This is a genomic window from Sphingobium sp. YR768, assembly GCF_900111125.1.
Lineage (GTDB): Bacteria > Pseudomonadota > Alphaproteobacteria > Sphingomonadales > Sphingomonadaceae > Sphingobium.
This window is the reverse complement of sequence record NZ_FOGE01000016.1, coordinates 1-54,725: the sequence shown is the minus strand read 5'-3', so window position 1 is coordinate 54,725 and position 54,725 is coordinate 1. Positions and strand designations below refer to the sequence as shown.

The 54,725-nt window shown below is 62.6% G+C and carries 58 protein-coding genes (1 of these 58 running past the window's edge); 35 read left to right on the top strand and 23 right to left on the bottom strand.

The window, feature by feature from the left end; genetic code table 11:
* Window positions 1-414 carry the 3' portion of a phosphotransferase gene (locus BMX92_RS17255; protein WP_093018749.1) on the top strand. It extends 675 nt beyond the left edge of the window, so 414 of the gene's 1,089 nt are visible here — the last part of the coding sequence; its start codon lies beyond the left edge, outside the window; the stop codon is at window positions 412-414.
* A gap of 33 nt (window positions 415-447) precedes the next feature.
* On the opposite strand, the gene BMX92_RS17250 is transcribed toward BMX92_RS17255, so the two are convergent.
* Window positions 448-1,239 carry an SDR family NAD(P)-dependent oxidoreductase gene (locus BMX92_RS17250; RefSeq protein WP_093018747.1) on the bottom strand — a complete coding sequence of 264 codons (792 nt, stop codon included), beginning with the start codon at window positions 1,237-1,239 and terminating at the stop codon, window positions 448-450.
* Window positions 1,240-1,352: 113 nt separating this feature from the next.
* On the opposite strand from BMX92_RS17250, the gene BMX92_RS17245 reads away from it, so the two are divergent.
* Window positions 1,353-2,489 (top strand): NADH:flavin oxidoreductase, encoded by a 1,137-nt coding sequence (locus BMX92_RS17245; protein ID WP_093018745.1) that lies wholly within the window; start codon window positions 1,353-1,355, stop codon window positions 2,487-2,489.
* 61 nt (window positions 2,490-2,550) lie between these two features.
* Window positions 2,551-2,868: a 2Fe-2S iron-sulfur cluster-binding protein gene (locus BMX92_RS17240; protein ID WP_093018743.1), complete on the top strand. Its 318-nt coding sequence runs from the start codon at window positions 2,551-2,553 to the stop codon at window positions 2,866-2,868.
* Window positions 2,869-2,884: 16 nt separating this feature from the next.
* Here BMX92_RS17240 and BMX92_RS17235 read toward each other — a convergent pair whose 3' ends face one another.
* Together BMX92_RS17235 and BMX92_RS17230 are read right to left on the bottom strand one after the other, a co-directional pair.
* Window positions 2,885-4,519, bottom strand: a complete 1,635-nt coding sequence (locus tag BMX92_RS17235) for a GMC family oxidoreductase (protein WP_093018741.1) — start codon at window positions 4,517-4,519, stop codon at window positions 2,885-2,887.
* Window positions 4,520-4,541: 22 nt separating this feature from the next.
* Window positions 4,542-5,816, bottom strand: a complete 1,275-nt coding sequence (locus tag BMX92_RS17230) for a cytochrome P450 (protein ID WP_093018739.1) — start codon at window positions 5,814-5,816, stop codon at window positions 4,542-4,544.
* A gap of 266 nt (window positions 5,817-6,082) precedes the next feature.
* Between BMX92_RS17230 and BMX92_RS17225 the strand changes: the two genes are divergently transcribed.
* The 3 genes from BMX92_RS17225 to BMX92_RS17215 all read left to right on the top strand — a co-directional run bounded on the left by BMX92_RS17225 (window position 6,083) and on the right by BMX92_RS17215 (window position 8,385).
* Complete coding sequence (locus BMX92_RS17225; RefSeq protein ID WP_093018737.1) at window positions 6,083-6,361, top strand: hypothetical protein; 279 nt, start codon at window positions 6,083-6,085, stop codon at window positions 6,359-6,361.
* A gap of 83 nt (window positions 6,362-6,444) precedes the next feature.
* Window positions 6,445-7,119, top strand: coding sequence for a TetR/AcrR family transcriptional regulator (locus tag BMX92_RS17220; RefSeq protein ID WP_093018736.1), 675 nt, complete (start codon window positions 6,445-6,447; stop codon window positions 7,117-7,119).
* Between the two features lie 24 nt (window positions 7,120-7,143).
* The gene (locus BMX92_RS17215; protein WP_093018735.1) at window positions 7,144-8,385 is read left to right on the top strand and encodes a cytochrome P450; all 1,242 of its coding nucleotides are present in this window, start codon (window positions 7,144-7,146) and stop codon (window positions 8,383-8,385) included.
* A gap of 32 nt (window positions 8,386-8,417) precedes the next feature.
* Here the strand turns inward: BMX92_RS17215 and BMX92_RS17210 are convergent, their stop codons facing one another.
* Together BMX92_RS17210 and BMX92_RS17205 are read right to left on the bottom strand one after the other, a co-directional pair.
* A complete protein-coding gene (locus BMX92_RS17210) occupies window positions 8,418-9,572 on the bottom strand; it encodes a phosphotransferase (protein WP_177185110.1) in 1,155 nt (384 codons plus the stop codon).
* Window positions 9,573-9,600: 28 nt separating this feature from the next.
* Window positions 9,601-11,823, bottom strand: a complete 2,223-nt coding sequence (locus BMX92_RS17205) for a TonB-dependent receptor (RefSeq protein WP_177185109.1) — start codon at window positions 11,821-11,823, stop codon at window positions 9,601-9,603.
* 170 nt (window positions 11,824-11,993) lie between these two features.
* Between BMX92_RS17205 and BMX92_RS17200 the strand changes: the two genes are divergently transcribed.
* Window positions 11,994-12,731 (top strand): SDR family NAD(P)-dependent oxidoreductase, encoded by a 738-nt coding sequence (locus BMX92_RS17200; RefSeq protein ID WP_093018732.1) that lies wholly within the window; start codon window positions 11,994-11,996, stop codon window positions 12,729-12,731.
* Here BMX92_RS17200 and BMX92_RS17195 read toward each other — a convergent pair.
* On the bottom strand, window positions 12,725-13,825 hold the full coding sequence (locus tag BMX92_RS17195) for an acyl-CoA dehydrogenase family protein (protein WP_093018731.1): 1,101 nt from the start codon (window positions 13,823-13,825) through the stop codon (window positions 12,725-12,727). The two genes, BMX92_RS17200 and BMX92_RS17195, sit on opposite strands and share 7 nt — an antisense overlap.
* 5 nt (window positions 13,826-13,830) lie before the next feature.
* Complete coding sequence (locus tag BMX92_RS17190) at window positions 13,831-15,033, bottom strand: acyl-CoA dehydrogenase family protein (RefSeq protein ID WP_093018730.1); 1,203 nt, start codon at window positions 15,031-15,033, stop codon at window positions 13,831-13,833.
* Between the two features lie 87 nt (window positions 15,034-15,120).
* Between BMX92_RS17190 and BMX92_RS17185 the strand changes: the two genes are divergently transcribed.
* Window positions 15,121-16,017: an acyl-CoA thioesterase gene (locus BMX92_RS17185; protein ID WP_093018729.1), complete on the top strand. Its 897-nt coding sequence runs from the start codon at window positions 15,121-15,123 to the stop codon at window positions 16,015-16,017.
* Between the two features lie 3 nt (window positions 16,018-16,020).
* On the opposite strand, the gene BMX92_RS17180 is transcribed toward BMX92_RS17185, so the two are convergent.
* From BMX92_RS17180 to BMX92_RS17170, 3 genes are read right to left on the bottom strand one after another with little or no spacing between them, the layout of a single operon-like run.
* Window positions 16,021-16,629, bottom strand: a complete 609-nt coding sequence (locus BMX92_RS17180; protein WP_093018728.1) for a nuclear transport factor 2 family protein — start codon at window positions 16,627-16,629, stop codon at window positions 16,021-16,023.
* Window positions 16,630-16,651: 22 nt separating this feature from the next.
* Complete coding sequence (locus BMX92_RS17175) at window positions 16,652-17,470, bottom strand: enoyl-CoA hydratase-related protein (RefSeq protein WP_256213482.1); 819 nt, start codon at window positions 17,468-17,470, stop codon at window positions 16,652-16,654.
* A gap of 33 nt (window positions 17,471-17,503) precedes the next feature.
* On the bottom strand, window positions 17,504-18,736 hold the full coding sequence (locus BMX92_RS17170; RefSeq protein WP_093018727.1) for a cytochrome P450: 1,233 nt from the start codon (window positions 18,734-18,736) through the stop codon (window positions 17,504-17,506).
* A gap of 90 nt (window positions 18,737-18,826) precedes the next feature.
* On the opposite strand from BMX92_RS17170, the gene BMX92_RS17165 reads away from it, so the two are divergent.
* Entirely contained in the window at window positions 18,827-19,273 is a 447-nt protein-coding gene (locus BMX92_RS17165; protein ID WP_177185108.1) for a nuclear transport factor 2 family protein, read from the top strand.
* A gap of 14 nt (window positions 19,274-19,287) precedes the next feature.
* Entirely contained in the window at window positions 19,288-19,830 is a 543-nt protein-coding gene (locus tag BMX92_RS17160; protein WP_256213481.1) for a VOC family protein, read from the top strand.
* Window positions 19,831-19,852: 22 nt separating this feature from the next.
* Here the strand turns inward: BMX92_RS17160 and BMX92_RS17155 are convergent, their stop codons facing one another.
* A complete protein-coding gene (locus tag BMX92_RS17155) occupies window positions 19,853-20,362 on the bottom strand; it encodes a MarR family winged helix-turn-helix transcriptional regulator (RefSeq protein ID WP_177185107.1) in 510 nt (169 codons plus the stop codon).
* Between the two features lie 82 nt (window positions 20,363-20,444).
* Complete coding sequence (locus tag BMX92_RS17150; protein ID WP_093018724.1) at window positions 20,445-21,239, bottom strand: SDR family oxidoreductase; 795 nt, start codon at window positions 21,237-21,239, stop codon at window positions 20,445-20,447.
* 88 nt (window positions 21,240-21,327) lie between these two features.
* Between BMX92_RS17150 and BMX92_RS17145 the strand changes: the two genes are divergently transcribed.
* Window positions 21,328-22,116, top strand: a complete 789-nt coding sequence (locus BMX92_RS17145) for an SDR family NAD(P)-dependent oxidoreductase (RefSeq protein ID WP_093018867.1) — start codon at window positions 21,328-21,330, stop codon at window positions 22,114-22,116.
* A gap of 25 nt (window positions 22,117-22,141) precedes the next feature.
* Here BMX92_RS17145 and BMX92_RS17140 read toward each other — a convergent pair whose 3' ends face one another.
* The gene (locus tag BMX92_RS17140; protein ID WP_093018723.1) at window positions 22,142-23,203 is read right to left on the bottom strand and encodes a phosphotransferase family protein; all 1,062 of its coding nucleotides are present in this window, start codon (window positions 23,201-23,203) and stop codon (window positions 22,142-22,144) included.
* The gene (locus BMX92_RS17135) at window positions 23,200-24,432 is read right to left on the bottom strand and encodes an acyl-CoA dehydrogenase family protein (protein ID WP_093018722.1); all 1,233 of its coding nucleotides are present in this window, start codon (window positions 24,430-24,432) and stop codon (window positions 23,200-23,202) included. The genes BMX92_RS17140 and BMX92_RS17135 overlap by 4 nt, the downstream gene beginning before the upstream one ends.
* Before the next feature lie 162 nt (window positions 24,433-24,594).
* Here BMX92_RS17135 and BMX92_RS17130 point away from each other — a divergent pair, with 162 nt between their 5' ends.
* From BMX92_RS17130 to BMX92_RS17115, 4 genes are read left to right on the top strand one after another with little or no spacing between them, the layout of a single operon-like run.
* Complete coding sequence (locus BMX92_RS17130; protein WP_177185106.1) at window positions 24,595-25,401, top strand: enoyl-CoA hydratase/isomerase family protein; 807 nt, start codon at window positions 24,595-24,597, stop codon at window positions 25,399-25,401.
* Window positions 25,402-25,435: 34 nt separating this feature from the next.
* Window positions 25,436-26,185, top strand: a complete 750-nt coding sequence (locus BMX92_RS17125; protein WP_093018720.1) for an SDR family NAD(P)-dependent oxidoreductase — start codon at window positions 25,436-25,438, stop codon at window positions 26,183-26,185.
* 17 nt (window positions 26,186-26,202) lie between these two features.
* On the top strand, window positions 26,203-27,660 hold the full coding sequence (locus BMX92_RS17120; protein WP_093018719.1) for an aromatic ring-hydroxylating oxygenase subunit alpha: 1,458 nt from the start codon (window positions 26,203-26,205) through the stop codon (window positions 27,658-27,660).
* Window positions 27,653-28,423 (top strand): enoyl-CoA hydratase/isomerase family protein, encoded by a 771-nt coding sequence (locus BMX92_RS17115; protein WP_177185105.1) that lies wholly within the window; start codon window positions 27,653-27,655, stop codon window positions 28,421-28,423. The genes BMX92_RS17120 and BMX92_RS17115 overlap by 8 nt, the downstream gene beginning before the upstream one ends.
* A 32-nt stretch (window positions 28,424-28,455) precedes the next feature.
* On the opposite strand, the gene BMX92_RS17110 is transcribed toward BMX92_RS17115, so the two are convergent.
* Genes BMX92_RS17110 through BMX92_RS17100 form a run of 3 tightly spaced genes read right to left on the bottom strand, consistent with a single transcriptional unit; the run spans window position 28,456 to window position 30,679 of the window.
* Window positions 28,456-29,211, bottom strand: a complete 756-nt coding sequence (locus BMX92_RS17110; protein WP_093018717.1) for an SDR family NAD(P)-dependent oxidoreductase — start codon at window positions 29,209-29,211, stop codon at window positions 28,456-28,458.
* Window positions 29,208-29,723, bottom strand: coding sequence for a cupin domain-containing protein (locus BMX92_RS17105; RefSeq protein WP_093018716.1), 516 nt, complete (start codon window positions 29,721-29,723; stop codon window positions 29,208-29,210). The genes BMX92_RS17110 and BMX92_RS17105 overlap by 4 nt, the downstream gene beginning before the upstream one ends.
* Window positions 29,720-30,679: a fumarylacetoacetate hydrolase family protein gene (locus tag BMX92_RS17100; protein ID WP_093018715.1), complete on the bottom strand. Its 960-nt coding sequence runs from the start codon at window positions 30,677-30,679 to the stop codon at window positions 29,720-29,722. The genes BMX92_RS17105 and BMX92_RS17100 overlap by 4 nt, the downstream gene beginning before the upstream one ends.
* A 179-nt stretch (window positions 30,680-30,858) precedes the next feature.
* On the opposite strand from BMX92_RS17100, the gene BMX92_RS17095 reads away from it, so the two are divergent.
* The 7 genes from BMX92_RS17095 (at window position 30,859) to BMX92_RS17065 (ending at window position 36,897) form a co-directional block, all read left to right on the top strand.
* The gene (locus BMX92_RS17095; RefSeq protein WP_093018714.1) at window positions 30,859-32,010 is read left to right on the top strand and encodes an alpha/beta hydrolase; all 1,152 of its coding nucleotides are present in this window, start codon (window positions 30,859-30,861) and stop codon (window positions 32,008-32,010) included.
* Entirely contained in the window at window positions 32,010-32,417 is a 408-nt protein-coding gene (locus tag BMX92_RS17090; protein WP_093018713.1) for a VOC family protein, read from the top strand. Before BMX92_RS17095 ends, BMX92_RS17090 begins: the two co-directional genes overlap by 1 nt.
* Before the next feature lie 123 nt (window positions 32,418-32,540).
* Window positions 32,541-33,752 (top strand): MFS transporter, encoded by a 1,212-nt coding sequence (locus BMX92_RS17085; protein WP_093018712.1) that lies wholly within the window; start codon window positions 32,541-32,543, stop codon window positions 33,750-33,752.
* A complete protein-coding gene (locus BMX92_RS17080; RefSeq protein ID WP_093018711.1) occupies window positions 33,745-34,458 on the top strand; it encodes an SDR family NAD(P)-dependent oxidoreductase in 714 nt (237 codons plus the stop codon). The genes BMX92_RS17085 and BMX92_RS17080 overlap by 8 nt, the downstream gene beginning before the upstream one ends.
* 16 nt (window positions 34,459-34,474) lie before the next feature.
* Window positions 34,475-34,774 carry a putative quinol monooxygenase gene (locus tag BMX92_RS17075; protein ID WP_093018865.1) on the top strand — a complete coding sequence of 100 codons (300 nt, stop codon included), beginning with the start codon at window positions 34,475-34,477 and terminating at the stop codon, window positions 34,772-34,774.
* 24 nt (window positions 34,775-34,798) lie between these two features.
* The gene (gene hisD, locus BMX92_RS17070) at window positions 34,799-36,130 is read left to right on the top strand and encodes a histidinol dehydrogenase (protein WP_093018710.1); all 1,332 of its coding nucleotides are present in this window, start codon (window positions 34,799-34,801) and stop codon (window positions 36,128-36,130) included.
* Entirely contained in the window at window positions 36,130-36,897 is a 768-nt protein-coding gene (locus BMX92_RS17065; protein ID WP_093018709.1) for an SDR family NAD(P)-dependent oxidoreductase, read from the top strand. The genes hisD and BMX92_RS17065 overlap by 1 nt, the downstream gene beginning before the upstream one ends.
* A 40-nt stretch (window positions 36,898-36,937) precedes the next feature.
* Here BMX92_RS17065 and BMX92_RS17060 read toward each other — a convergent pair whose 3' ends face one another.
* The gene (locus tag BMX92_RS17060; RefSeq protein WP_093018708.1) at window positions 36,938-38,137 is read right to left on the bottom strand and encodes an FAD-dependent monooxygenase; all 1,200 of its coding nucleotides are present in this window, start codon (window positions 38,135-38,137) and stop codon (window positions 36,938-36,940) included.
* A gap of 118 nt (window positions 38,138-38,255) precedes the next feature.
* Here BMX92_RS17060 and BMX92_RS17055 point away from each other — a divergent pair, with 118 nt between their 5' ends.
* The 4 genes from BMX92_RS17055 (at window position 38,256) to BMX92_RS17040 (ending at window position 44,110) form a co-directional block, all read left to right on the top strand.
* The gene (locus BMX92_RS17055; RefSeq protein ID WP_093018707.1) at window positions 38,256-40,700 is read left to right on the top strand and encodes a TonB-dependent receptor; all 2,445 of its coding nucleotides are present in this window, start codon (window positions 38,256-38,258) and stop codon (window positions 40,698-40,700) included.
* 65 nt (window positions 40,701-40,765) lie between these two features.
* The gene (locus tag BMX92_RS17050) at window positions 40,766-42,154 is read left to right on the top strand and encodes a sulfatase family protein (RefSeq protein WP_256213480.1); all 1,389 of its coding nucleotides are present in this window, start codon (window positions 40,766-40,768) and stop codon (window positions 42,152-42,154) included.
* 3 nt (window positions 42,155-42,157) lie between these two features.
* Window positions 42,158-43,087 (top strand): NAD-dependent epimerase/dehydratase family protein, encoded by a 930-nt coding sequence (locus BMX92_RS17045; RefSeq protein WP_093018705.1) that lies wholly within the window; start codon window positions 42,158-42,160, stop codon window positions 43,085-43,087.
* A 15-nt stretch (window positions 43,088-43,102) separates the two neighbouring features.
* Complete coding sequence (locus BMX92_RS17040; protein WP_093018704.1) at window positions 43,103-44,110, top strand: LysR family transcriptional regulator; 1,008 nt, start codon at window positions 43,103-43,105, stop codon at window positions 44,108-44,110.
* A gap of 150 nt (window positions 44,111-44,260) precedes the next feature.
* Here BMX92_RS17040 and BMX92_RS17035 read toward each other — a convergent pair whose 3' ends face one another.
* Window positions 44,261-44,698 (bottom strand): winged helix-turn-helix transcriptional regulator, encoded by a 438-nt coding sequence (locus BMX92_RS17035; protein ID WP_093018703.1) that lies wholly within the window; start codon window positions 44,696-44,698, stop codon window positions 44,261-44,263.
* A gap of 96 nt (window positions 44,699-44,794) precedes the next feature.
* On the opposite strand from BMX92_RS17035, the gene BMX92_RS17030 reads away from it, so the two are divergent.
* The 4 genes from BMX92_RS17030 to BMX92_RS17015 all read left to right on the top strand — a co-directional run bounded on the left by BMX92_RS17030 (window position 44,795) and on the right by BMX92_RS17015 (window position 48,555).
* Entirely contained in the window at window positions 44,795-45,604 is an 810-nt protein-coding gene (locus tag BMX92_RS17030) for an SDR family NAD(P)-dependent oxidoreductase (protein ID WP_093018702.1), read from the top strand.
* Window positions 45,601-47,187: a phytoene desaturase family protein gene (locus tag BMX92_RS17025; RefSeq protein ID WP_093018701.1), complete on the top strand. Its 1,587-nt coding sequence runs from the start codon at window positions 45,601-45,603 to the stop codon at window positions 47,185-47,187. Before BMX92_RS17030 ends, BMX92_RS17025 begins: the two co-directional genes overlap by 4 nt.
* Window positions 47,184-47,411 (top strand): hypothetical protein, encoded by a 228-nt coding sequence (locus BMX92_RS17020; protein WP_093018699.1) that lies wholly within the window; start codon window positions 47,184-47,186, stop codon window positions 47,409-47,411. The genes BMX92_RS17025 and BMX92_RS17020 overlap by 4 nt, the downstream gene beginning before the upstream one ends.
* A gap of 73 nt (window positions 47,412-47,484) precedes the next feature.
* Complete coding sequence (locus BMX92_RS17015; RefSeq protein WP_093018697.1) at window positions 47,485-48,555, top strand: VOC family protein; 1,071 nt, start codon at window positions 47,485-47,487, stop codon at window positions 48,553-48,555.
* 75 nt (window positions 48,556-48,630) lie between these two features.
* On the opposite strand, the gene BMX92_RS17010 is transcribed toward BMX92_RS17015, so the two are convergent.
* A complete protein-coding gene (locus tag BMX92_RS17010; RefSeq protein ID WP_093018695.1) occupies window positions 48,631-49,392 on the bottom strand; it encodes a LytR/AlgR family response regulator transcription factor in 762 nt (253 codons plus the stop codon).
* A gap of 6 nt (window positions 49,393-49,398) precedes the next feature.
* Complete coding sequence (locus tag BMX92_RS17005) at window positions 49,399-50,511, bottom strand: sensor histidine kinase (protein ID WP_093018693.1); 1,113 nt, start codon at window positions 50,509-50,511, stop codon at window positions 49,399-49,401.
* A 149-nt stretch (window positions 50,512-50,660) separates the two neighbouring features.
* On the opposite strand from BMX92_RS17005, the gene BMX92_RS17000 reads away from it, so the two are divergent.
* The 5 genes from BMX92_RS17000 (at window position 50,661) to BMX92_RS16980 (ending at window position 52,769) form a co-directional block, all read left to right on the top strand.
* Window positions 50,661-50,882: a hypothetical protein gene (locus BMX92_RS17000; protein WP_093018691.1), complete on the top strand. Its 222-nt coding sequence runs from the start codon at window positions 50,661-50,663 to the stop codon at window positions 50,880-50,882.
* A gap of 74 nt (window positions 50,883-50,956) precedes the next feature.
* Window positions 50,957-51,211 carry a hypothetical protein gene (locus BMX92_RS16995; protein WP_093018689.1) on the top strand — a complete coding sequence of 85 codons (255 nt, stop codon included), beginning with the start codon at window positions 50,957-50,959 and terminating at the stop codon, window positions 51,209-51,211.
* Window positions 51,212-51,274: 63 nt separating this feature from the next.
* Window positions 51,275-51,625: a winged helix-turn-helix domain-containing protein gene (locus BMX92_RS16990; RefSeq protein ID WP_256213479.1), complete on the top strand. Its 351-nt coding sequence runs from the start codon at window positions 51,275-51,277 to the stop codon at window positions 51,623-51,625.
* 47 nt (window positions 51,626-51,672) lie between these two features.
* A complete protein-coding gene (locus tag BMX92_RS16985) occupies window positions 51,673-52,047 on the top strand; it encodes a hypothetical protein (RefSeq protein ID WP_093018685.1) in 375 nt (124 codons plus the stop codon).
* Between the two features lie 173 nt (window positions 52,048-52,220).
* Window positions 52,221-52,769, top strand: a complete 549-nt coding sequence (locus BMX92_RS16980; RefSeq protein WP_093018683.1) for a hypothetical protein — start codon at window positions 52,221-52,223, stop codon at window positions 52,767-52,769.
* Between the two features lie 64 nt (window positions 52,770-52,833).
* Here the strand turns inward: BMX92_RS16980 and BMX92_RS16975 are convergent, their stop codons facing one another.
* Both BMX92_RS16975 and BMX92_RS16970 read right to left on the bottom strand, forming a co-directional pair.
* Window positions 52,834-53,163, bottom strand: coding sequence for a YnfA family protein (locus tag BMX92_RS16975; RefSeq protein WP_218145799.1), 330 nt, complete (start codon window positions 53,161-53,163; stop codon window positions 52,834-52,836).
* Window positions 53,160-54,476: a chloride channel protein gene (locus BMX92_RS16970; RefSeq protein WP_093018681.1), complete on the bottom strand. Its 1,317-nt coding sequence runs from the start codon at window positions 54,474-54,476 to the stop codon at window positions 53,160-53,162. The genes BMX92_RS16975 and BMX92_RS16970 overlap by 4 nt, the downstream gene beginning before the upstream one ends.
* Window positions 54,477-54,725: the final 249 nt, after the last annotated feature.

Genomic DNA, 54,725 nt, shown 5'->3' with positions numbered 1-54,725 from the left:
TGGTCGCTATTGCCGCAGACGGCGATGGTGGTGATCCATGGCGATGAGCATCTGGGCAATCTCTATATCACGGCAACCGGGCAACCGGGCCTGATCGACTGGGTCGCGCGGCCGGAACATTGGCCGATCGGCCTTTCCTATTTCATGCTCTGCACGCTGGACATTGCCGACCGGCGGACATGGGAAAAGGCGTTACTATCCCATTTCCTGACCCGGTTGCGCGCCTATGGCGTGGCGGATGTGCCGTCGTTCGAGGAGGCGTGGTTCTTCTACCGCTGTGCGGCCTTCTATCCCGTCGTCACCTGGCTCAACAACAGCGCGGTGTGGCAACCCGAAGGGATCAACACCGCGAATGTCGTGCGCGCGGCGACGGCGGCGCTGGATCATGACAGTTTCGGCCTGCTGGGGCTGTAAAGTCGGGGCGAGGCTTGCCTCGCCCCAAGCCACTCAAGCGGTCTTGTCGGAGCGATAGGCATCGGCTCCGCTCTCGACGTCCTCCAGTCGGGGCATGCCGGTCAGATGATTGCCGCCGCTGACTGGCAGGTTGACGCCGGTGATATAGGTCGGGCCAGACAGGAACACGACCGTATCGGCATAGTCGCGGGGAAGGCCGACCCGTCCGAGCGGGACATGGCTGGCATAAAGCTCCTCGACGCCCGGAATGGCGAAGAGGCCCGCAGCCAGCGCCGACTTGATCGGGCCGGGCAGCAGCGAGTTCACCCGGATGCCACGCGCGCCATATTCCAGCGCGGCATAGCCGACCAGACAGTCGGTTGCGGCCTTGGCGCAGGCATAGGCGAAATGCGGCGGTTGCGGCTGCACCGTGCTGTTGGAGGAGATGAGCGTGATCGATCCGCCATCATTCATCACCTGCGTCATGTGACGGATGAAATGGACATGGCCGAAATAATTGACCTCCACACCGCGCTGCAACTGTTCGGACGTGACATCGGCGATCATGCTTATCACTGGCAGGGCGGCGGCGTTGACGGCGATGTCGATCGCGCCATGAGCCTGTGCCGCCACGCGCGCCAGATTGGCGATGTCCGCCTCTCTGCCGGCATCGCATTGCACCGCCAGCCCGCCGATTTTCGCCGCCAACCTCTCCAGCCCGTCCATCGAGCGGGCGGCGACGACCACCTTCGCCCCGGCTTTCGCAAGTGCTTCGGATATGGCCCAGCCGGTTCCGCCTTCAGCAGAGGCGCCCAGCACGACCGCCACCTTGTCCTTTAACTGCATGTTGCTTTCCTCTCCTTGATTTTGCCGTGCTCCGACATATAAGACACATGCACATGATAATAATATGAACTAAATTGCAACCGCTAGTCGTTGCGCAGGACGAGGAGTGAGCCATGAGCATTGCCGCCAGCCCCAGATTGTTCGATCCGGTGACGATCGGCAGCCTGTCTCTCGCCAACCGTACGGTCATGGCGCCTATGACGCGCTGCTTCTCGCCCGATGGCGTGGTGGGGCCGGATGTCGCGGCTTATTATCGGCGGCGGGCCGAGGGTGGGGTCGGGCTGATCGTGACCGAAGGCACATGGATCGACCATCCCAGCGCATCGAACGAAGATAGTGCACCGCGCTTCTATGGCGAGGATGCTTTGCGCGGCTGGCAGCATGTCGTCGATGAAGTGCATGCGGTCGGGGGGAAGATCGTGCCGCAACTCTGGCATGTGGGCATGACGCGGCGGGCGCAGATCGACAATCTCTATGATGCGATCGAGGAGGACATGATCCTCAAGTCCAGCCCGTCAGGCTATGTTGGCCCCGATGAGCAGGTGGCGCAGGGCAGCAGCGAGGCGGATATTGCGGCGCTGATCGACGCTTATGCGCGGGGTGCGGCGAGCGCACAGGCGCTGGGCTTCGATGGTGTCGAACTGCATGGCGCGCATGGCTATCTGATCGACCAGTTTTTCTGGCACGGCACGAACAGGCGCCAGGACCAGTGGGGCGGCGCGGCGCTGGCCGATCGCGGTCGTTTCGCGGTGGAGGTGATGCGGGCCTGCCGCCGTGCGGTCGGCCCAGACTTCCCGATCCTGTTTCGCTTTTCACAATGGAAACAGCAGGATTATGCGGCGAAGCTGGCGACGACGCCGTGCGAACTGGCGAGCCTGCTGGAGCCGCTGGCGGAGGCCGGCGTCGATATTTTCCATGCGTCGCAGCGGCGCTTCTGGGAGCCGGAATTTGCCGATAGTCCGCTCAATCTGGCGGGCTGGGCGCGCAAGCTGACCGGGCGGCCGTCGATCACGGTCGGATCGCTGGGGATCGAGAAGGAAATGCTCGACACGATGTTTTCGGGATCGCACGCCGCCCCGTCGCTGGGGCGCTTGGAAGCCCTGAACATCATGTTGGAGCGCGGCGATTTCGATCTGGTGGCGATCGGTCGGGCATTGCTGGTCGATCCTGCTTGGGTCGACAAGGTGCGGCGCAATGCCCACGACGAACTGCAACCCTATAGCCCGGCATCGCTGGCGACTCTTTCGTAACGCGCGGTCGCGCGTCCTTTTCCGGCCGAAGGATCGGCTCTTCTCCTATCGGAATGATGACATGGCGAAATTGACTCTGGTGAAGCGTGACGGGACCAGCCTGGAGATTGAAGGCGAACCCGGCCTATCCGTCATGGAGATGATCCGCGACCATGGCGTGGACGAATTGATGGCGCTGTGCGGCGGATGCTGTTCCTGCGCGACCTGCCATGTTTTCCTGTCCGACGCGGATATGGAACGGACGGGCGACGTCAGCGCGGACGAGAATGACCTGCTCGATAGCTCCGATCATCGGCAGGCCGGATCGCGCCTGTCCTGCCAGATCATCTGGACGGAGTCTCTGGATGGACTGACGGTGACGATCGCGCCGGAGGACTGATCCGGCGCGAACCTCGTCACGCCGCGTTGCGTAGCGCCTCATCCTCCAGGACCAGGTCGGCCGCGCGCCAGCCGGTTGCCATGGCCGGGCCGTTGGTGTTGCCCGAAATCAGGCCCGGCATGATCGAACAGTCGACAATGCGCAGGCCGTGGACGCCGCGCACCCGGGCGCGTTCGTCCACCACCGATCGGTCATCGCGACCCATGCGACAACTGCGCACGGCATGGGTGCCGCACAGCGCGATCCGGCGGATGGCGGCCAATATCTCTGCGTCGCTTTGATGGGCGGTGCCGGGCGACATTTCCTCCCCGACATAAGGCGCCAGCGCGGGCTGGCCGACATAAGCGCGGATATAACGGACCATCTCGATCGCGGCGCGCTGGTCGGTCTCGCTCGACAGCCAGTTGGGATTGATGATCAGCGGCGCATCGGGATCGGCGCTGCTGAGGTCGAGCGAGCCTTCGCTGTCGAGGCCGATCAATTGCGCCGTGATGCTCATACCCGGCACGGCCTCGACCGATTGCATCGGTGCGACTGTGTCCTTTTCCTTCTCCTCGGGAATATCCAGCGTCCAGCCGCTGACATAGAGTTGGGCATTGGGACGTGTCCGGTCCGGGCTGGTGCGGATGAACGCGCCGACCTCCATCGCGCCATTGGCCAGCGGGCCGGATTTCAGCATCAGATATTGGGCGACGCTGGCCGCCAGCCCCACGCCCCGCAGGCGGTGATTGATACCGCGCTCGCCACCCTTCAGCCGATAGGTGGCGATCATGCCCAGATGTTCGAGGACGCGGCGGCCAACATCGGGGCTGTCGTGCAGCACGGGGATACCGAGCGCGCGCAGTTTCTCTGCAGGGCCGATGCCTGAGAGTTGCAACAGCTTGGGACTGCCGATCGTACCGGTGCTCAGGATGATTTCGCCATGGCAGGCATAATAGGTCCGCTGCCCATCGACGCGACATTCGACACCGGCCGCGCGCCGCCCGTCAAAGCGGATGCGGTCGGCATAGACATCGGTCACGACATGCAAGTTGGATCGATGCCGCACCGGATCGAGGAAGGCGACGGCGGAGCTTTGCCGACGACCCTTCCGGATATTGTAGCAATAATAGCCGATCCCCTCCTGATCCTCCCGATTGAGATCCTCATAATGGCGCGGCAGGCCCATCTGTACGCCTGCCTCTATCGCGCGTTCGGCCAGCGGATAACGGAATTTGTTGGTGGTGATATGGACCGGGCCGCCTACACCGCGCACGCCATCGTCGCCCAGTTCATGATCCTCGATCGCGCGATAGGCCTGCTTCATCTGCGCCCATGACCAGTCGGACCCGGCTTCCCCTTCCCAGATATCGAAATCCTGCGGTTGGCCGCGCACATAGATCATGCCGTTGATGGCGGACGATCCGCCCAGCCCCCGGCCGCGCTGCCACACTTCGGATGGCGCATCGGCCGATCCCACCGGATAGGTCCAGGCATGATTGGGGTCCGTCACCAGCTTGCCGATCCCCTTGGGCATCGACACCATGAAGCTGTTGTTCGTACCGCCCGCCTCCAGCAGCAGCACGCGGTTGCGGGGATTTTGCGACAGGCGATTGGCCAGCACGCAGCCAGCCGACCCCGCGCCGACGATGATATAATCGTAGCTGGCCATATCTCTCTCCTGTTGGTTCTCGTCAGGCGGCGCGCGACTGGCTCGTCCTGCGGGTGATGCGGATCGGCAGGTCGCTCAGCGCGTGGAAGGCGAAGACCGGATCATAACGGACGGCGTCTGGCGGCACGGCCAGTTCGACCGCTTCGAAATCGTCCAGCCACCGGCTGATCGCCGACTGCAGTTCTGCGCGCGCGAGAAAACTGCCGACGCAATGATGCACGCCCATGCCGAAACTGATGTGCGACCGCTTGTTCTTCCGGTCGAGGTCGATCGTCTGCGGTTCCGGGAAGCTCTCTTCATCCTGCCCGCCCGACGCCCACATGGCGAAGATGGTGGCGCCGCGCGGCAGCGCGATGCCGCCTATTTCCGTGTCCTGAAGGACGGTGCGCGGCGTGGTGATGGCCGGGGCGTGGACGCGCAGCACTTCCTCGATGAAGTCGGGTATTTTGGCCCGTTCCGATTGCAGCCTTGCCCACAGGTCCGGCCGGGTCGCCAGCACGAACATGGCGGAGGACAGCGCATTGCGGGTGGTTTCATTGCCGGCGATCACCAGCACATGGCACATCGACAATTGTTCTTCGATGCTGAGCGGCCGGCCGTTGATGCTGGCGGTCGCGATCGCGCTGACCAGATTATCCTGCGGATCGCGGCGATAGCGGTCGAGGATGTCGACGAAATAGCGATAGCCCTTCACGATCGTCCGTGTCGCCTCGATCGCGCGGGGCAATGGGTGGACGGGGTCGACCAGATGGGTGAATTCGTCCGAGTAGAATTTGAGGAAGGCGGCGTCCGCATAAGGCATGCCCAGGATCAGGCAAATCGCCTCCAGCGGCAGCGGCACCGCAAAAGCATCAACGAAGTTGACAGTTTCGCGGTCCGGGATCGCTGTCATCAACCGATCGACGATGCGATCGATTTCCGGCTGCAATTCGATGATCTTGCGTCGATTGAGCGCCTGTTCGGCAATCTGGCGATAGGCGAGCGACACGGGCGGGTCGGTGGCTTGCAGTGTCTGGACGACTTTATATCCGGCTTCGGCAAAAACCTCGGCAATGGCGGGTTCGAATTCGCCCCAGCGCCAGACGGTGGGGACGGGCGTGTTGGAAAATATGTCGGTGCTACGCGCGATCGCCTCTATGTCGCGCTTGCGCGTGGCGAGGAAGACTGGCGAGGGGGATGGGATCGGCAATCGATAGACCGGCGCTTCCTGTCGCAGCATCGCCCAACCGGGACCGGGCGCCGACAGATGATCGGGATTGAACGGGTTGAAGCTCGCCAGATCGATACCCTGGGTCATGCCGGTTTCTCCGCATGGGTTGCGCAAAAGGGCGATCCTTTTTGGAACGGCGCCTCTCCGAAACTGAAATCGGGTCCTTATCCGGCGCTTTTCGTGGCCGGTGGTCCCTTTGTGTCGGCCAGCTTATGCACAAGAATGATATTCTGCAATACCATATGCATGCTTATCCAATTTGAAGTGCGCAATAGTATGCTAGAATATTATATATTGCGCTAGCACACCATATCGCGCATGGGCGAGGGGAAACGCCTTATGAGGAGTATGTCATGTTCGTTCGCCCCATTCTGACCCTCGCGCTCGCCGTCGCCACCCTGTCGCCGGCTCATGCGGCTGCGCCGGTGATCGACCGCAACGCCCGCATCTATTCCGCCGACGGCACCGTTCTGGGCAAGGTGGATCGCCTGCTGATGAAGGGTGAGGAACTGACCGGCGTTCAGCTGATCTTCGGCAGCAAGATGATCGTCATCCCGGCCGATACGCTGACTGTCGAGGAAAGCGGCGTGAAGACCAGCCTGACGAAGAAGGAAGTCCGCGCGCTGCGGTAACGGCCGGGCTTTCTGCGCCTTATCCGGGACAGCATCCGGGCCAGTGCATTGACATTTATTCATCGATCGATGAATTTAAAGACATGCCTCGCAGCGACTCGACTCTATCCTCTCCGGTGTCGCCGAAACCGCGGCGTGGCAGGGGCCGTCCCGCCCATGCGGACGGTGATGCAGCGCCGGTATCCGCACGCTTGCTGGATGCGGCGACGGCCCTTTTTGCCGAACAGGGTTTCGATGCCGTCGGCGTGCGCCCCATTGCCAATCGCGCCGGTGTCGATCCGGCGATGATCGCCCATCATTTCGGGTCGAAACTGGCGCTGTGGGAAGCGGTGGTCGATCGGCTGTCGCTGCGGCTGACCGATCGGCTGGCTGCCGTTGCACTTGGTCCGGGCAGCGCGAGCGCCAGGCTGGACGAAGCGGTCGGGCAGATTATCGACCTGTTGTGCGATGCGCCGGAACTCGCGGCCTTCATCCTGCGCGAGGTTGTTCTGCCGAGCGATCGTTCCGCTTATGGCGCGGCGCGGCTGGCCGATCCCATCCATCATATCTTGCGCCCGCTGATTGCCGATGTCGCGGCGGAGCATCGCGCGGATATCGATGTCGATTATCTTTTCGTGGCGCTCAACGGCGCGATCGTCGTCAGCATCGTGTCGCACCCGCTGCTCGACCGGCTGGCCGATCCTGCCGACGATGCGCAGTTCCGCATACGGCTGAAGGCGACCATGGCAGCGCAGATGGCGGCCCGCATCGCACAATGATCCGAGAACAGATGGAGATGATGCATGACCCAGACGATAGAGGCGCCCGCGCCGCTCAGTTTCGCTGACCCTGCCGTCCAGCGTTGCCCCTTTTCCAGCTATGCGGGGCTGCGCGACGAGCAGCCGGTCTATGTCGATCCGCTGACGGGCCATTATGTGCTGACCCGCTATGAGGATATTCGCAAGGCATTGCTGAACGTCAAGGTGCTGCGCAATCGCACCGGCCTCAACGCCACGCGCAACGATGCGGCGGCCAATGCGGTCTATGAGGAGAAGGGTTGGTTGCCGATCGATACGCTCGTGTCGAACGATCCGCCCGATCACCGTACCTATCGGACGCTGGTGGACAAGGTGTTCACGCCCGCGCGCGTTGTGGCGCTGGAGCCGCGGATCGAAGAGATTATCGAGGAACTGATCGACGGCTTCATCGATCAGGACGAGATCGACTTCCTTCAGGCCTTTGCCGTGCGCCTGCCGATGTATGTGATTGCCGAGCAACTGGGCGTGCCCCGGTCCGACATGGACCGTTTCAAGCTCTGGTCGGACGTGTCGGTGGAATCGGTCAGCCCGGTGCTGACGTCGCAGCGCGAGGTGGAGATTGCCGAACTGCTGACCGACATGCAGCGCTATCTGGCGGCGGAGATCGAGCGGGTGCGGGAAACACCCAACGAGACGCTGATCAGCCATCTGGCCAATACGGAGACGGACGGCCGTCTGCTCGACATGCGCGAATTGCTGAGCATCATCCACCAGTTGCTGGTGGCGGGCAATGAAACGACGACCACGACGCTGGCGTCGGGCATGAAACTGATGATCGAGCAGCCCGCACTGGCGGAGGCGATCTTTGCTGATCCGACGCGCGCCAAGCCGTTCGTGGAGGAAACGCTGCGGCTATTGTCACCGGTCCAGACGCTGTTCCGCCGCGTTGCCGAGGATATCGAGATTGCCGGGATGGCTATTCCGGCCGGGGCGCTGGTGGAGGTGCGCTATGGCGCGGCGAACCGCGATCCGCGCCAATATGCCGTGCCGGACGAAATCGACCTCGACCGGAAAAATGCGTCCAGCCATCTGGCGTTCGGTGCCGGACCGCATCTGTGCATCGGCAACCAGTTGGCGCGGGGTGAATTGCGGCTGGCCATCCAGCACCTGACACGGCGGCTGACCAGCATGCGCGCGACCCGAGGCGAGGACAGCTATCGCTGGATGACCAGCTATATCGCCCACGGCCCGGACCAGTTGTGGATGGCGTTCGACAAGCGGGGGTGAAGGGAAAGGGGCCGGTCTGAACCGGCCCCTTTTCAGTCGAGGCTATCGAGCGCGTCGAGATCGTCCATGGCGGTTGCGATGCGGTGGATGAATTCCAGCGTGATATCGCGCGGCTGCATGTCGGGTACATCGCCCAGCGGCGTCAGCGTCATCGTCCACCAGGCCAGCGTCGTCAGCAATTGCTGGCGATAATTGTGCCAGGCATCGTCGAACGGGACGGCCTCGCCACCAGCGGCGGCGAAGGCCTCCAGATAATAAGCCAGCAGGTCTTTCTCCCACAGGCGGCGCTGTTCGACAGTCAGGGCGGTGGAAATGGTGTAGGCGACATCGCGCGACCAATGCCCTTTCGACGTTACCTGCCAGTCGGACAGGCCCATGCGGCCATCGCCAGTGATGTACCAGTTTTTCAGATGGACGTCGCCATGGGTGATGGTCAACGGTAGTTCGCCATGCCGGGCCGATGCCCGCATGGTGGCGGACCAGACCTCATCCTGCCGCGCCATCAGGCGGGCGGGCGCGACGTCAACCGCTTCACGCAAGCCAGCCTCGCACATGCCCTTGAAGTCATGATCGCGGTCCAGCGCGAGGAAACGATCGTCATAACGGAACATATGCGCCAGTTCCCGGTCGAGTTGCGACGATCGGTAGAAATGGCCGTGCAGCGTGGCCAGAACGCGCATCTGGTCCTGCACGCGCTCCAGCGTCATCTGGGTATGATGGTTGCAGAAGCCGACCGAACCGCCGAGATCCTTCAGCATCACGATGGATGCAAAGGATTCCGGGTCATAGGTGGCGAGATAGGCCTGCGGCGCCTCGATCGCGAGTTGCGGCCTGATCTGGTTGTAGAAACTCGTTTCGCTGAGCAGCGCCGATGTCGACAGCAACAGCCGGTTGCGCAGGTCGACCGTGGCCTTGCAGAAGACCGATGCGGGCAGACCCGCCGCTTGGCCGGCCTCATTATAGTCCAGATAGATGCGTCGCCGGTTGGAGGTGCCGGAATCGGGCACGTCCAGCCGCACCGCTACTACCCGCGCATCCGGGTGATCGGCGCAGACTATATGGGTCATCCATTCGGGCGTGATCGCTTCGTAGCGCCAGGGAATGTCCCCCGGCGCCACGGCCGGTCTGTCCTCCTGCTGGTCGCGCGCGAAGGCGGCCTTGATCCGGTCGGTCTTCTCGCTGTTCATGCCAATAATCCTGTATGTGGTCCGACCATCAGAAGCGCGTCTCCAATGTGGCATAGAAGCGGCGGCCCGGCTGATAGGACCGGGCCTGATTTTCAATGCCGAGCATATAGTAGGTTTTGTCGAGCAGGTTGGTGCCGCCGACGGTGATCGACCAGCGATTGTCCTGCGCCCGATATCCGGCGCGGGCGGTCAGCAGTTCATAAGCGTCGGACTGCTGATCGATCGTGTTGGCGACGTTGCGGAAGGCCTTGCCGGTCAGCGCCAGATCGCCGCCCAGGAAGAAGGTGCCGGCCATCGAGCCGACCGCGCTCTCATACAGGCCGCCGACCACGACATTATGCCCCGGCGCATGTTTGAGGTCGCGGGCATAGGGCTGACCGGCCGGTGGCGACGTATATTTCGTCTGCATCAGGCCGGCATTGGCGAAGAGAGACAGGCCCCGCGTCGGGCGATAGCTGGTTTCCAGTTCCAGCCCCTCAATCTTGGCGTCCGATGTCACGACCTGCGTGATGCCGTTGATCGTCAGCGTCGCTTGAAGATTATTATATTTGGCGGAGAAGGCGGTCGCCGAGACATTGAGCCGGTTGTTCAGCAATTTCGCCTTGAACCCGCCCTCGATCGACTTTTCGCTCTCCATCTTCGACTGGAGCATCATGCCCGCCAGATTGCCGGGGTTGGAGGTGATGAAGCCGGGCGTGCGATAACCCTCGGTATAGGAAGCGAACAGCAGAACGCCGCCCGTATCATAGCTGACGCCGATCTTGGGCGTGAACTTGTTCGACTTGATTTTCGTGGCGTAGGTGAAGCTGGGATCGGCATTGGTGATCGCGGTATAGAGCGCGCGATCGACCGAGCGGCGATCCAGCGAGTAGCGCCCGCCCAGCGTGATTTCCAGCGCGTCGACTGGACGGATATAGAATTCGCCGAACGCGGCATAGCTGTTGGAAATCTGCGTATCGTCATTCAGGCGCGGCACGGTGGACAGGGTGCCGATCTGCGACTGGTAGAGCGAATGCACTTTCTCGCGGAAATAGAAGAGGCCGACCGTATAGTCGATCAGGCCGCCGCTCGCGGAGGATAGCTGCACCTCCTGCTGGATCTGCCGTTGCTTGAGGTGCGCGCGCAGATTGACCTGTGTGACCGGCGGGGGCTTGCCCCAGAGCGAGGAGGCGAATACGTCTCGGAAACCGCGATAGCTCGACACCCATTTGACGGTGCCGAGGTCCGTCTTCCAGTTCACCGTGCTGGCTATGCCGCCGCCGTCGAAGCGCGGGTCATTTTCCGCGAAGGGGCCGCGAAAGGCGGTATAGGGATCGTCATAATAAAGCGGGCAGCGCTCAAACTGACCGGCGGAGACATTGCCCGGCACATAGTCGCCCGCCGCATTGGTGACGAGGCCCGGCCGCGTGCCCAGCGCCGCGCAATTGGTCGGCGTCACCGCCTGAATGCCCGATCGATTGCGGGTATAGTCGGCGGCAATATCGATCGTCAGGTCATCGACCGGGGCAAGGCGCAGCACCGCGCGATAATCCTGTGCGTTCACGCCATTGGCGCGGTCGCCGGTATCCTTGCCGGCGGCATCGACCAGCTTGATATAGCCGTCCTGATCGCGGGTCTGCACCGCCAGAATGAGGGCGGCCTTGTCGGGGGCCAGCACGATATTGGCATTGGCCTTGAAATCGCGACGATCGTCCGTGCCCAGCGTGGCGGACAGCTTGGCCGAATTTTCGTGCAGGTCGGGCTTGCGCGTGACGAACTTGACCGCGCCGCCGGTGGAGTTGCGGCCATAGAGCGTGCCCTGCGGCCCGCGCAACACTTCGATCCGTTCCAGATCCAGCGCACCGGCCAGCGACCCCACCAGTCGGCCGATGAACACATCGTCCAGATAGACGCCGACATTGGGATCGGTGCCGAAGCCGACATCGTCAATGCCCACGCCGCGCAGGAATATCTGCGCCGAGGAGGCCGACGTGGTCGCAGCCTGAATATTCACATTGGGCACGAAGCCGTCGAGCGCGCGCAGATCGTTGACCGCCTTCGTCTCCAGCGATTTGGCGTCGACCGTGGCGATGGCGATGGGCACGTCCATCAGCGTTTCTTCGCGCCGGCGGGCCGTAACGACGATCGCGCCTTCCTCCTGCGCCTGTTCGCTGGCTTGCGGGATTTCGCTCTGGGCGAAGGCGCTGCCTGTCATCAGGGTGAAAGCCATGACTGCCAGGGATGGACTCGTCCCGCCAAATATCTTCATCATTATCCCCTCTCCCGTGTTTCTCTCTGCCGACGCCTTTGGCCTCGCCGGCATGATAGATTGCATATATATCTTATTCTAGCATACTATAACGATGCGATGCATAGGGTGGAAGCCTTTTGTCGGCTGCCGATGCAAAAGCGCGATTATCATGCAGGATGAGGACGATAAGAATGGCTGAAGGACGGGTCGCGGGCCGCCGCATCATCGTGACGGGGGCGGCTTCCGGCATCGGACTGGCGACCGCCCGGTTATTGGCGCGGGAAGGCGCGACATTATCGCTGCTCGACCGCGACAAGGCGGCACTGGCCGAGATTGCGGGGGAATTGCGGGCGCATCACGCGCAGGTCAATCTGCCCGACGAAACGGCGATCGATCGCGCGGTGCGCAATGCGGCGCTGGCGATGGGCGGTATCGACGGGCTGGTCAATGTGGCAGGCATTGGCGGCATGGGTCGCCTGGCCGACCTGACGCTGGCGGACTGGAACCGGACGATCGGCGTCAACCTGACCGGGCCGATGCTGCTGATGCGCGCCGTGTTGCCGCATCTGGAAGCGGCGGGACAGGGGACGATCGTCAACATCGCATCGGGACAGGGGCTTACCCCGTCCGCGCCCGGCATGGCGGCCTATTGCGCGTCCAAGGGGGGATTGGTGACGCTGTCCAAGGCGCTGGCACTGGAACTGGCGCCGACGATCCGGGTCAATTGCGTCTGTCCCGGCGTGGTCGACACGCCTTTGCTGCCCGACGCCATGCGGGCTGCCGCGCGCGAACCCGGATCACCCTATGCGTTGAAGCGGGTCGGTGAGGCGGAGGAAGTGGCGGCGGCCATTCTCTTCCTCACCAGCGCCGAATCCGCCTTCATCACCGGCATCGCCATGGCTGTCGATGGCGGACGGACCTATCATTGACCCTCGTCGCGGGCCCGCGCGAAGCGGGCGAGGTACAGGTCGACATCGCCAAACTGGCGGGCGATGGCATAGAGCCGGCGATAATGGTGACTGATGTTCAGTTCCTCGGTCACACCGATCCCGCCATGCAACTGGATCGCCTGCGCGCCGACCTGAAGCCCGCCGGTTGACGCCTGCACCTTTAGGGCTGCTATCGCTGATGCTCGGGCCTGCCCATCGCCTGCTGTCATGGCGCCCAGCGCGGCGTAAAGGAGCGAACGGGTCATCTCGACCTCGATCAGCATGTCAGCCATGCGGTGTTGCAGCGCCTGGAAATTGCCGATGGCGGTGCCGAACTGCTTGCGCACGCGCAGATAGTCGCGCGTGGTCCAGAGTGCGGCGTCCATGACACCCAAAGCCTCGCCGCACAGCGCGATCAGGCCATGCTCCATGGCCTGATCGATCGCCGCCAGGGCCTGAGCGCCTGATATCAGTAGCCGCGCTTCGCTACCTTCCAGTGCGATATCGGCGACGCGACGGTTGTCGAGCGTGCGATAATCGGTACGTTTGATCCCGGCCGCATTTGCATCGACCAGATACAGGCCGATTTCATCGCCATGCCGGGCTGACATGAGGAAGCTGTCAGCGCGCGCCGCCCCTTCCACCAAGGTCTTGACGCCGGTCAGCCGATCACCGTCCGCCCGCATATCGACATGATGCCAGTCGCCGCGCCCGGCCGCTTCCTGCAAGGCCGGAACGATGATGGTTTCGCCCATTATCAGGGGTGCGATCAGGTCGGCCGCGGTCTCACCGCCAATCGCGGCGAGCAACTGCGTCGCGATGACATGGGGAACGAAGGGTTCCGTCACCAGAGCGCGTCCCAGTTCCTCCGCGATCAGCGCATTTTCGATCGCGCCGCCACCAAAGCCACCCGCTTCCTCAGACAGGCCGGCGCCCAGCCAGCCCAGTTCGGCGAACATGGCCCAATGATGGGAGGCGACACCGCTGTCCGACCGGAGGATGCGAAACCGCTCCTCCCAGCCATATTCGCGCTCGATGAAGCGGCGCACGCTGTCGCGAAGAGCGTCCTGTTCGGACGTGTAGATGAAGTCCATTGTCCTTATAGCTCCAGCACGGTCTTGGCGATCAACGTGCGCTGAATCTCATTGGCGCCGCCGTAGATGGTGGTGGCGCGGCGGAACATCGCCTTGGCGGCGATGCCGATGCCATGATCGGGCACCGGGGGGGGCATGCCGTCCTCGAACAGGCGATGCTCGCCCTCCGGGTTGAGGCAGATGGCAAGACCGCGATCGCCCAGCGCCTCGGCCGCAAGATCGGCGACACGCTGCCGCAGTTCTGACCCACGTATCTTGACCAGCGAAGCGATGGAACCGCCGTCATGCGATCCCGATGTCAGCGCGCGCAGCACAGCGGTTTCCAGCGCCATCGTGTCGATCTCGATCCGCGCCAGCCGGGCGCGAAAGGACGGGTCTTCCATCAGCGGCTTGCCGTTCTTCTGCTCGATTCGGGAGATATCGCGCAATTGGGCGATGTCACGCTTGGTGTGCGGCACTTCCGCGCTGTTGGTCCGCTCATTGGTCAGCAGGAATTTGGCATAGGACCAGCCCGCGCCTTCCTGTCCGACCAGATTGGCGGCGGGCACGCGCACCTCGTCAAAGAAGAATTCGTTGACGGTCAGCCCTTCGTCTATGGTCCAGATCGGCCGACGGGTGATGCCGGGGCTTTTGAGATCGATGATCAGCGCGGAAATCCCGGCCTGCGGCTTGGCCTCCATATCGGTGCGGACCAGCATGAAGATCATGTCGGCATGATGGCCTTCCGTCGTCCAGGTCTTCTGCCCGGTGACGATATAGTCGTCGCCATCGCGCACCGCGCGCGTCCGCAGCGATGCAAGGTCCGACCCCGAACCCGGTTCCGAAAAACCCTGTGCCCAGAAAGTGTCGCCGGTGCGGATGCCGGGCAGATAGGCCTGCCGCTGTTCTTCGGATGCGAAGGTGTAGAGCACGGGCGCGACCAGTTCCGGGCCGATGCGATCCATGGTCGGCGCATAAGCGCGGCGCATTTCCTCCTCGAAGATGAAGCGCTGCACGCCGGTCCAGCCGGTGCCGCCATAGGCCACAGGGAAATGCGGGACGGACCAGCCTTTTTCCGCCAGAATCTTCGACCAGCGTGCCTGATCTTCCCGCCGGGGATGATAATCATAGCGGCCGCGCCGGGCCAGATCGGGGGGCAGATTCGCCTGGATGAAAGCCCGGACTTCGGCGCGGAAAGCCGTGTCTTCGGCGCTATAATATGGAGTCATGGCCCTCTCGGTCTTTTTCGTTATTAGTTTGCTAGCATATCATTAGATGATTGCCTATAGCCAAGGCGACACAGGAGGGAAGAGGGCATGTCGCGCAAATATGATGATAGCCTCTATGATGCGCAGTGGGTCAGGGACATACCGGCCTTGTTGGCGCTGGATGAGGTTGCGCCGGACCTGTTTCGCAATCGCGACAATCAGCGCAATGTCTATCGCGCGCTGTTCGGCGGGCAGATCGTGGCGCAGGCATTGGCGGCGGCAGACCGGACCGCGCCGGATCGCACCATCCATTCGCTCCATGCCTATTTCCTGCGGGCGGGCATCGATAGCGAACCGATCGACTATCGGGTCGAGCGTATGCGCGACGGGGGCCGCTTTTCCACGCGCCGGGTGGAGGCGTTGCAGAAGGGGCAGCTTATCCTGACGATGGAGGCGAGCTATCGTTCGCCGGTTGCCGGGTTCAGCCATTATCGTGCCAGCCCCATCGCCTTCGATCCCGAAAAGGCGCTGGATGAAACGACATTCCGCACGCTGCGTGCAGAGGACGGGCGGTCTTATGGCGCCTTGTTCGGCGGTCATTATCCCATCGAGGTGCGCCTGCCCGGCAAGTCCGGTTTCCTGGAGCGCAACGGTACGGGCAAGCGGCATTACTGGTTGCGCGCGCCCGGTGCGGAGCGGTGCGACGATCCGATGGTGCAGCGACAGATATTGGCCTTCCTGTCCGATTTCATGTTCGCCGGCGCGCCCCTGTCGCGGCATACGGTGGCGCTGCCGGGGCCGCATCTGTTCGTCGCGAGCCTCGATCATTGCCTCTGGTTTCACCGGGACGTGCGCTGTGACGACTGGCTGCTGTTTGAGACAGACGGTCCCAATGCGGAAAATGGCGTCAATCTGGCGCGCGGCCTGATCTATAATCGGGCCGGAGAACTGGTTGCCTCCATGGTGCAAGAGGCGCTGCAATATCCCGTCGATCCGGCAGGATAAGCGTCAGGCCGGTACGCGATCGGGTATCCGGTTGAGATAGACCGGGTCCTGCCTGTCGCGCCGCCCGGGCAGGTTGTAATGCGCGACATGGCCGGCATCGGTGATCCGGGTGCTGGGGCGGATGTCGTTCCATTCATTGGTGATTTTGCGGCGCAGGATTTTCCATTGCCCGGCGCGCCGTTCGAACAGGTCGATATAGCGGCCGCCGCAATAATAATCATGCTTGCCGTCGATCGTGCCTTCGGCCTTGGCTTTGGCCGCATAATCCGGGCCGAAGAAGGTGGTCACGGCCTCTTCGCCACCCGGCGCCTGCTGATAGGCCCAATAATAGGATTCCGACGTTGCGAAATCGCCCTCCACATCGATGGTGCAATGGGTGACCGTGTGCATGCCGTCCAATATCCCTTCCCGCAGGGACGGGATGATGGTTTCGGCAAATTCCATGGCATTGCCGGAGAAAGAGCCATGATCGTCCGTGCCGTCGGGATGATAGATGGTCTTGAGCAGCTCCAGATCGCACCGGTCGATCGCGCGACAATAGAGCTTGAGCACATGCTCGATCTCCTGCCGGTCCAGCGCCACGCGAAGCCGCGCTTCAAGCTGCTCGTCCATATCCCTCTCCTTTTGGTATTGCTTATTCGCCCTTGAATTCGGGCCGTCGCTTTTCCATCACCGCATGGACCGCCTCGCCGAAATCGCGGGTGTAGGTGCTCAATCCTTCATAGGCGACGCCCGCTTCGAACACCGAACTGAACAACTGACGCAGGGCGATGTTGGTCACGGATTTGGTGTAGCGGATCGCCGATTGCGCGCCGCGCGCCAGCTTTTGCGCATAGGTGTCGACATAGCTGTCCAAGTCTGCGGCGGGCACGACGAAGCTGATCAGGTTGATCCGTTCCGCCGTCACCGCGTCGATCGCGTCGCCGGTCAGCAGATAATGTTTGGCCTTGGCAAAGCCGATCAGTTGCGGCCAGATCAACGCGCCGCCATCGCCCGCGACCAGCCCCAGCCGCACATGCGGGTCGGCGAAACGCACATGGTCGGCAGCAATCACGATGTCGGACAAAAGGGCGATAGACGCGCCAAAGCCCATGGCGTCGCCATTCACCTTGGCGATTACCGGCTTGGGGCAGTCGAGCAGGCCCATGACGATGCGGCGCATGCTCTTGGCTTCGTGGACGAAGGGGACACGATTCCCCTTCACCTGTTTTTCCAGCCAGTCGAAATCGCCGCCGGCCGAAAAGGCTTTGCCCGCGCCGGTCAGGACGATGACGTCGCTGTCCGGGTCGTCCGCCGCCTCGAAGAAGACGCGCGCCATTTCCTCATGCAGTGCATGGTTGACTGCATTCATCAGTTCCGGCCGGTTCATCATGATCGTCAGCACCCGGCCGTTACGCGACAGGGTCAGCAGCTTATAATGGTCGAAATTCATGCCGATCCCTTCGATGGCCAAGGCGATGCCGTTCCGTTCATGCGCGCGGGCCGGTCAGAAGACAATGTGGAGATGATCGAGCGCATGGATCGCGAAATGCGGGATGAACTGCGGCTCTGGATGATCGGGCGACAGGCGCAGATTGGGCAGCCGCTCCAGCAGGCGGCGGATGGCGATGCGCATTTCGCCGCGCGCCAACTGATTGCCGATGCAGAAATGGATTCCGCGCCCGAACGCCAGATGATTGCGCACGCCCTTGCGCCCCACATCGAAATCGGCGTGGCATTGCCATTGCGCCGGATCGCGATTGCCCGCGAGATAGCTGAGCATCAGGACACCGCCTTCGGGAATTTCGACGTCGCCAATCCGGCTGGACTGCGTTGCGACACGCCACATATGCGGCACGGGCGAATGGGACCGGAGCACTTCCTCGATGAAGCTGGGAATGCGGCTGGGGTCTGCCTCGATCGCGGCGCGCAGGTCCGGCTTGGTGAGGAGCAGCCACATGGCGGTGGTGATGCCGGTCGTGGTCGTTTCATTGCCGGCCACCAGCAACTGGTGTGCGATCGCGATCAGTGCGGGCGGGCTGAGCGTTTCGCCATCCACCTCGGCATGGACCAGGCGGCTGAGCAGATTATCTTCCGGCTGGGCGCGATAGCGTTCGGCTCGTTCATGCAGATAATTTTGCATGTCGATCAGATGATCGGTGATTTCCAGTTCGCGATCGGGATCGAGCAGCGGATTGTTGCGCTCCACCGTGACATCGGACCAGAGCTTGAACCGATCATAGTCGGCGCGGTCGACGCCTAACTGGTCGGCGATGATGTACATCGGCACTTTGATCGCGAATTCGGGCAGCAGGTTGGCGCCGCCATTGGGCAGCATGCCATCGATCAACTCGTCGACCAGCGCCTCGATATAGGGTTCGAGCGATTTGACGTAGCTGGGCGTGAACGCCTTTTCGACGAGCGCGCGATAGGAGGTGTGGCCGGGCGGGTCATTGGTGACGAGCGTGTGCATTTCGGGGAAACCGCGATCGGCAAAGCGCCGCGCCACTTCTTCCGCAACCGGGGAATCATGCCGGCCGACCACCACCGTCGTCTTGTTGGAATAGAGTTCGGGATGGGCCGAAATATGGCCGATATCCTCGTACCGGGTCACGACATACATGCCGGTCAGCGGGTCTTTATAGACCGGCGCCTCCGCCAGCAGGCGGTCGAGAAAAGGGAAGGGGCAGGTCTGGATATCCGGCGAGGCCAGGCTACCCAGATTGTCTTGAACCGTCATGTCCACTCCTGGAACGTCTTGCTATCGATAATATGAATGCTAGCATATCGAAAGCTAGCGTACATATCAACGACGTTCGGGAGAGAAACAATGGAGCCGCTGGACAGGCTGGTTGCGATCGAGGAGATCAAGGCGCTCAAGGGGCGTTATTTCCGGTTGATGGACGGAAAGGACTGGGTGGGGTTTGCCGACCTGTTCACGCCCGATGCGCTGTTCGACGTGCGCGGGGCGCTGGAGGAAAATCCCGTTATCACCGGCGATCCGATTCGCGGGGCGGACGCCATCGCTGCCTATGTGGAGCGCGGGATCACGCCGCTGACCAGCGCGCATTTCGGCCATATGCCCGAAATCGAGATTCTCTCAGGCGACGAAGCCACCGGCATCTGGGCATTGCTCGACATATTGCGCGCGCCCGAAGGCGGGCCGTTCCGCATCTTCCGGGGCTATGGCCATTATCATGAGCGCTACACCCGCGCGGATGGCCGGTGGAAGATCGCCTCGCTGCGGCTCACGCGGCTGATGGTGGAAACGGTCTGAAAGGGGAGAGGAAGATGACCAGTCTTATCGTCGGGCGGCCGATCCGCCAGATCGCCTATTTCGTGCCGGACGTCGAACAGGCGGCGCTGGCGCATGTCGCGACCTTCGGGTCCGGCCCCTATTATATCGCCGAGCATATTCCGCTGAGCCTGTGCCGCTATCGCGGCGCGCCGGCGGAGTTGGACCATAGCTCTGCCTATGGTCAGTGGGGCGATATCATGGTCGAGTTCGTGCAGCAGAATAACCCCGGTCCATCCTGCTTCCATGATATATATCCGGAAGGCAGCGGGCGGCAGGGTATGCATCATGTCGCGCTGATCGTGGACGATCTGAAGGCCGAGATAGTCCGCTTCGAAGCGGCCGGTCATGAAGCGGCGCTCTATGCCGAAGTCGCGCCGGGCGTTGGCTTCGCAATGATGGATTGCGTGGCGACGCTGGGTCATTTCGTGGAATTATACGAACCCACGCCGCAATTGCTGGGCGTCTATGATCTGGTGCGATCGGCGGCGCAGGGCTTCGACGGCAGCGACCCAATCCGGCGCTTCACCATCGGCTAGGGCGTAACCGTGCGGGCGATGGTCAGTCGGTCATCGCCCGCGGGAAGGTATTGGCGAGCAAGCCATTCACGGCCTTGAGCATTTCGTTGAGTTGCTCCATCCGGTCCGCGCCGATGCGATCTTGCAAGGCGTCATTCTGGTCGATCGCCGCGACGCGGAGCGGTTCGCGCAGGGTGCGGCCTTTGTCCGTCAGATGCACCATGATCAGCCGTCGATCCGACGCGATCCGCCGCCGTTCGATCAGCCCCGCCTTCTCCAGCCGTGTCAGCGTCTGGCCGACGGTCGCCTTGCCAATGTCCAGTCGGCGGGCCAGTTCCACCTGCGACAGGGGTTCATCGAACCAGAGTTCACCCAGCACATAGGCCTGGGCAGGCGCAATACCGGTGCCGGTGATGCGCGCCATATAATCATTCTGCGTGATCCGGGCGAGCAGTTGCGCCTGATAGGCGAGACTTTCCTTGAACTGGGGGAAGGGGGCTTCGTCCGCCGGCACGGCCTTTTTCGCGCGGCCCTTCGACTGTGCGGATGCCATGGTGATGATCCCCCTTCTTGCCATGTGGAAGCGGCCTTTCTCGCCAATGCCGGCGGGCCGGTCAAGCGGCCCGCCGCTCAGCTCAGCTATGCAGATGGGCGGTGGCGCGCTCGGCGACGGCGCCCAGTTCCTTCAGGCTGGGATTGCGCCGCAGGGTCAGGCCACCATTCACCTGCAAATTCTGGCCGGTCATGAAACATTCGTCCGACCCCAGCCAGACGACGGCAGCAGCGATATCTTCCCGCGTGCCGACCCGGCCCAGCGGATATTCGCGGGTGAAGGCTTCGACCATTTCGGGAATCTGGAAGGTCATGCCCGCCATTGGCGTTTCGGTGATGCCCGGCGATATGGAATTGGCGCGGATGCCCCTATCACCATATTCATTGGCGACCGTGCGGATCACATGGTCGATGCCGGCCTTGGTGCCCATATAGGCAGCGTGATTTTCCAGCATGATCGTCGCCGTGGCCGACGAAATCTGGATGATTGATCCGCCCCGGCCCATCGTCCGTAGCATTGCCTGGATGAAGAAGAACGGTCCCTTGAACTGTATGGCCAGTATCTTGTCGAGATCCGCTTCGGTGGTGTCATGGGTGGGTTTCAGCAGGCCCCAGCCGGTGGCGTTGACGCCGATATCGATCCTGCCGAAGCGTTCGACAGCCAAGTTGGCGGCGGCATCGACCTGCGCCTGATCGGTGATGTCGACGACGGCTGCCGCACCGCCGATTTCCTGCGCCAGCCGGTCCAGTTCCTCGGCATGCCGGCCGCCCACGACCACCTTGCACCCTTCGACCGCCAGCCGCTGCGCGATCGTCTGGCCCATATTGTCCTTGCCCGCAGCACCCAGCACCAATGCTACCTTGCCATCCAGCCGCATGTCTCTCTCCATATAGTTAGTATATGTACAGTCTTGTAGCATGCTATTATGGAAGGCGCACAAGAGCAATGCACGACAGGAGCAGGATATGAGCGGAAAACTGGACGGCAAGGTTGCGGTCGTCACCGGCGCGGCACGCGGGCAGGGCGAGGCGACCGCGCGGCTCTTCGCCGCGCAGGGGGCAAAGGTCGTGCTGGCCGATATGCTGGAAGCCGAGGCGCAGAAGGTCGCAGCGGACATTGGCGAAAATGCCATGGCGCTGAAGATCGATATCAGCGCCGAGGAGGAATGGCTGGCCCTTGCCCGGACGGTCGAGTCGCGCTGGGGCAGCGTGGACATATTGGTCAACAATGCGGGGATCGTGCATCCGGCCGGCATGCTGGACCTGACCAAGGCGGATTTCGAACGGGTTCTGTCCATCAATCTGATCGGCGCGTGGCTGGGCATCAAGGCGCTGGCGCCCGGCATGATCGCGAAGGGCAAGGGCGCGATCGTCAACATCTGTTCCAGTTCGGGCCTGTGGGGCATGAACGGCCTGACCGCCTATTCGGCCAGCAAATGGGCGCTGCGCGGGATCAGCAAGACGGCGTCGATGGAATTGGGGCATCAGGGCGTGCGGGTGAATGCGGTCTTTCCCGGCGGCATCAATACCGTGATGGGCAATGTCACCAACGAAGCGCCGTCGGAACTGGCCAAATATTATGTCGGCCAGCCGATCCAGCGCATCGGCGAACCCGAAGAGGTCGCCGCAACCAGCCTGTTCCTGGTCAGCGACGATGCCTCCTACGTCAACGGCGCGGAAATCACGGTGGATGGCGGCATGACCGTGGGCGTCTATACCCCGTTCCTGCCAGGCGCGCCCGACAATGCCGGCTGAGTGATGGCTTGCGCTGGAGGGCGGATCAGCCCTCCAGCGTTGCCCGTGCCAGTGCGGCTATCCGCCAGACCCGGTCCTGGCTATGGACCATGACCCGGCTGGAGGCTGTGCCGTCCGCCGCCCGCTTCAATATGCCCTGCACCATGGCGGCATAGCGGAATTGCGCAAAGGCCAGATACCAGCGCATGTCGGGCACCGCGATGCCCCGCCGGGCGCAATAGAGCGCGACATAATCGTCCATCGTGGGAATGCCGAGCGCAGTCAGATCGCGCCCGTGCAGGCTGGTGGCGGCAAGGCCTGAATCGGGCAGATCCCACCAGGCGCGCAGATGATGGGCCAGATCGATCAGCGGATCGCCCAGTGTCGCCATTTCCCAATCCAGTACGGCGGCGATGCGGGCTTCATCCGGCGCGATGATCAGGTTGTAAAGGCCATAGTCGCCATGGATGAAACGCGTCTCCGTCTGCTGCGGCAGATGGCGGGGCAATATATCGATCAGCCAGTCCATGTCCGGTATCGGCGCCATCGCTGACTGGACATAGTTGGTAGACCAGCGGTGGAGGTTGCGGGCGGCATAGCCGTGGGGTGGGGCCAGATCGGCTAGGCCGATGGCGGCGGAGTCCAGCATGTGCAGTCGCGCGAGAACTCCATTCATCTCGTCATAAACGCGCGTGCGTTCTGACGGCGCAGCATTGCCCATATCGGCTTCCCAGAAGACGCGGCCGGGCACATGATCGACGATATAGAATTCCGACCCGATCACCTGCGCATCGCTGCAATACACATGGGGGCGCGGGATCGGCACGCCGCTGTCCCGCAGCGCGCAAAGGATGCGATATTCGCGGTCGATTCGGTGAGCGGATTGCACCAGTGTTCCGGGCGGCTTGCGGCGCAGCACATAGTCGCCCGCAGGACCGGACAAGCGATAGGTCGGGTTGGACTGTCCGCCCCGGAATTTCGTCAAGGTCAGGTCATGATCCATGCCGGGGAGATGCGGCCCCAGCCAAGCGGCCAGCCGGTCCAGATCGATCGCCAGATGCGGGGGCGGGGCTTCCTCACCGGCAAATTGTTCCTGCCGGCCGGTCATTCTGCTGCCTCGCGAATGCGCGGCGCGCGATATTTGTCGAGTTCGAGCCGGGCGATGGTGCGGTTATGCACTTCGTCCGGGCCGTCGCCGATGCGGATCATGCGCATGCGGGCAAAGGCGAAGCCCAGTCCGTCATCGTCGCACAGGCCCGCCGCGCCATGCGCCTGGATCGCCATGTCGGCAATCGACTGGCCGATGCGGGTGGCTGCGACCTTGATCTGCGCGATTTCACTGCGCGCGCCCTTGTTGCCGACCGTGTCCATCAGATGGGCGGCATGCTGGGTCAGCAGGCGGCACATGTTGATCTGGGTCCGCGCTTCGGCGATCCGCTCCTGCCATAGCGACTGGTCGGCCAGAGCCTTGCCGAAAGCGACGCGGTTCAGCAGGCGGCGGCATAATTGTTCCAGCAACCGTTCGCACTGGCCGATGATGCGCATGCAATGATGGATGCGACCCGGCCCCAGCCGCCCCTGCGAAATTTCGAAACCGCGCCCTTCGCCCAGCACGATATTGGCGGCCGGCACGCGGACATTCTCGAACAGGATTTCGGCATGGCCCTTCGGTTCGTCATGATAGCCGAACACGGTCAGCGGGCGGATGCGCGTAATGCCCGGCGTATCGGGCGGGACCAATATCTGCGATTGTTGCAGGTGGCGCGGGGCGGCCGGATCGGTCTTGCCCATGACGATGTAGAGGCCGTTATGGGGATGGTAGGCGTTCGTGATCCACCATTTGCGGCCGTTGATGACATAGTCGTCGCCGTCGCGTTCTATGCGGGTTTCCACATTGGTCGCGTCGGAAGAAGCGACCGCCGGTTCGGTCATGCAATAGGAAGAACGGATCGTCCCGTCGAGCAGGGGCGCCAGCCAGCGCTGCTTCTGTTCCTCGCTGCCATAGCGATCCAGCACTTCCATATTGCCGGTGTCGGGCGCGGAGCAGTTGAACACTTCCGATGCATAATGGACCCGGCCCATGATTTCGGCGAGCGGTGCATAATCGAGGTTGGAGAGGCCCGCGCCGTTTTCCGAATGGGGCAGGAACAGGTTCCAGAGGCCCTGCGCTTTTGCCTTGGCCTTGAGTTCCTCCAGGATCGGCGGCACGCGAAACTGTTCGGGACCGGCATGAAGTTGCTCCTCATACAGCTTTTCATTGGGATAGACATGATCGTCCATGAAGCGCTGGAGTCGGGCGGCGAGCGCCTGCGAATGGGCGCTTTGCGCGGGTATCATGCGGCTGGACTCCTCACCTCTGGTTTCTGATTTGCCGACAAGATAGCGCGTAAACGAATAATGTGCCAGCATACTATCTTGACAGGCGGAACGAGTGCGCTAGCCTGTTCGCCGACAGATGACGCCCGGCAAGGATGGGCGCGGCGACAAGGAGAGGCAGGCATGGCATCCAACATTCAGGTGGAGTGGCCGGACGCAGCCATTGTATTGATAACGGTCGGCGATGGCGGCACGCCCGGTCATACGACCAGTTGCGCGACGGTGTCGGCGCTGGCGGATGCGCTGGACGATGCGATCGGGCAGGGCGCGCGGGTCATCGTGCTGGCGTCGTCGGTCGCGGGGCACTGGCTGGAACATGCCTATCTCGACGATATCGTGAAACTGGTGGAGGGGCAGGCGGCGACGGGCGATCCGGCCGGCTGGTTCCGGTCGCTCCAGACGCTCAATCGCGGCAGTGCCGTGACGATCGCGGCGATCAGCGGCGATACGTCAGGCGGTGGGTGCGAACTGGGCTGGGCCTGCGACCTGCGCATTGCCGAGGAAGGCGCGCGCTTCAGCCAGCCCGAAGTGATTATCGGTGCGGGCACGGGCATTGGCGGCACGTCGCGGCTGATGCGCCTGATCGGGCGGACGATGACGGCGGAAGTGGTGCTGACCGGGCAACCTCTGACGGCCGAGCGTCTGTACGAACTGGGCGGGGTCAATCGCGTCGTGGCGAAGGGCGGCGCGGTTAAGGCGGCGCTGGATATGGCACGCCACATTGCTGCCCTGCCACCGCAGTCGGTGGCCGGCATGAAGCGAATGCTGGGGGAGGCGGAGGATCTGAACCAGAGTCAGGGCATCGAAAATGATCAGACGATCAGCCAGACTTTGTTCGCGCATCCCGACAGTCTGGTGAGCATGAAAGCGATCCAGCAGCGCTTCGACGCGGGCGAGACGATGGATGCAATTTATTGGGCGCGGGGTTGAACCCCCGACGGCACATTTTTCAAGGAGAGTGACGATGGATCTGGGGCTTTCCGGTCTAAAGGTGATCTTGGGTGGCGCGACGCGCGGCATCAGTCGGGAAACGGCGAAGCTGCTGGCCGCCGAAGGCGCAACGCTGGGCCTGTTCTCGCGCAATGGCGATGCGCTGGACGATCTGAAAGCCGAGCTGGGCGGCACGGTCGAGACGCAGGAATATGTGCTGGAGGATCGCGAAGGCTATCGCGCGATGCTCACCGGCCTTGCCGAGCGGATCGGCGGGTGCGACATCTTCATCCACTCGATCAGCTCGTCGGGTGCGCAGGGATCGGGCGACTGGGATGAAAGCTATCGGCTGGACATGCTGGGCGCGGTCGACGGGTGCGAGGCGCTGGAACCCTGGCTGGAGAAATCCACCGCCGGATCGATCATTCTGATGTCCAGCACGGCGGCGGTCGAGACATTCCTGGTGCCGCAGGCCTTCAACGCCATCAAAGCGGCGGTGATCACCTATGGCAAGCAGTTGAGTCAGGCCTGGGCGCCCAAGGGCATTCGCGTCAACATGGTTTCGCCCGGCCCGATCACCTATCCCGGCGGCAATTGGGAAGGGGCCAAGGCATTGGCGCCCGATCTTTATGCCGGGATCGTCGGTCAGATTCCAATGGGCCGCATGGGCACGCCCGAAGAGGTGGCGAAGGCGATCGCCTTCCTCGCCAGCCCCGCAGCCGGCTATGTCACCGGCGCCAATCTGGTGGTCGACGGGGGCTTCACCAAGCGCGTCCAGTTCTGACGCAGGAGTACAGGCAGATGGCGACCAAGGCGCGCTACGCGGAAATCCGCTTCAACGACCGGCCGATCAAGGAGATGCGCGCCGACCCGGAAGCGTTGCTGCTGGAGCCGGGCGAGATCAGCGCCGATTATGAGGCGAAATCGCCCTATCGGCTCGATGAACTCTATCCCGATATTGCCCGCTATCGGGCGGTGTCGGTTCGGCCTTTCATCGATGCCGATGCCAAGGCGCGCGAAGAAGAGAAGATGTGGAGCCGCGTCTGGCTGCTCGCCGGGGTGTCGAGCGACATCCCCGATACTGGCGACTGGTTCCGCTTCGATATCGGCACCCAGTCGATCATCGTCGCGCGCGGCAAGGAGGGCGAAGTCAACGCCTTCTACAATGTCTGCAAACATCGCGGCAATGAGCTGGTGCAGGAGGATTTCGGCAAGGGCGCCACATCCTTCACCTGCATCATGCATAGCTGGCGCTATACTATGAAGGGCAAGAATGTCCGCGTCACCGACCGCGAGACATTCGGTCTCGAAGCGCTCTGCCAGAATCTGGATCTGACGCCGGTCCATGTTCGCGACTGGGGCGGGTTGATCTTCATCAATATGGCGACCGACCCCATGCCGTTCGAGGCGTATTTCGCCGACCTGATGCCGATGCTGGCCTCCTACCGGATGGAGGACATGTATGTCGTCAAGGATTTGACGATCGAAGTGCCCGCCAACTGGAAGACCATGTATTCGGTCTTCAACGAGAACTACCATGCGCATGCCACGCATCCGCAGATCAAGCCCTATGTCGACGATTATAATGTCCAATATGACCATTATCGCCATGGCCATAATCGGCATCTCTTTCCGGTGGCGGTGGTGTCCCCGCGCTGGCCGGACAGCCGCTTCATCAATGTCGGCCTGGCCTTCATGATGCAGGAGGCGGGCGTCAAGGCGGTCGGGTTCAAGGGCGACGCGCGGCATGTCCGCCGGGCCATCCAGGCGGCCAAGCGGCGGCCCGACAATGTCTATGGCATGGACTTTTCCGGCTTCACCGACAATCAGTTGACCGACGATTGGAATCCGTCGCTCTTCCCCAATGTCACGCTGAACATGCATCCCGAAGGCGTGCTGTTGCAGCGGTTTCGGCCGCATCCGACCGATCCCGAAAAGGGCTATCATGACGTGATGGTGCTGTCGGCCCAACTGGGTGATGGGCGACGCCCGCCTGCCTATATGGGGGTGGAGGATGATGTCGATGTGTCGGGCAAGGTTCGCCCGCCGCGTCGCCGCACGACCCATGAAAATCCGCAGGGCGGCGAGGTGGTGGAGCAGGATATCGCCAATATGGTGACGCTCCAGCGCGGTATGCGGTCCAGGGGGCTGAACGACATCATCGTCTTTTCCGAACAGGAGCGGCGGATACAGCAGTTTCTGGCGGAACTGGATCTCTATCTGACGGATGCCAAGACAGGTGCCCCGTCGGATGGCTGAATGGGCGCTGCTGGCGGGATTTGAGGATATCCAGCCTTTTCGCGAGGAAGCGGACAATGGCGTCATCCGGATCATCCTGAACCGGCCCGACCGGCGCAATGCCATGTCGGTCGCCATGGTCGGAAGCCTGTTGCGCCTGATCGACGGCCGTGCGGGGCAATCCGCAGGCGCGATCCTGCTAGAGGGCGCAGGCAAGGGCTTTTGTGCGGGCAGCGACCTTGGCGAACTGGCGGCGATGGACAATCATGACCGTGGCCGGTTCGAAGCGGATTGCGGCCGGTTGGCGCGGATGATGATCGCGCATCCCCGACCGATCATCGCGGCGGTGCATGGCTTTGCCATGGGGGGCGGACTGACGCTCGCGGCGGCCTGCGACATCGTCGTCGGCACGACAGAAGCGCGATGGGCCTTGCCCGAAGTGCCGATCGGCCTGTTTCCGGCATGGGGGCTGGAGGGGGTATCCCGCCGTATCGGCATGACACGGGCACGGCGATTAAGCTGGGGCATTGATCGTCTGGATGGCCCGTCGGCGGCACAATGGGGATTGGTCGACATGCTGGCCGAAGACCCGGCCATGACGGCGTTGGAACAGGCGCAGCGCCTCGCCGCGTTGCCACCGTCTCAGGTCGCAATGGTGAAGCGCTATTTCGCGATCGATCGCACCGGGCAGGAGGCTGATGCGGCTGCCAATTCTCTATTCCTGACGGCCTGCGCGGATGATGCCGCAAAGGCGGGTTTTGCTGGACGCTTATCGTCCAGATAGAATGGGATTCTAAGCGGCTATCGCCGCTGAACTCAGCTACCGTCGGTTATGAACGTCCCGCCGTCCACCACCAGATTATGGCCGTTGACGAACCCTCCCGCCGCAGAGGCCAGGAACAGGGCTGCCCCAGCGACCTCGTGAACTTCGCCCGGACGCCGCAGCGGCGTCATGGCCATGCGACGCTGCATGAAGGTGGGATCGGCGATCAGAGGCGCGGATAATTCGGTCCGGATGAAGCCGGGTGAGATGGCGTTCGCGCGTACATTGCGTGGGCCCCATTCAACCGCCAGATTGCGCGCGAGTTGCGCCACGCCAGCCTTGGCCAGCGCATAGGCATTGATGGCGCCATTGCCGCGCAGGCCCGAGAGGCTGGATATCAGGATCGCACTGCCCCCGCCCCGACCGGCGATATGGGGCAAGGCAAGATTGCACAATGCCACCTGACTGCGCAGATTGATGGCCATCACCCGGTCGAAATCGGCCATGTCGATGGTGGCGAAGGGGCCGGGGCGCCCGGTGATGCCCGCGTTGCAGATCAGTATGTCGATGCCGCCATGATGATCGACGGTTTTATCGACCAGCGCGGCCAGTTGGTCAGGATCGGCCACATCGGCGGGAACCGCTAATGCGCCCAACTCCCGCCCGACGCTTACACAATCCTCGGCATTTTCGCTGGAAATGACGACCTGCGCGCCATGATTCTGAAAGGCGCGGGCAATGGCCAGGCCAATGCCGCGTGTCGATCCGGTGATGATCGCGACCTTTCCGTGCAGGTCGAACAGGGTCAATGCACGTCTTCCGGTTTATGCTCGGGCAAAGGCTGGCCATTGTGCAGATAGGCCGGCGCCTCGATCAGGATGAAGGCGATGCGACAGGGCTTGTCGGACACATTGCGCCACAGATGATTGGTGCCGCGCTGGATGATGACGCCGTTTTCGCGGACCGTCGTCTTGCGGCCGTCTTCCAGTTCCAGTTCGACCTCGCCCGACATGATGATGCCATAGTCGATGCTGTTGGTACGGTGCATGGGAGATTGCCCGCGCGGCAGCATGTCGACGATGCGGATGGCAGACCCGCGGTTGATCGTCAGTCCGGCGTCACGGTCCCGCCCGTCCGTCTCGTCATTATTGTCCGCAGGAACGGTGTCGGTCGTCCATAACAGCAGGAAGGAGGCGTCGCCGCTCGGGATGATCCGGGTCGGGGCAACATCCTCCGACTTGAAGATGGCCCGTCCGTCTGCATTATGGCCGGTGACGACCCGCTGGATCGGCGGAAGGCCGGAATCGCTCATTTCGGTCATACGGATACTCCTTGATAGGGGATGACCTGCTGGTCGATGATGCCAAAGGGCGCGCGACCGTCCGCCAGTTGCGCTTCCATGCGAATGCGGTCGCCAAAGCGCATGAACCCGGTTCGCGGTGCGCCCTCGTCGACAATCTCGATCCCGCGCCGTTCAGCGATGCAGGATGATCCGACTTCCCGGAAATTGGCGTTGGATACGGTCCCCGATCCGATCACCGTTCCGGCAGGCAAGTGGCGCGTGCGGGCGGCATGCGCCACCAGTTCATGAAAGCCAAAAGCCATCGGCGCGCCGTTTGCGGCGCCGAAGCGGTTGCCGTTCCAGTCCACCAGCAGGTCGAGGCAGACCCGGCCATCGCGCCACTGGTCGCCCAGTTCGTCGGGCGTGACCGCGAAGGGCGCCATGGAGCAGGCCGGCTTGGCCTGAACCCAGCCAAAGCCCGTCTTCATCTCCGGTCCAGCCAGCATGCGGAGCGACCAGTCATTAATCTGCACGATCAGGCGAATATACCTCATGGCGTCCTGCGCGCCCGTCCCCATCGGCACGTCATCGACGATGACGCCGAATTCCCCTTCGAAATCGATGCCCAGATCTTCGTCCGGCATGGGGACGGCATCGGTGGGGCCATGGAAGCGATCCGAAAGTCCCTGATACATGAGCGGGCGGCCGGTTTTCTCCGGGGTGATGCCCAGAACCTTGTCCATCAACGCGCCATGGCTTTCGAAGGCGGAGCCATCCAGCCATTGCCAGGCGCGGGGCAGGGGCGCTGCGAGCGTGGCAGGATCGAGGGCGTGGGAGAAGTGGTCAACCGCAGTGAGCGACGCAGCGAGATCAGACCAGTCCTCCATCGCCTGCTGCAAGGTGGCAACCGGCGCCGGCGCATAATGGCGTCCATCGGGCGCGACGATGACCAGTTGCCCGTCCCGGCTCCCATCCTTGAGCGTTGCCAGCCGCATCCCGTCTCCTTTCAATCCATTCTTGTGCCAAGGGGGTGGGGCAGAGGACCCGTGATGGTCAAAGCCAATCTATCGATAGGCGGCCTCCATAAATTCGATTTGATCTGGACGGTGGCGGGCAGTCTTTGGCGGCATGAGGATGTGCGCCGGTCTGGCGCGAGATCATAAGGACAGGCTGCATGTTCGAACCCTTCCCCGGTAATTATGTCTGGAACCTCGCGACCAACCTGGCGCTGGTTTGCGGCGGCAATCATGGTGAGATTGACGAGGCCAATCGTCCGATCATGGACGCGGCCAAAGCGGGCGCCGACGCGGGCAGCGCGCTGATGTTCGATAGCTGGCTGCGGGTTGCCGATCAGGTTGCGGCCAATGCGGCGGCGGATGAGGCTGAGGGCTATCTCCTATCCGCCGGTAGCAAATATCTGCGCGCATCGGGCTATTATCTAGCGGCGGAACGGATGCAGAGCCGGGATTATGCGCCGCGCTGGGCCGCCTATGATCGCGGTCTGGAACTTTATGCCAAGGGCACGGCGTTGCGCGGCCTGCATGTCGATTTCGTGGAAATCCCCTATGAGGACAGCGCCTATACCGGCATCTTCGTCCATGACGGTTCGGGCACAGCCCGGCCCACGCTTGTTTCGGTCAATGGCCTCGACTCCATGAAGGAGCAGGTCAATATGGCGGGGCATGGCGCCGCCAATCTTGAGCGCGGGATCAATACGCTCTTCATCGACCAGCCCGGAACGGGGGAGGCTCTGCGCAAGCGTGGGTTGACGGCGGTCTATGATGCAGAGCGCTGGGGATCGGCGGCCTTCGACCATCTTCTGACCCGCTCCGACGTCATCCATAACAGAATAGGCATATTTGGTCTTTCCTTTGGGGGATATCACGCGCCCCGCATTGCGGCCAATGATCCACGCTATGCGCTGTGCGCCGTCATGGGCGCCAACCATGTCTGGGGACAGCGTCAGCGCGAACGGATCGCCAATGAGGGCGAAAATCCGGTACCCCATTATTGGGATCATGTGATGTGGGTGTTCGGCTTCGATGACCGGGATGATTTCCTGACCTATGCCGATCAGATCAGCCTGGATGGTCAGGTGGAGAAGATCAAAGTCCCCTTCCTGATCACCCATGGCGAGAATGACCGACAGATTCCTGCCTTCAATGCCCAGTTGAGCTATGATCAGGCCGTCAATTCACCCAAGCGGACGCTGCGCATGTTCACCAAGCAGGATTTCGAGGTCGAACATTGCGGTGCCGATAACGGGACGGGCATGCGCGATTATATTGCCGACTGGTGCGCCGAAACATTTGCGGAGATGGATTGATGGCGGAGTTCACCTTCCATCATGGAGGTGTCAGCGTCCCAAGCCTGGATGAGGCGATCGACTGGTATGGCCGGGTGCTGGGCTTTGCAGTAGAAAAGCGCTTCTACATCGACGCCGCCCGATCGCATGCGGCGATGATCCGCAAGGGGTCGCTGCGCTTCGAACTGTTCGAAGTGGAGGGCGCGGCGCCTCTGCCGGAAGAAAGACGGCATCCGCCATCGGATCTGCGAACCCACGGCAACAAGCATGTCGCCTTCCGGGTCGAGGATCTGGACCTGTTCCTGACCGAGATGGCGGAGAAGGGCGCCGATATCGCATTCGTCGTGCGGGAGGCATTCGGGAAGGGCTGTTTTCTGCGGGATTGTGCCGGCAATCTGATCGAATTCGTCGAAGAAACGAACGTCTGACGGCGGCATCGTTCCGGCGAATAGGTGGGTTTGATCCTTTCGGTTTGACCATCCACCCGCGCTCGGCTTCATTCTCTTTACATAAGAAGGAGAGGCTGGCGCCATGTTGCACGAGCAAGCTGCATGAGGGATCGAGAAGAAGCGCAGGAGCCGGGTTTTCTGACCGGCTTTTCGCTGCTGTTGCCGATTACCCTGTCGACCATGGCGATCGTGCTGCTGGCGCCGATCCTGCCGCAATTAATGTCCGATTTCAGCGACGTGCCCGGCTATGAATATTGGGTGCCGATGATCCTGACGATCCCGGCGCTATGCGTCGCCATCTTCTCGCCTTTTGGCGGGATGCTGGGGGACTGGTTCGGGCGTCGCCGGCTGCTGCTGGCATCCTTCCTGGCCTATGCACTGGTCGGTGTGGCGCCGCTGTTTTTGACCAGCCTGCCCGCCATTCTGATTTCCCGCGTGGGGGTGGGCGTGGCCGAAGCCCTGATCATGGTGCTGTCGACCACCTTGATCGGCGATTATTATAAAGGCGCTGCCCGCGACAAATGGCTGGCCGGGCAGACCGCCTTCGCCTCGCTATCGGCACTGCTCTTCTTCAATCTGGGCGGGCAGTTGGGTGTTTTCGGATGGCGCGCGCCTTTCTGGGTCTATGCCTCGGCTCTGCTGATGTTCGTGCTGGTGCTGCGTTATACCTGGGAGCCGCGGTGCGAGGCCGGCAGAGAACGGGCGCGGAGCACGGGGTGGGTCGGTTTCCCCTGGCGCCGGATGCTCATCATCATGGCGATCACCATCTATGGCTCGGTCTTTTTCTATACGGTGCAAATTCAGGCGTCGTCAGGACTGCATGTGCTGGGTCTTAGCGATCCGGCCCGTATCGGCTTTCTGACATCGGTTGCCAGTATCGGCGTGCCGCTGGGCACCCTGCTTTATTCCCGGATCGGTCGCTGGCCGGTGCGCGGGCTGTTGCTGCTGGAATTCATATTGCTGGCGATCGGCTTCGGCATCATGGGCCTGGCGCGCGGGTGGGAGGCATTCCTGATGGGCTGTTTCCTCAACCAGATCGGCGCCGGCCTGCTGCTGCCGACCCTGTTGGTCTGGGCCATGAGCCTCCTTTCCTTCGAGATCAGGGGACGAGGGGCAGGCATGTGGCAGAGCAGCTTTGCCTTCGGGCAGTTTCTGAGCCCCGTCGTCGTCACTCTGCTGTCGAAGCAGGCAGGCGGATTGATGGCAGCCTTTGGCCTGTTGTCGCTGGGGGCATTGATCGGCGTGATCCTTGTGTTGGTCGTACCGTTCCGGCGCGGTGAACAGACTATGGGAGTGGCAGTGGCCCATGGGTGATCGGCTGAAAGGGAAGCTGGCGGTCGTGACCGGCGCTGCCAACGGTATCGGGCAGGGATGCGCCCGCCTCTTCGCGGCGCAGGGTGCGACGGTGATCGGCGTGGATCGCAGCGGTGCCGATGAAAGTTGCGACCTGCTGGATGAAGCAGCGGTCGGCGAGCTGTTCGAACGGATCGGCGCCGAACATGGCCGGATCGATATTCTCGTCAATGCGGCCGCCTTCGCGATTTTCGAATGGATCGAGAAGATGCGCTATGCCGATTGGAAGGCGACACTGGCCGGGGAACTGGACATCGTCTTTCTCGCCACGCGGGCGGCCTGGCCCTGGCTGAAAGCAAGCGGCCGGGCGTCGGTCATCAACTTCGCCTCCGCCAATGCGCGCCATGCGCTGGAGGGATCGCCCGCACTGGCCCATTGCGCAGGCAAGGGGGGCGTACTGGCCATGACCCGGCAGCTCGCCATGGAAGGCGCGCCGCATGGCATTCGCGCCAACAGCATTGCGCCGGGCTTCATCCTGACAGCGGCGACGCGGCATCATCTGGCCTCCGATCCGGCGATCGAGGCGAAGATACTCGCGAAGAACATGATCCAGCGGCTGGGCGAGCCGGAGGATATTGGTTGGTGCGCCTTGTGGCTGGCGTCGGATGAGGCCCGCTATGTCACCGGTGCGGATATTGCCGTCGATGCAGGTGCGACGGCCTGGTAGGGCGAAGGAAGAAGCCATGATTACCGAAGTTGCCCGGATCGAGATCGATCCGGCGGATGCCGTGGCTTTCGAGGCTGCGGTGGGTGAGGCCATGCGCCATTTTCGCGTGGCGCCGGGGTGTCGCAGCTTCCGACTGGACCGGTCGGTCGACAGGGTTGGCCATTATCAACTGGTGGTCGATTGGGACAGTGTGGAGGCGCACATGGTCGACTTCCGCGCGACCGACGGCTTTGCCGCATGGCGATCGCTTGCCGGTCCCTTTTTCCGCACGCCGCCACAGGTCGATCATGTCGAGCGTGCACTTCAGGGTTTCTGACATATTTTTCAAAAGGATGATGGAATGGCACAATATCTGAAAAGGGGCGCCACGGCCGAAGCAAAGGCGGATGCCGATCGCAAGGTTCGCGACAGTGTCGAGGCGGCACTGGCCGATATCGAAAGGCGCGGCGATGCGGCCGTGCGTGAAATGTCGGTGAAGTTCGATGGCTGGGATCGGGAGGATTATCGCCTCAGTCAGGCGGAAATCGATGCATGCGTCAACAGCCTGACGCCGCAGGAACGCAAGGATATCGAATTTGCGCAGACACAGGTCCGCAATTTCGCGCGCATTCAGCGGAACTCCATGAAGGATGTGGAGGTCGAGACTCTGCCCGGCGTGATATTGGGCCACAAGAATCTGCCGGTGAATGCAGCGGGCTGCTATGTCCCCGGCGGGAAATATCCGTTGCTGGCCTCCGCTCATATGTCGGTCATCACCGCCAAGGTGGCGGGCGTGCCGCGCGTGATCACCTGTGCGCCGCCGTTCCAGGGCAAGCCGGCGCGGGCGATCGTCGCGGCGCAAGCCATGGCCGGCGCGGATGCCATTTACGCGCTGGGCGGCATTCAGGCTGTGGGGGCAATGGCGCTGGGCACGCAGAGCATCAATCCCGTCGATATTCTCGTCGGGCCGGGCAATGCCTTCGTTGCGGAGGCCAAGCGGCAATTGTTCGGGCGGGTGGGGATCGACCTGTTCGCCGGACCGACCGAGACGCTGGTGATCGCGGACGAGATTGGCTGCGATGCTGAACTGGCTGCGACCGATCTGTTGGGACAGGCGGAGCATGGACCGGACAGCCCGGCGGTTTTGCTGACCACGTCGGAGAAGCTGGCGCGCGAAACGATGAAGGAGGTCGAGCGCCTGCTGGCGATCCTGCCGACCGCCGATTATGCCCGCAAGGCGTGGGACATGTTCGGCGAAGTGATCGTCGCTGAAGATGATGCGGAAATGGTGCGCATCGCCGACGATCTGGCGTCGGAACATGTGCAGGTGATGACCGCCGATCCCGACTATTTCCTGAAGAATATGACCAACTATGGCGCCCTGTTCCTGGGACCGCGCACCAATGTCAGTTTCGGCGACAAGGTGATCGGCACCAATCATACGCTGCCAACCAAGAAATCGGCGCGCTACACCGGTGGGCTTTGGGTCGGGAAGTTCATCAAGACCTGCACCTATCAGAAGGTGCTGACCGATGAGGCCTCCGCATTGATCGGCGAATATTGCAGCCGGCTTTGCGGGCTGGAGGGCTTTGCCGGCCATGGCGAGCAGGCCAATATCCGCGTGCGGCGCTATGGCGGGCGGAACGTGCCCTATGCCGGTACCGCCGCGCCCAGCCCGGCGACGGCCGCCTGATGGACGCGCTGCCCACAACGCCGAGCTTTCGGCTGGATGCCAGGCGGGCGCTGGTGACGGGGGCGGGGCGGGGCATCGGCCTCGCCTGCGCTGCCGCACTGGCGCAGGCCGGGGCACATGTGACGCTGGCGGCACGCGGCCATGGAGAGATTGAGGCGGGCGCCGCCGCGATCCGCGCTGCCGGCGGACAGGCGGACGCGCTCACACTGGACGTCAATGATGTGGCTGGCACCGCGCGAGCGATCGAAGGCGTTGCGCCCTTCGAAATATTGCTCAACAACGCAGGCACCAATCGGCCCAAATCCGTCATCGACGTTTCGGAGGAGGATTATGATGCGGTTCTGGGGCTGAATCTCAAGGCGGCTTTCTTCGTCGCGCAGGCGGTTTCGCGGCGTATGATCGATGCGGGCCTCAACGGTTCCATTATTCATATGGGTTCGCAAATGGGCCATGTCGGCGGGCCCCAGCGATCGCTCTATTGCGCGTCCAAATGGGGGCTGGAGGGGATGAGCAAGGCGATGGCGCTGGACCTCGCCCCGCATGGCATCCGATCCAACACCATTGCACCGACCTTCATCGAAACGCCGATGACCAAGCCCTTCTTCGAGGACAAGGCGTTCCTTGTCAGCATCCTTACCAAGATCAAGCTGGGCCGTCTCGGCACGGTACAGGATCTGATGGGGGCGGTCGTGTTTCTGGCATCCGACGCTGCAGGCTTGATGACCGGCACGAGCCTGATCGTCGATGGCGGGTGGACGGCGGAATGAGCCATAGGAGCCGGTGGATATCTCCACCGGCTCCTATGGGTTAGAAGGGATCGTTCAACCGGCTGAGCGCCCCTTCCAGCAAGGCGGCATGTTCCTGCGGGGGGCGATGATCCAGCTGCAACCGGCCGATGCCGATACTGCTTTCGATCACGTCGCGGCAGCGGTCATAACGCCGCTCTTCATAGGCAGCGAGGCCGCTTGCCACATCCTTCGCCTTGGTCAGCTCTTCAGCTAGGACGATGGCGCTTTCCACCGCCATGCCTGCGCCCGATGCCAGATGCGGCGTGGTTGCATGCGCGGCATCGCCCACCAGGACGATCCTGCCATTCGACCAGGGGCGGGGTTGGAGTGCAGCGGCCAGCGGCCGGTAGTTGATCCAGTTGTCGCGCGTCATATTGTCGCGAACCCAACCGGCATTGCCGCCGAAATCCCTGAGCAGTTCCTTCAGGGTGGAGAAGAGTTCCTCTTCCGTCATGAAGGCTTCCCGCTCTTCATGCGGCGTCAGCATCCACATATAGACGGTGTCCGGTCCACAGGCGGTGATGCCGCAAGGGTTTTCGTGACCGAGATAGAATTCCCCCGCATCCAGTCCGGGCGGCTTGGCGATGGAAATACGCCAGCAGCCTTGGCCGGTCGGCTGGGGCGGACCCATATGCGGGAAGGCGATGGCCCGAACGCTGGACGCAACACTGTCAGCGCCGACCACCAGATCATAATGGCCGTTGGAACCGTCGGAAAAGGTCACCGCAACGCCGGAATCGTCATTTTCAAGCGCCGTGACCGTCAGGCCCAGCCGAACGCTTATGCCCAATTCCCTGACGCGCTCCTGCATGATTCTGTGCAGCACCGGGCGCATGATCCCGCCGGTCGCGGGAAGCCCTTCCTCGATCACCGGCTCTTCCAGATCGTGCAGATGCGTGCCGTCAAAGCGGAACAGCCGGGTTTTGTTGGTGATCGCGCCCGCCTTCTTGATCGGTTCCAGCAGCCCAAGGCGGCGATAGGCGCGCAGGGTCGGCCCGGTTATCGTGATCCCCGCTCCATAAACCCGCCATTCCGGGTCCAGGTCGATCAGCTCCGTGCGAACGCCCCTTTCCGTCAGACTGATGGCTGTCGCCATGCCGCCAATGCCTCCGCCTACGACAAGCGCCGTTGCGATGCTCTCGATATTATCCTCTGCCATGTGCTCATGGTTGGACGGGGCGGAGCGGCGCGACAAATTCTTCTTGTCGATGCGAGTCATCCATCGGGTCGTTTCGAACCGGTCCCTGTGGGCAGATAGGTGCCATCCAGCAAATCAATGTGACTTTTCCGCCGCAGCCTCCAGAATTGACCAAAATCAAATCATCAGGGAGAGGATCATGCGTAACGCATTGTTGGCGACCACCGCCTTTATAGGAATGATGGCCGCCATACCGGGGCAGGCACAAACGGCCGATCAGGCGGCGCAAGGCTCGGCGGGACTGGACGAGATCGTCGTCACCGCCCAGCGTAAGGAAGAAAGCGCGCAAAAGGCGGCCGTGGCCATCGATGCAGTGACGGGTAGCGACCTGTTGCAGCAGGGCATCGCAAGGGCCGAGGATATTACCAAGACCGTCCCGGCTATCAGCATCACCAATGGTGGCGGCTCCAACACGTCCATCTTCATTCGCGGCGTCGGCAATATCACGTCGAGCAGCTATAATGATCCGGCGGTGACGCCGAGCTATGACGGCGTCGTGCTGGCGCGCGCGGCGGGCGCCTTCGGTTCCGCCTTCTACGATCTTGCCCGTGTCGAGGTGCTGAAAGGGCCGCAGGGCATTCTCTATGGTCGCAATGCCACGGGCGGCGCGGTCAATATCATTCCTGCCCATCCGGAAATCGGCCGCAATGGCGCTGGCTTCAATTTCTCCTATGGCAATTATGACGCGGTCAATGTCGATGGCTATGTGAACCTGGCTACCAGCGACAATAGCGCGCTGCGTTTCGCGGCAACGCGGCAGGTGCGCGACGGGTTTAATCGCGACGGCAGCGATGATCTGGACCGCAGCGGCCTGCGTGGTCAGTTCCTGATCGAACCGAACGATGATGTCAGCCTGCGCATCGGCGCGGACTGGACAAAGGTGGGCGGCGTCGGGCCGGGCGGCAGCTATATCGGCTCCTTCACGCCGGGCGCGACCGGCTACACTTTCACGGCAGCGCCGTTCGACACGTCCGAGGGCTTCAACACGGACGCGGCCAATGCCTATCGCCAGACATTGCTCGGCGCACCGGGCTTCGGCTTCCTCAATGCGATGAACCAGGATGCGTCGGTCGATTATACTTATTGGGGCGTCAATGCGGAGCTGAACTGGAAGACCGATATCGGCACCTTCACCCTGATCCCGGCCTATCGCCAGTCGAAGGGAGAAACCTTCTTCTACGGTCCTGCCTTCAACACCGCCTATAATTGGGAAAAGGACAGCCAATATAGTCTGGAAGCGCGCCTTGCCGGATCGGTCGGCATGGTCGACTATGTGCTGGGTGGCTTCTACTTCAACGAAACGATCGACGCGAAGAATGAATATAATCAGGAATTCGTACTGCCGATCCAGTCCTATACCCACAAGACTAAGAGCTGGGCCGCGTTCGGCCAGCTGACCGCCAACGTCACGGATCGCTTCCGTCTGGTGGGCGGCGCGCGCTACACTCGCGACAAGAAGTCGATGGATGGCATCATCAATAACTTCATCACCTTCTGCGGCGGCCTGCCGCCGGCCAACATCACGCCGCCGGCCTCTTTTGCTGCCGGTTGCGCCGCGCCCGGTGCGCTGCCCCATTATCCCAATTTCCTGACGACGGCCGACACGGTGAACTGGCTGGCCAGCAATGGCTGGATCGCGGCGGGGAGCACCGATCAGGCCAATGCGCAGGTCTTTCCGCTGCTGAACGGCACCGGCACCATCCTGAAGACCTATAATCCGGTGGTCGACAGCGGCACCTATTCGCGGGTCACGTGGAAGGCGTCGGCGGAGTTCGACCTCGGCCCGCAGAACCTGCTCTATGCCACGGTCGAAACCGGCTATCGCGCTGGCGGCTTCCAGTTGGCGGAGGGCAAGTCGCGTTACGACCCGGAATTCATCACCGCCTACACGATCGGATCGAAGAACCGCTTCTTCAACAATCGGGTCCAGCTCAATCTGGAAGGCTTCTACTGGAAATATAAGGACCAGCAGATCACCTATTTCACCGTCGACACCAGCGGCACGCTGATCAATTCCAACGAGAATGCGGGCAAGGCGACGATCAAGGGCTTCGATGTCGACGCCATGGTCAAGGCGACCCGGACGACGACGCTGAACGCCAAGGTGCAATATCTCAAGGCCACCTATGACGACCTGCATCTCTATACCGCATCGCCGCGCGACAATATCAACTGTTCCTATACGCTGACGGGTGGCACGGCGGGCGGTGCGCCGGTGAAGGACTTCAATTGTTCGGGCAAGCCGCTGCTCTTTTCGCCCAAATGGACCGTCAATCTGGGCGCCGAGCAGGTGGTGCCGCTTAGCAACACGCTGGAACTGGTCGGCAATGTCGCGACCGCCTGGCGCGCCTCGCAATATGGCGCGTTCGAATATCTCGATTTCGAACGCATCCCGGCCTATTGGCAGACCGATCTCAACCTGACGCTGCGCTCGCCCGATGGCGGCTGGTCGGTCGGCGGCTTCCTCTACAATCTGGAGGACAAGCGCCGCATTTCCACGCCGCAGCGCTCGCCGATCGGCATGGCGGTCGCCCGCTTTGGTGCGCCGCGCACCTATGGGCTGCGGTTGTCGGCGGAATTCTAAGCTGTAGGTGGATGGGAGGGGGCAGGTCGCGCGCCTGCCCTCCCGACAAGGAAGAGGAGAGAGCATTGCGGGTCGATCGGCGGACATTCATGCGGGGCGCGGGCGCGCTGGGCGCACTCGCGGCGGCCGGGGAAGCGCAGGCTGCCGCCGCCAAGGGCAAGCGGCCCAACATCATCTTCATCATGGCCGACGATCTGGGTTATGCCGACCTGTCCTGCACCGGATCACACCATATCAAGACACCCGCGATCGACAGCATCGCCGCGCAGGGCATCCAGTTGCGGCAGGGCTATGCCAACAGCTCCATCTGTTCGCCGACCCGCACTGCATTGCTGACCGGCTGCTATCAATATCGCTTTGCGATCGGGATCGAGGAGCCGCTGGGACCAGCCGCGCCGGATGGCATCGGCGTGCCGCTCGACCGGCCGACCATCGCCTCGGTCATGCGGGCGATCGGCTACCGCACGAAATTGATCGGCAAATGGCATCTGGGCGAGCCGCCCAAACATAGCCCGCTGCACCACGGCTATGACGAGTTTTTCGGCATCATCGAAGGTGCGGCCGATTATTTCCGGCACCATATGGTGATGGGCGGCAAGGATGTCGGCATCGGCCTGGCACAGGGCGACACGCCGATCGAACGCAACGGCTATCTGACCGACCTGTTCGGGGATGAGGCGGTCAGGACGATCGAGCAGGCCGGGGATACGCCCTTCTTCATGAGCCTGCATTTCAATGCGCCGCACTGGCCGTGGGAAGGGCGCGAGGATGCAGCGGTGGCGCCGACGCTGGGCGCGTCCTTCCATTATAATGGCGGCAGCCTGACCAAATATAAGGAAATGGTCGAGGCGATGGACCAGAATGTCGCCAAACTGCTGGCCGCGCTGGAGCGGAGCGGGAAGGCGGATGACACGATCATCATCTTCACCAGCGACAATGGCGGCGAGCGTTTCTCCGAAACATGGCCCTTGACCGGGATCAAGGGGGAGTTGCTGGAGGGCGGCATCCGCGTGCCGCTGCTGATGCGCTGGCCGGGCAGGATCGCGCCGGGATCGACCTCCGATCAGGTGATGATCTCGATGGATTTCCTGCCGACCCTGCTGGCGATGGCGGGTGGTAATTCGGGCAAGGCAGGGACGTTCGACGGCATGGACCTGTCGGCGCAACTGACCGGCGAGGCGGCGCCGATCACACGAACGCTCTACTGGCGCTACAAGGGCAATGGGCAGGCGGCACTGCGCGATGGCGACTGGAAATATCTGAAGCTGGGCGGGAAGGAGCATCTGTTCAATCTGGCGCAGGATGAGCGAGAGCGGGCCGATCATGTCACCGACGATCCGGCCCGGCTGAAGGCGATGCGGCTGCAATGGGACAGCTGGAATGCGCAGATGCTGCCCTATCCCTTGGGCAGCTACAGCGAGGATGTGCGGGACCATTATGCGGATCGGTATTGAAGCATGACGATTATCGTGACGGGCGCGGGTGGCTTCGTTGGTCGCCAACTGGTGCAACGGTTGCTGGCAGCGGGCCGTTCGGTCGTGGGCATGGATACGGCGGCAGGCGGCATCCCGGACGGTGCGCGGCCTGTCGTGGGTGATATTTGTTCCGCCGCCGTACGGGCAGAGGCCTTCGCCAACGGCTGCGCTGCGCTGGTCCATCTCGCCACCGTACCGGGCGGCGCGGCGGAGGCCGATCCGGCGGCATCGCGTCGGGTGAATATCGACGCCATGTACGATCTGCTGGACGCGGCGAAGGCGGCGGGCGACCGGCCCCGCATCGTCTATGCCAGTTCGATCGCGGTGTTCGGCGATCCGTTGCCTGCGCAGGGGGTAGACGACCAGACCCCGTTGGCGCCGCGCATGGTCTATGGCGGGCACAAGGCGATGATGGAGATCGCCGTCGCGATGATGCACCATCGCGGCGAGATTGAGGGGGTGAGCGTGCGCCTGCCCGGCATCCTCGCCCGTCCGAGGGGGCCATCGGGCATGAAGTCCGCCTTCATGAGCGACCTGTTCCATGCCCTGCGCGCGGGCGAGGCTTTCACCTGCCCGGTATCGGCGGATGCGACCATCTGGGCGCAGTCGGTCAGCCGCTGCGCTGACAATCTGCTGCATGCCATCAGCATGGACGCATCGCTCATGCCGGCCACGCGGGTCGTGACTCTGCCGGCGCAGCGCATCACCATGGGCGATCTGGCGGCGGAAATCGCGCGCCAATGCGGCACCTCCGCTGATCTCGTCAGCTATCGTCCCGATGCCGCGCTGGAGGCCGCTTTTGGTGCGCATCCGCCCTTGTCCACGCCCGCCGCCGACCATGCCGGATTTGCCCATGACGGCGATACTGCTAGGCTGGTGGCCAATGCACTGTCGGTCATAGCGGCAGGCTGAAAAGAGGAGAGCGACATGCGGTTCGACAGGCTGGATCTCAATCTGCTGGTGGCGCTCGATGCGCTGCTCAGCGAACGCAGCGTCAGTCTGGCGGCGGACCGCATCTGCCTGTCGCAGTCGGCGACATCCTCCGCTTTGGGGCGGTTGCGCGAATATTTCGCGGATGATCTGCTGGTGCAGAAGGGCCGGCAGATGGTGCTGACCGCCCGCGCCGAAGGACTGGTCGATCCGGTCCGCGCGGTGCTGGAGCAAATCCGCACCACCATCGCCGTGCCGCCGCCATTCGACCCCGCGACGTCAGACCGCACGATCCGCATCATGGCATCGGACTATATGACCGAAGTGCTGCTGGCGGCGGCGATGACCGATTTGCAGAGCCAGGCACCGGGGATGCGTTTCGAAATCCAGTCGCTGACCGAAGTGCTGCTGGAATCGCTGGAGCGGGGCGCGATCGACCTGCTGGTCACCATCGACTATGCCATCTCCGCCGATCATCCGAGCCAGATATTGTTCGAGGATGATTATGTGGTCGTCGGCTGGAACTGCAATCCAGCCATGGCCGAGCCGATGACCAAGGATCGCTATTTCGAGATGGGGCATGTGACCGCCCGCTTCGGACGGGCACGGGTATCGGCGTTCGAGGATTGGTTCGTGCGGCGGCAGAAGCGGCAGCGCCGGATCGAGATCGTCACCCACAGTTTCCTGTCGATGGCCGGGCTGGTGATCGGGTCGAACCGGATCGCCACTATGCACCGGCGGCTTGCTACGCGCATGGCGGAATATCTGCCGCTGACGCTGCGCGAAGTGCCGATGGATATCCCGCCGATCCGCGAGGCAATCCAGTGGCATATTTCCAGCAATAATGATCCGGCGATCCGATGGGTGGTGGAACGGATCGTCGCGGGCGCGCAGACGCCGGCGACGGCGGGCGGCAGCGTGGTGTCGCTGGATCATGCGCGGGTCTCGCGTGAAGAACTGGCGGCACAGTTTTTAAGCGATGCCACCCCGCGTGCGCGCAACTGAGGCTGGCACTGGTGGGGGGCTGGCGCTTAACTTCGCATATTTCCCGTAGATTTTAACATTTTATTACGCGAAGTTGATCCTATCAGAAAGTCAGCGGGTCAGTAGAGCGCCTGAAGGGTGTGTAGGACAGGGGGATTACAGCCCTTCATGCTATGCATGCTCATCGAAGAGGGCGCGCTCTTTCTCTATCTGGTTCCGCCTGCCCTGCGCCCAGACGAGCAGCCGCTTCGCCTCCAGGAGCAATTCCTGCCCCAGCGGCGTCAGCGCATAGCCCACCTTGGGCGGGACATCGTCGCTCACGGATCGCAATACGATACCGTTGCGTTCCAGCAAACGCAGCTTGAGCGTCAGCACCCGCTGGGAGATACCGCCTTCCGCGCTCATCCGGTCGAGCAGGCGGCGCAGTTCGGCATGTCGGAACGGACCGATGTCCAGCAGCAACAGGATCAGCATAGACCAGCGATCGCCGAGCAGACCGAAGATGGTCCGGATCGGCGCATCCTGTTCCGCGCCATGCTGGTGCATGTCCTGCGCCAGCGCCGTCAGCCTGTCGCGGCAGGCAGGGTCGAAATCGTCGAAATCGCTCATCGTTCGTTATTTGGAAGGCACAAAAAAGTGCCGTCTTCTCCCCTTTGCAGGGCACCTTATGATGCTTTGCCAGAAGATCAAGCGAAGGAGAGGGCGATGGCGTCGGATGCAATCCGTCTCGATGGAAAGGTAGCCGTCATTACGGGCGGGGCAGGCGGGATCGGCGCCGCCACCGCACGGCTGATGGCGGCGCGAGGGGCGAGGGTCGCGATTGCCGATATTGCGATCGACGCGGCCCGGACGCTGGCGGAAAGCCTGCCCGACGCGATCGCCGTGCCGCTTGATCTGGAAAATGAAGCGTCGATTCAGGCGATGATGGCTGCCGTGGCGGACCATTATGGACGGCTGGATATCCTGCATAATAATGCCGCGCTGCTTGGCCCCGATATCGCACAACAGGATGGCGATATCGAGCATATGGGAACGGCGCTGTGGGACCGGACCTATGCGGTCAATGTGCGCGGGACGATGATCGCCTGTCGCGCCGCCCTCCCGCACATGCGGGCAAGCAAGGGCAATATCGTCAACACCGTCAGCAACCTTGCCTTGCAGGGGCATCTGATCCAGGCGGCTTATAGCTCGTCCAAGGCGGCGATCATCCAGATGACGCGGTCCATTGCCGCCAGCCATGGCGCGCAGGGCGTGCGCTGCAACGCGGTGGCGCCGGGCATGACGCTGACGCCGGCCCTGCGCGAAGCTTTCTCGCCGTTACTGCGGCAGGCGGTGGAGGCGGAGACGCTGCGCGACCGGCTGGGCGAGCCGGAGGATATTGCCGAGGCCGTCGCCTTCCTCGCGTCCGACGCGGCGCGCAACATCACCGGGCAGTTGTTGGTCGCCGATGGCGGCTGCGCCAGCCATGTGCCGGGCATCGCGCAATTTCGGGCCTTTTTTGGAGAGCATGTATGAGCAGCTATGACATCGTCGTCATGGGCGGCGGCCATAATGGCCTGACCGCGGCGGCCTATATGGCGAAGGCCGGCAAGAAGGTCTTGGTGCTGGAGCGCAAGCCGCATTATGGCGGCGGCGTTTCCACGCGCGAATTGATCCAGCCCGGCTTCTGGCATGACGAGCACAGCAATGTGCATATCATGATCCAGGGTAATCCGATGCTGCGGCAGGATGAACTGGGCCTGCTGTCCAAATTCGGGCTGGAATATATCTATCCCGAATTGCCCCATGCCTCGATCTGGGAGGACGGCACCATCGTCCGCTCCTGGCGCGATCTGGACCGGACCTGCGAGGAAATCGCGGCTTTCTCGCCCAAAGATGCCGACGCCTATCGCAAGTTCGCGCGGGCCAGCATGGCGGCCCTGCCGATGTTCATGTCCGGCCTGTATGCGCCGCCCTTCCCGATGGGCGCGTTCGTGGCGATGATGGACCAGTCGGATGAGGGCCGCTTCCTGCTGGACGTCATGCAGCGGTCTGCGCTGGACGTGGTAAACCAGTATTTCGAAAGCGACCTGCTGCGCCTGCACATCGTGCGAATGGTGACGGAAAATCTCCAGATGCCCGACGAACTGGGCACCGGCATGGGGGCGTTCCTGATGCCCGGCATCATCCACGCCTATGGCTGTTCCATGCCCAAGGGTGGGTCGGGACAACTCTCCCATGCGCTGGTCCGTGCGATCGAGCATTTCGGGGGCGAAGTGCGCTGCAATGCCGAGGTGCGCCGGGTCATCGTGTCCGGTGGCAAGGCTGTGGGTCTGGAACTGATCGACGGAGAGACGTTCCATGCGAAGGATGGCGTGATCGGCGCGATCCATCCGCATGTGCTGCGCAAATTCGTCTCCGAAACGCCTGAGCCGGTGCTGGAACGGGCGGACCGCGTCACCCAGTCGACCTTTTCCATCAACCTCACCCATCTGACCTTGAAGGAACGGCTGAAGCTGAAGGTCGGCAACGACACCAACGCCATGATGACCGAACTCATGGACTTCTACAGCATGCGCGACATGCTGCTGGAATATGACAAGCTGCGGCGGGGCGAAGTGTCGGAACGGCTGATCGCGGGCGGCGACAATACGATCTTCGATCCCAGTCGCGCGCCCGATGGCGCGGGCATCTTCTACGGCGTGAATTTCGCGCCCTATGATCTCTATCCCGGCGGCCCCGGATCATGGGATGAGCGCAAGGAGGAGATCGCCGACAAGGCGCTGGCGCAATATCGCAAATTCTATTCCAACCTGACCGACGACAATATCAGCGGACGGCTGATACGATCGCCGATCGACCATGAGCGCGACAGCCCGGCCAGTTTCCTGAAGGGCGATATCCATGGTTGCGCGCCCTTCTTCTACCAGTCGGTCGGCCATCGCCCGACGCCGGACCTGGGCCATTTGCGCGTGCCGGGGATTGAGGGGCTCTATCTGGTCGGGCCGTTCATGCATCCGGGCGGCGGCGTGTTCGGTGCCGGCCGCGCCACGGCGATCCAGATGATGGACGATATGGACATCGATTTCGACAAGGTCTGCGCAGGAGCCGTGCAATGACGAGCCAGAAGCCAAAAGGCATGAAAATATTGGATGCGCAGGACAAGGAGTTGATGACCGTGCGCCGGATCGAGCGGGAGGGCAATGCCCTGATCATCCGGGGCAAGATATTCGGCGCCATGCCCATGGTCGCGAAGCTGACCCCGGCCGAAGCCCGCGCGGCCCTCCGGCTACTCGACTTCAGGACGTTCCTGTTCCTCCTGTCCCTTCTGTTCCGCAGATAGCTGCGTCCCATGAAATGCGTTTTTGGGCGACCGGGTCACTCTTCATAACAGCATGGAAGGATGAGGAGTGACCATGAGCATTGTGGGCGTAGCAAACGCTGTCTTCGGCGTTTCCGATCTCGAAGAACATCAGCGTTTCTGGACGGATTTCGGCTTGTCCCTGTCTCACGCAAATGAGGATGAGGCGATATTCGAACTGCCTTCGGGTTCGCGCATCACATTATACCGCCATGGCGACCCTCGCCTGCCCTCGCCTGATCCTTTCCCCGGCGACGGTCTGAAGGAAACCGTATGGGGCGTGGAAAATGCGGATGTGCTGGAACGCATCGCCGCCAGCCTTGTGACTGAAGTCGACGTGCGGCGCGATGCCGATGGCGCGCTCCATTGCCTGTGCCCCGACGGACAGCCGATAGCGGTACAGGTCTGGGCCAAGCGCGCCGTGGTCAGCGAGACGAGTCCGGTCAACACGCCCGGCCACTATCCGCGCCTCAATCAGCACCGAATCTGGCGCCGCCGGGCCATCCCAAAGACGATCAACCATGTGGTCTTTTTCTCGCCCGATTATGTGGGCAGTTTCGAATTTTACGAACGGCATCTGGGTTTTCGCTATATCGACCATAGCAAAGGCACCGGCATATTCGCCCGCGCGCCCGGCACGTTCGAACATCATTCGATCTTCTGGGTAAATTGCGACCTGCCTATCGCGCCGGACCATTTCAAATTCATGCATATCGCCTTTGGCATGGACGACATTGACGAGGTGATGCTGGGCGCCAACATCATGGAAGCCAAGGGCTGGAAAAATGCCAGCATGAACAGCAGCGGCGGCATTTCGCGCCACCGCATCTCATCCGCCATCTATTATTATTGCGACATGCCCGGAAAGGCCGGCGAAGCGGAATATCATGCCGACACGGATTATCTGGACGATAATTGGGTACCGCGCGCCTGGGACTTTCGCTTCGGCTCCCTGCTCTGGTCCAACAATGCGCCGCCGATCTTCCGGGGCGACAATATCCCCTGGGACATGACTTTCGACGCGGACCGGGCGAGCTTTGAACCGTTCCGGAAGAGCAAACCCGGAAAGAGTGTGGTCGAAGGAAAACTCGCTGAAATCACTATTGAGGATGAACATGCGATCTGATTGATCGCTATCTTCGCAATATTGCGGAAGGCGACGTCAGCAATCCCGCGCGCATGTTGCGGTTCTTTTGTCATTTTATCGCCCCGTCATCGCCCGGGCATTGGCCAGGAAGGTGCGGCCGATCCGGATTTCGCCGCCGTCCGTGAGGGCCGCGAACCAGACGCCGCTGCCATCGTGGCGCAGGCGGGCGATATGGTCGCGGCGGACGATGTGGCTGCGATGCAGGCGGACGAACTGTTGCGGGTCCAGCCGTTCCTCCAGCGAACTGATCGTCTGGTGCAACAGATAGCTGTGCGCGCCGACATGCAGGCGCATATAGTCCCGCTCCGCCTCGATCCGGTCGATCTGGTCGGCGGCGATGCGGATCAGTTCGGAACGGTGCGGCACCCAGAATTCCTCGGCCCATTCGGGCGGTGCTTCGGCCGATATGGCGGCATCCCCGGCAGAGCCATGACTGCGCAACGCCACTTCCACCCGGTCGATCGCGCGGGTCAGGCGATCATGGGCGACGGGTTTCAGCATATAGTCGACGGCGGCGAGGTCGAACGCCTCGACCGCGAACCCTTCAAAGGCGGTGACGAAGATCACGGCGGGGCGGATGCCCATGCGGCCGACGGCGCGGGCAACGCCAATGCCATCCAGCAAAGGCATGGCGATGTCGAGCATGACGAGGTCGGGCTTTAGCCCGTCGATCAGGCGCAGCGCCGCTTCGCCATCCGTGGCGGTGCCGACCAGCGCGATGCGGGGTTCGCGGGCGCACAGCATCTGGAGTCGCTCGACGGCCAGCGGTTCGTCATCGACGATCATGGTGCGGATGGAGGTCGCAGGCAAAGACATGGGTTTTCAGCAGCCTCGGCGAATGACAGGAAGGGTCAGAAGCACGGAAAAACCGTCCCCCTCACGCGGACCATAGACGATCTGTCCTGCATCACCAAAACGCGCGGTGAGGCGGTCGCGCACATTGGCCAGGCCGATGCCGCTGCCAGCGTCCCCTTGCCCCGGCGGATTATCGCCATCGTCGCTGACCGCGATATGCATCTGATCGCCATCCTCCCGCGCGGTGATGGTGATGGTGACCGGGCTGGATGTACGCGAAACGCCATATTTGATCGCATTTTCGACCAGCGGCTGAAGGATGAGGCCGGGCACGCAGGCGCTGAGCAAGGCAGGCGGGATGTCGATACGGGTCACAAGCCGGTCGGGAAAACGCACCGCCTCGATATCCAGATAGAGTTTCTGAAGATGTACTTCCTCCGCCAGCGGAACATCGTCCAGCGGATCGCCGGTCAGGCTGGTGCGGTAGAAGTTGGAGAGCGACATGATCATCTTTTCCGCCTCGTCCGGCCTGTTGCGCATGACCAGCGTGGAGAGGGAATTGAGTGTGTTGAACAGGAAATGCGGGTTCACCTGATAGCGGAGCGATCGCAGTTCGGCCTGCTGGGCGGCGCGTTCCAGTCGGGCGGCGCGGCGTTCGGTGCGATGGGCGTCGCTGGCGTAGGACAGGGCCAGATAAAGGCCGGCCCAGGCGGAGAGGAAGAAGTAACGGCTGAGCGCATCCTCCACGATGGAGATGAGGACATAGCCTTCCTCCTTCACCATCTTCATCTTTTCGCCGTCGGAGATGAAGTTACCCGGATCATAGACGTTGAAGATATAATAGTTGGCCGCCGCCATCGCGAGCGCGAAGGGCGCGGCGAGCGAGAAGGCGGCAGCGACCCGCACGACCAGCGGCTTGCGGTCGAACCGGCGCAGCACCAGATAGAAGATCCAGGTGACGATGATGCCGATGGTCGCCACGACCATGCGCCGCGCGGCCATTTCGCCCTGCGACTCAAAGCCGACCACCACGGCGCGCAGGCTGACGATGATGGTGTAGAAAAACCAGAAACCCAATATGGAATAGAGCGCGATCGACGGCGCTACGCCGCGTTCGCCATCTTCGGCAGGATCAATCATCCTGCCTGTCTACGCGCCTGACGGCCAAAAGTCTGTAGGCTGCATGGTTGCTGGTCGAACGCGCGTGGACGTTGGTCGAAGCGGAACCGCGCCATAGGGGCGACCGTTGATTGCGAGGAAGGGCCATCAGTCCATCCGGGAGAAGAGCCATGACGGACAAGACCGACAAGACCGACATTCGCCCCAACAGCCGCGAGGAGGCGGGAGACGAACGGGAAAGCGACGCGCAGGACCATGTGCTGGATCAGGAGGATCGGCTGGAGGAAGGGCTGAAGGATTCGATGGATGCATCCGATCCGCCCTCTGCCACCCGGCCGGGCGATCATGGCGATCCGGTGCCTTCTTCCGGCTACAGCCCGCAGGATCGATAGCCGCCGCTTTCCACTTATGTTATGCAGGCGGTGGCAGAGCGAAACCGCCGCCGATCGAGAGGAGCAAGACCCCTATGCCGACATCCACTACCCCGGCCATCGAACGGATCGCCCGCGTCCTGGCTGGTCGTCATTTGAGCCTGAACGGCGAAGGGCAGGACCCCCATGCGGCCGGGGCCGTGGATGCGGCATGGCCCGATCATGTCGATGACGCTTATGCGATATTGAGCACGTTGCGCGAACCCGACGCGCATATGGCGCAGGCGGGTGACGTCGCGGTATGGCGGGCGATGATCGGCGCGGTGCTGGAGCGGCGGGCGGGTCTATAAACGATCCCTTTTAAGAGGTCGGCATTGGCCCGCAGCCCTGCCTGTGGCATGGGATGCGGGCCGATGCTGAAGATCAAGATCCAGATTTATTGCGGCGACGAGATCGCGATGGGGCCAGGCAAGGCCGACCTGCTCGACGCCATCGTCAGCGAAGGATCGATTTCCGGCGCGGGGCGTAAGCTCGGGATGAGCTATCGGCGCTGCTGGCTGCTGGTCGATGTGATGAACCGATGCTGGGACATGCCGCTGGTCGCCACGTCGAGCGAGGGCGCCAGGCTGACTGAGCGCGGCGCCGAGATATTGCGGGACTATCGGGATTTGCAGGAGAAGGTTTGCACGGCCGGCGCGCAGGGCGGCAGGGCGCTGGAGCAATATGTGCGCGCGCAGCCATTGGCGGCGCGGGCGCAGTCCTAAATCTTTCGGTAAGGTCGATCGGGCATGAGGGCGTGCGGAGGCCCTGCATGTACGACATCCTTTTTCGCCATGACATCAATCTGTTGGACATTGCCTGGCATGGGTTGTTCACTGGTGAGGAAGTCGCGGCCTATGCGCGCGAGGTGAAGGGGCGTTTCGTGGCGGAGGGATTTTCGCCCGGCTATCTGCTGCGAATGGACATGAGTCGCAGCGCAGTGCAGCCGCAGGAGGCGCTGGCGGCATTTCGCGAACATCTGGGCGAAGGCAATTTCCCGCGCGCGTCGCGCATCGCCATCGTCACGCCCAGCGCCATCGCCCGGTTGCAGGTGAAGCGGGAAATGACCCAGAGCTATCTGCGCATCTTCGAAACGGCGCCGCCGGCGCTGACATGGCTGCTGACGGGCGAGATGCCGGCCGAGTGATCAGTGGCGTGGCGCCCGCTGCTCAACGGCTGGCCGCAGTCATCGAATTTACATGTTGCACCGCACAACGAAATCTGTTCCCTTGTGAACAGCGGTGGAACAGGCGCTTAAGCCTTCAGTAACCATGGAGGGCGCATGTTCCATCCTGCGACTTGAAGTCGGAGGGCTTGAATATGGGCACGAGTGCAAGACCGGCGGACGGGGCTGTTACCCTGGCGGAACTGCGTGAATTCGCCAGCTTCCCGTCTGCCACGCAGCGTTACATCAGGCGTTCGCTCGATATCGGGCTGCATCGCCGCGACGCGATGAAGCTATGGTCGCGCGACATGGTGGAGGAAGCCTCGATCCGCGCGCAGGCGCGCATCTATGGCCGACTGGACGAGATCAAGATGCGCGTGCCCGACGATAGCGGTCTGGAGCAGGTGGAGCCGTTCATGGCGCCGCTGGTCACCGTTTCCGCCTTCGACCTGGGCCAGGATCGGCTCGGCAGCTTTTCGGCTTATCGCTTCCTCTATGAGCGTCTGCTGGGCGCGGGCGCGCGTCCCTGGTTGCCGGGGGCCTTTTGCGCGGCGGCGAGCCTGCCGCATCTGCACCCCGACAAGAGGCGGCTGTTGCTCCAGTCGATCAGCGAAGCGGCGGCGACGGCGGTGGGCTGGTCCAATCGCGAGCCGACCTTCTACCCGGAATGGGTGGAGAAAGTGGACATGTCCAAGGCGAACTGAACGGGCGCCAGGTTTTTGAGAAGGCCGCGCGGAGTGGGGGCTCCGGCGCGGCCTTTTCGCATTGTCAGGCGCGATGGGGGGCGTAGAGGATGATCGCCGCGCCAATCAGGCAGAAGGCGACGCCGATCATGTCCCAGCGGTCGGGGCGGACGCCCTCCGCCCCCCACAGCCACAGCAGGGCCGACAGGATATAGATGCCGCCATAGGCCGCATAGGCGCGGCCGGCCTGATCGCTGTCGACCAGCGTGAGCAGCCAGGCAAAGAGAGCCAGTGAAGCGCAGCCCGGCAGCAGCCAGAGCGGCGAACGATCCATGCGCAGCCAGGCCCAGAAGGCGAAACAGCCGGCAATTTCGGCCAGTGCGGCGGCGAGGTAGATGAGCGGAGCGGGGATCATTTCCCTTCGGCGGCATGGGCAGCCTTGGCCCGGTCGAGAAAATTGCGCGACAGGCCATGATAGAGTCGGTCCTTGCAGACGCGCTGCGCCGCCCAGTCGGCCACCAGCGCCGCACCCAGCAGCGGCAGCATGAAGCCACGGCTGCCGGTGGTTTCGGAAATGATGATGACTGCGGTCAGAGGCGCGCGCACGACTCCGGTGAAATAGGCGACCATGCCCAGCAGCACGACAGCGCTGGCCTGATCGTCCGGGAAGATCCAGCGGAGCAGGTTGCCGAAGCCCGCGCCGGTGGCAAGGGAGGGGGCGAAGATGCCGCCGGGAATGCCCGATATGCTGGTGGCGAGCGTGCTGACGAATTTGGCGGGCGCGAACCAGAGCGGGTGATGGCCGCCGGTGATCAGTTGGCGTGCGGGTTCATAGCTGGTGCCCCAGGTGAGGCCGGTGGCGACGCCGATGGCGGCGACGACCAGTCCGCAGCCGCTGGCGAAGAGGATCGGGTTGGCGCGCATCCAGTCGGTAAAGCCGTTGCTCGATCGAGCCGCGCCCAGTGCCAGCCGCGCGAACAGCCCGCCGGATGCGCCGCCCATCAATCCCGCTAGCAGGGCGATGGGAATGGCGGACTGGAGCGGCAGATGCGCCGCGACGGCGCCGAAATAGACATAGTCGCCGGCCAGCCCCAGACTGACCATGCCGGAAATGATGACGGCGGTGATGACCAGCAGGGTCATGCGCTGCTCATAGGCGGATGCCAGTTCTTCGATCGCGAAACAGATGCCGGCCAGCGGTGTGTTGAAAGCGGCAGCGACCCCCGCTGCGCCGCCCGCGACCATGACCGATGCGCGCAACGGCACGTTGAGCAGGGCATGGACGCGGGCGAGAATGGCGGCGCTGATCTGCACCGTGGGGCCTTCGCGGCCGACCGATGCACCGACCAGCAGACCGGCGATGGTCAGCGCGACCTTCAGCAGGGCGGTGCGCAGGTCGATGAGGCAGCGGCCCACTTTTTCGGGCAATTGGGTGGCGGCGATCACTTGCGGAATGCCGGAGCCGCCGGCGAAGGGCGCGGCGCTGCGGGTTATCCAGGCCAAAGCGGCGAAGCCCAGCGGCGTCAGGAGCAACGGCAACAAGCGATTGGCGTGGGCAAGGCGTTGAAAGGCTTCGCTCGCTTCATCGGCGGCCCAGGCGAAGGCGACGGCCGCCAGCCCCACCAGCACCGCCCCGCCCATCAGCGCCAGCCTGCGCCGGAACAGCAGCGACGTCGGGCCGCTGTGTCGGATGACGGCGCGGACGCGGCGTGCGGTCCAGCGCTTCATTGGGCGTCTGGTCCGATCAGGTGGCGGGCGGGGAGCCGGGCGGGCATGAAGAGGCGATATTCCGTGCTTGGGTTGCGACCAACGCCCGGCCTCCTAGGCCGATGCAACGCTGATTGCAAAGCGCTTGCGACGGAAAGCCGCCATTGTCCGAATTTAGAGCGGGATGACGTTTGGCTGATTCAAGCGGGATTCCCTTTGGGGTGATTTTCTGATTCAAGATGCTTGCTGGGCATGGAGGCCAGCGAGCAT

Coding starts and splice junctions, on each gene's coding strand:
- BMX92_RS17250 (WP_093018747.1), bottom strand. CDS start 1,239: ATGCAGTTAAAGGACAAGGTGGCGGTCGTGCTGGGCGCCTCTGCTGAA.
- BMX92_RS17245 (WP_093018745.1), top strand. CDS start 1,353: ATGAGCATTGCCGCCAGCCCCAGATTGTTCGATCCGGTGACGATCGGC.
- BMX92_RS17240 (WP_093018743.1), top strand. CDS start 2,551: ATGGCGAAATTGACTCTGGTGAAGCGTGACGGGACCAGCCTGGAGATT.
- BMX92_RS17235 (WP_093018741.1), bottom strand. CDS start 4,519: ATGGCCAGCTACGATTATATCATCGTCGGCGCGGGGTCGGCTGGCTGC.
- BMX92_RS17230 (WP_093018739.1), bottom strand. CDS start 5,816: ATGACCCAGGGTATCGATCTGGCGAGCTTCAACCCGTTCAATCCCGAT.
- BMX92_RS17225 (WP_093018737.1), top strand. CDS start 6,083: ATGTTCGTTCGCCCCATTCTGACCCTCGCGCTCGCCGTCGCCACCCTG.
- BMX92_RS17220 (WP_093018736.1), top strand. CDS start 6,445: ATGCCTCGCAGCGACTCGACTCTATCCTCTCCGGTGTCGCCGAAACCG.
- BMX92_RS17215 (WP_093018735.1), top strand. CDS start 7,144: ATGACCCAGACGATAGAGGCGCCCGCGCCGCTCAGTTTCGCTGACCCT.
- BMX92_RS17210 (WP_177185110.1), bottom strand. CDS start 9,572: ATGAACAGCGAGAAGACCGACCGGATCAAGGCCGCCTTCGCGCGCGAC.
- BMX92_RS17205 (WP_177185109.1), bottom strand. CDS start 11,823: ATGATGAAGATATTTGGCGGGACGAGTCCATCCCTGGCAGTCATGGCT.
- BMX92_RS17200 (WP_093018732.1), top strand. CDS start 11,994: ATGGCTGAAGGACGGGTCGCGGGCCGCCGCATCATCGTGACGGGGGCG.
- BMX92_RS17195 (WP_093018731.1), bottom strand. CDS start 13,825: ATGGACTTCATCTACACGTCCGAACAGGACGCTCTTCGCGACAGCGTG.
- BMX92_RS17190 (WP_093018730.1), bottom strand. CDS start 15,033: ATGACTCCATATTATAGCGCCGAAGACACGGCTTTCCGCGCCGAAGTC.
- BMX92_RS17185 (WP_093018729.1), top strand. CDS start 15,121: ATGTCGCGCAAATATGATGATAGCCTCTATGATGCGCAGTGGGTCAGG.
- BMX92_RS17180 (WP_093018728.1), bottom strand. CDS start 16,629: ATGGACGAGCAGCTTGAAGCGCGGCTTCGCGTGGCGCTGGACCGGCAG.
- BMX92_RS17170 (WP_093018727.1), bottom strand. CDS start 18,736: ATGACGGTTCAAGACAATCTGGGTAGCCTGGCCTCGCCGGATATCCAG.
- BMX92_RS17165 (WP_177185108.1), top strand. CDS start 18,827: ATGGAGCCGCTGGACAGGCTGGTTGCGATCGAGGAGATCAAGGCGCTC.
- BMX92_RS17160 (WP_256213481.1), top strand. CDS start 19,288: ATGACCAGTCTTATCGTCGGGCGGCCGATCCGCCAGATCGCCTATTTC.
- BMX92_RS17155 (WP_177185107.1), bottom strand. CDS start 20,362: ATGGCATCCGCACAGTCGAAGGGCCGCGCGAAAAAGGCCGTGCCGGCG.
- BMX92_RS17150 (WP_093018724.1), bottom strand. CDS start 21,239: ATGCGGCTGGATGGCAAGGTAGCATTGGTGCTGGGTGCTGCGGGCAAG.
- BMX92_RS17145 (WP_093018867.1), top strand. CDS start 21,328: ATGAGCGGAAAACTGGACGGCAAGGTTGCGGTCGTCACCGGCGCGGCA.
- BMX92_RS17140 (WP_093018723.1), bottom strand. CDS start 23,203: ATGACCGGCCGGCAGGAACAATTTGCCGGTGAGGAAGCCCCGCCCCCG.
- BMX92_RS17135 (WP_093018722.1), bottom strand. CDS start 24,432: ATGATACCCGCGCAAAGCGCCCATTCGCAGGCGCTCGCCGCCCGACTC.
- BMX92_RS17130 (WP_177185106.1), top strand. CDS start 24,595: ATGGCATCCAACATTCAGGTGGAGTGGCCGGACGCAGCCATTGTATTG.
- BMX92_RS17125 (WP_093018720.1), top strand. CDS start 25,436: ATGGATCTGGGGCTTTCCGGTCTAAAGGTGATCTTGGGTGGCGCGACG.
- BMX92_RS17120 (WP_093018719.1), top strand. CDS start 26,203: ATGGCGACCAAGGCGCGCTACGCGGAAATCCGCTTCAACGACCGGCCG.
- BMX92_RS17115 (WP_177185105.1), top strand. CDS start 27,653: ATGGCTGAATGGGCGCTGCTGGCGGGATTTGAGGATATCCAGCCTTTT.
- BMX92_RS17105 (WP_093018716.1), bottom strand. CDS start 29,723: ATGACCGAAATGAGCGATTCCGGCCTTCCGCCGATCCAGCGGGTCGTC.
- BMX92_RS17100 (WP_093018715.1), bottom strand. CDS start 30,679: ATGCGGCTGGCAACGCTCAAGGATGGGAGCCGGGACGGGCAACTGGTC.
- BMX92_RS17095 (WP_093018714.1), top strand. CDS start 30,859: ATGTTCGAACCCTTCCCCGGTAATTATGTCTGGAACCTCGCGACCAAC.
- BMX92_RS17090 (WP_093018713.1), top strand. CDS start 32,010: ATGGCGGAGTTCACCTTCCATCATGGAGGTGTCAGCGTCCCAAGCCTG.
- BMX92_RS17085 (WP_093018712.1), top strand. CDS start 32,541: ATGAGGGATCGAGAAGAAGCGCAGGAGCCGGGTTTTCTGACCGGCTTT.
- BMX92_RS17080 (WP_093018711.1), top strand. CDS start 33,745: ATGGGTGATCGGCTGAAAGGGAAGCTGGCGGTCGTGACCGGCGCTGCC.
- BMX92_RS17075 (WP_093018865.1), top strand. CDS start 34,475: ATGATTACCGAAGTTGCCCGGATCGAGATCGATCCGGCGGATGCCGTG.
- hisD (WP_093018710.1), top strand. CDS start 34,799: ATGGCACAATATCTGAAAAGGGGCGCCACGGCCGAAGCAAAGGCGGAT.
- BMX92_RS17065 (WP_093018709.1), top strand. CDS start 36,130: ATGGACGCGCTGCCCACAACGCCGAGCTTTCGGCTGGATGCCAGGCGG.
- BMX92_RS17060 (WP_093018708.1), bottom strand. CDS start 38,137: ATGACTCGCATCGACAAGAAGAATTTGTCGCGCCGCTCCGCCCCGTCC.
- BMX92_RS17055 (WP_093018707.1), top strand. CDS start 38,256: ATGCGTAACGCATTGTTGGCGACCACCGCCTTTATAGGAATGATGGCC.
- BMX92_RS17045 (WP_093018705.1), top strand. CDS start 42,158: ATGACGATTATCGTGACGGGCGCGGGTGGCTTCGTTGGTCGCCAACTG.
- BMX92_RS17040 (WP_093018704.1), top strand. CDS start 43,103: ATGCGGTTCGACAGGCTGGATCTCAATCTGCTGGTGGCGCTCGATGCG.
- BMX92_RS17035 (WP_093018703.1), bottom strand. CDS start 44,698: ATGAGCGATTTCGACGATTTCGACCCTGCCTGCCGCGACAGGCTGACG.
- BMX92_RS17030 (WP_093018702.1), top strand. CDS start 44,795: ATGGCGTCGGATGCAATCCGTCTCGATGGAAAGGTAGCCGTCATTACG.
- BMX92_RS17025 (WP_093018701.1), top strand. CDS start 45,601: ATGAGCAGCTATGACATCGTCGTCATGGGCGGCGGCCATAATGGCCTG.
- BMX92_RS17020 (WP_093018699.1), top strand. CDS start 47,184: ATGACGAGCCAGAAGCCAAAAGGCATGAAAATATTGGATGCGCAGGAC.
- BMX92_RS17015 (WP_093018697.1), top strand. CDS start 47,485: ATGAGCATTGTGGGCGTAGCAAACGCTGTCTTCGGCGTTTCCGATCTC.
- BMX92_RS17010 (WP_093018695.1), bottom strand. CDS start 49,392: ATGTCTTTGCCTGCGACCTCCATCCGCACCATGATCGTCGATGACGAA.
- BMX92_RS17005 (WP_093018693.1), bottom strand. CDS start 50,511: ATGATTGATCCTGCCGAAGATGGCGAACGCGGCGTAGCGCCGTCGATC.
- BMX92_RS17000 (WP_093018691.1), top strand. CDS start 50,661: ATGACGGACAAGACCGACAAGACCGACATTCGCCCCAACAGCCGCGAG.
- BMX92_RS16995 (WP_093018689.1), top strand. CDS start 50,957: ATGCCGACATCCACTACCCCGGCCATCGAACGGATCGCCCGCGTCCTG.
- BMX92_RS16990 (WP_256213479.1), top strand. CDS start 51,275: ATGCTGAAGATCAAGATCCAGATTTATTGCGGCGACGAGATCGCGATG.
- BMX92_RS16985 (WP_093018685.1), top strand. CDS start 51,673: ATGTACGACATCCTTTTTCGCCATGACATCAATCTGTTGGACATTGCC.
- BMX92_RS16980 (WP_093018683.1), top strand. CDS start 52,221: ATGGGCACGAGTGCAAGACCGGCGGACGGGGCTGTTACCCTGGCGGAA.
- BMX92_RS16975 (WP_218145799.1), bottom strand. CDS start 53,163: ATGATCCCCGCTCCGCTCATCTACCTCGCCGCCGCACTGGCCGAAATT.
- BMX92_RS16970 (WP_093018681.1), bottom strand. CDS start 54,476: ATGAAGCGCTGGACCGCACGCCGCGTCCGCGCCGTCATCCGACACAGC.